This is a genomic window from Ruegeria meonggei (assembly GCF_042768335.1).
GTDB classification, from domain to species: Bacteria; Pseudomonadota; Alphaproteobacteria; order Rhodobacterales; family Rhodobacteraceae; genus Ruegeria; species Ruegeria meonggei.
The window spans coordinates 2,302,501-2,358,100 of sequence record NZ_JAXHBT010000001.1; the positions used below are offsets into that span (position 1 = coordinate 2,302,501).

The following is a 55,600-nucleotide window of genomic DNA, read 5'->3' on the forward strand; positions in this document are numbered from 1 at the left end:
GCCGCCTCAGTGAAACGCGTGTACGAGTTTTGACAATTGGCTTTGCGCCGGGGCAGCCCTATCTCGGGCCGCTTGGACCAGAGTTCAACATTCCACGTCTCAAAGAACTGACACCAATGGTGCCCGAAGGCGCGCTGGTGCTGGCGATATCCCAGTTTGTGCTGTTTTCCGGCCCCACGCCGACAGGATGGCGGCATGTAGGCCAAACCGCCTTTCGCTGTTTCCGCCCCGAGGCCGCGCAGAGTTTCGCACTGCGCCCCGGGGATGAGATGCAGTTCCTGCCGGTCTCGCGGGAAGAATTGGAAGATATCCGCGCGCGCAATCCTGACGGCGCAGGTGGCGCCACCTGTCAGGAGATCCCCGGTTGAGCTTGCGCGTCCATCAGATCGGCCCGGCTTGCACGGTGCAGGATCAAGGAAGAACCGGGTTACTGGATCAGGGATTGTCTCGGTCCGGGGCGGCCGATCAACTGGCCCTGCACGAAGGAGCGGCCCTTTTGGGACATAGCCCGGACTGCGCTGCGCTTGAAATGGCGGGGATAGGCGGCACGTTCGAGGCCACGCAACCCATCAATATCGCGCTAACCGGCGCGCCAATGCAGGCCAGCATTGATATCAGCCCGGTCGCCTGGAACGCCTCTCATCCGCTTGAGCCCGGGCAGAAGCTGGTGATCGGAGCGGTAAAGCAAGGAAATTATGGCTATCTACATATCGCGGGCGGGATTGATGCTCCGCTGTTTTTGGGCTCACGCGCGACCCATCTGACGGCCAATGTCGGGCGCGCGGTGCAGGCGGGTGATCTTCTGCCCGCCGGTCAAGCCTCGGGGCGCGCGGGCATGAAACTGCGCCCCGATGATCGGTTTAACGGAGGAGAGCTGCGCGTCGTCACCAGCTTTCAGACCCCGTTGTTTGACCAAAATACACGCGACCGATTTGCAGGGACCACATTTCGCCGCGGGGCGCGGGGCAACCGGATGGGGGTGCAACTGGATTGCGATGGCGACGGGTTTGCCGCCAAGGGGCAGTTGAACATTTTGTCCGAGGTCATCACACCCGGCGATATCCAGATGACCGGCACAGGAAACCCCTTTATCCTGCTACCCGAATGCCAGACCACCGGAGGGTATCCGCGCATCGCCACCGTCCTGCCCTGTGATTTGCCCCGTGCGGCGCAAACCCCCGCAGGTGCCGAGGTTCGGTTCAAGTTCGTGACCCTGGACGATGCCGTTACCCTTCATGCCACCTTTCTGGCGGAATTGTCCCGGCTGCGGGCTCGGGTTGAGCCGCTGGTGCGCGACCCCAATGACATTGCTGACCTGTTGTCCTACCAGTTGATCAGCGGAATGATCTCGGCCACCGATTAAGGAGAAATGCCCATGCCCAGCGTCGATCTGAATGCCGATATGGGGGAAAGCTTTGGTCCCTGGAACATGGGCGACGATGAAAGCCTGCTCAAGATCATCACCTCGGCCAATATCGCCTGCGGATTTCATGCCGGTGATCCGGATGTGATGGTCAAGACGATGACATTGGCGGCGGAAAACGGTGTCGGCATCGGCGCCCATCCCGGATTCCCCGATCTTCAGGGCTTTGGCCGGCGCAATATGAAAGTGCCGCATGACAGCCTGCGCAATCTGGTGCGCTATCAATTGGGCGCAGCAAAGGGCATGGCCCGGGCGGTTGGCACCGACGTGCGCCACCTAAAGCTGCACGGAGCGCTGGCCAACATGTGCTCGGCCGATGTCGACATGGCGCGGGCCTGTTATCAGGGCGCGCTGGATGTTGACCCGGATATCATCATCATGGTTCTGGCCGTGACCAAACAGGAAGAGGCCGTGCGCGCGCTTGGCTGTAAGTGGGTCGGCGAAATTTTCGCAGATCGCGCCTATAACGACGACGGCACGCTGGTCGACCGCAGCCTGCCCGGCGCCGTCATCCATGACCCCGATGTAGCAGGCCCGCGCATCCTGAACATGGTGCGCGAGGGTGCCATCCTCACCGAAAGCGGCAAGAGGTTGGAGACCTCGATCGACACAATCTGCCTGCATGGCGACGGACCCACGGCGGTGCAGATCGCCCGGTCGGTACGCAAGAACCTGATCGAAGGCGGGGTCGAGGTGACAAAGTTCATCCGGTAACCACCCCGGTGTAAGATCGGCCCCTTACCTTGTTACTGTTGCCCGCACGCGATTCAGCCCCTAGCATGCCTGCAAGTGCATGTTCTGAATACCACAAATCCAAGCACGACCGCGCCCGTTGACTGCCGGTTCTGCGCAAGGAGGTAAGTTAATGTCTTTTGATTTGATGTCTTATGAACCCCGGGGCGACAAGAAGAACTCGGATTTTTTCGCCGAGTATCTACCTAAGATTTATGAACGGCGCACCAGTTCGGGTACTGCTGATCAAGTCGGCGGGATGCGGGCAATCGTTATGCAAGTTGAGCCCACGGCATTGTTCGATACGATGGTCGAGCTTTACGTAATGACGCCGTATCGCCACACGGCAACCTATCTGGGTGCAACCCACAAGTATTCGGTGATGCATTCGCACGCGGACTACCCCGCGCTAATCGTGATGGCCCCGCTAAGTCCAAGTTTCGAGGACTTTATCCCGCGCATCAACCGCATGTACCCGCTGGCGCGGAACACGCCCCAGACCCGCTATGTTGGAGAGATCTATGGCGCGACCGATCTGAACACCCTCAGCAAGACGCTGGAGGATCAGAATATCCGCTTTGAATACAGCGGCGATACCGAAAATCCGTTCTACACGTTGGATGGGTTCCGCTTTACCACGCCGTCCGATTTCACCTGCAACCGGGTCGGCTATTCTACTTTGGATTTCAATGATCCTGACAGTCTGGGGCTTGGTGACCGCGTGGTGCTGAACAACACGGAACAGGCACAGCTGGATCGGGCGGCCGCCCTTGGCAGCGACACCAAAATCGCCCCGCTGATGCTGGGTGTCGACCATCTTGCCACGCGGGTCCTTGCTGGTGAGCGTGAGGACGCAATCCTCGAGTTTCTGACCATGGTGCCCTATTACTTTTGGGGGGCGTATAACATCTTTGACATGAACTCCTCGACCAATGTGAACCGCAATTCCAGCGTCGACGATGACAAGAAATCCCCTGCCAAGGTGTTCACGGCCAACAACACCCCGTCCTTCGTGAATTCCTTTGCCAAACTGCCGATGCCAACCGAGGATTTCGTTCGCAATTTCGGACGCCGCCTGCACCACATGGCGATCGAGATCAAGGATGGCGATCATGGCGCCGGGGAAAAGAACGTCGATTTCGTGGTGAACACGCTCAAAGACAAGGGCGTGCCGTTCCTGGCCCATGTGGTGGGCGAATGCAAAGACGACCCAAACCTCAAGCAAATCTTCTCAAAGCATTCAAAGAACACCCTGCTGATCACGGAATACATTGAGCGGTGCCACAAGTACGACGGCTTTTTCACCAAGGATAACGTCGCCGCTTTGACGGCAGCGGCCGGGCAGGACGAGCAGTACCAGCACGGCCACGTCTTCGACTAAAGCGCTGGTAAAAAAATGGCTGCGAGTTTCCTCGCAGCCCAGATCCATCCAGGAGAGTATGTCGGGTCTTATGACGGCCCGATCATGAAACAGGTGACATTCCGGGCCTGAAGCCTGCGGCAGGCCAAATCGGCCTGTTCGCGGGTCATGCCCTGGAACGTTGCATCAAAGCCGCGCGTGTTTTGGTTCACCTTGCGCAGCGTGCCTTCCAGAGTGGTCATTTCCGACAGGGCAGTTTTCAACAGAACTTTTTCTGCCTCGTATCGGGTGGTATAGCGGCCAACATTGACGCCCCACAAATGGCCGCCAGATGTCGATAGCCGGGTGACAATCTCTTGTTCTGGTTCGGGTTGCACTGTCGGGTCGGCCGAGGCCAGAACCAGATCGTTCGAACGGGCCGCGGGCCGGGTGCCGCCGCCATCTGTCGTAGGTTGAACGTCAGCTGCTGCAATGGCCGCGGCGATTCCGTCCTGAATACGTGCGCCGTTCTTGGCAGCCGTGGCGGCCACCGTGCCAGCCACCTGGACGGCGGCAGTACGTCCCGGACGCAACACAGGCCGCAGGCTGGAGGTTGGTGCGATTGCGAGGCTTGCGACCGTAGCACCCAAACCGGCATTCCCGGCATAAACCGGGCGCGCAGGCTTTCGGATCGGCGCGCGCGAGGGTGCCCGGCGGAAGCCCATATCCAGCAGTTCGGCCACTTTGGCATTGCGAGATGCGCCGGACTTACCGCCAAAAACGGTGGCAATGATGCGTTCATCCTTGCGCTTGGCCGAAGCAACCAGATTGAAACCCGCCGCGCGTGTATAGCCGGTCTTTATTCCGTCTGCGCCTTTGTAAGCTGCCAACAAACGCCGGTTCGTGTTCGGAACAGTCTTGATCCCGGCATGGGTCGATTGGCGCGAAAACAGGTTATAATACTGCGGGTAATCATACAGCAGATGCCGACCCAATTCTGTCATGTCTCGAGCCGTAGATAGGTGACCTGATTCCGTCAGTCCGTGCGCGTTCTTGAAGGTTGTGCGGCTCATGCCCATGGCCCTGGCGGTGCGCGTCATGCGGCGGGCAAAGGCAGCCTCGGACCCGCTGATCGCAATCCCGATTGCCGTGGCGGCGTCGTTGGCCGATTTCACGGCCGCCGCGCGGATCAGATAACGAAACGCAATAGTCTGCCCGGATCGCAGGCCCAGTTTAGACGGCGGCTCGGATGAGGCTTTTTTGGTGATACGCACGGGTGTATCCAGTGTGATCTCGCCATTTCGCACCGCCTCGAACGCGATGTACAGCGTCATCATCTTGGTCAAAGAGGCCGGGTGCAGCCGAGTGTCAGCATTCCGCGAATGCAGCACCTCGCCGGTGCGCGCATCGATTACCATTGCCGCATAAGGTGCGGCCATCCCTTGCAACGGTGCAAAAGAAAGCAGCCACAATAATGCCATAAGGAATAAGCCCATTCGGGCCGGAACTGTCCGCCGAACCTGCACGATCTTTGCCTCTGTCTGCCTCGGGCCGCCAGGTTTTCCTGGTCGGCAATTTAATTGTTTTATTACAGGTCAAGCTAGCACAGCAGGTCAATTAAAGAAACCGAAAGCTTGAATTTTCGCTGTTCCGTGTCAGGCGAAGCAGCACACCACATATAGCTGATCACTGCCCCCGCCCCACCAAATCCATGAAGATGAAAAGATTATGCCGGTGCTCATGGTCGATTTTCGGGAACTGAGGCTAATTGGCAACATCAGCTTAACGCCCGTACAAGGCCTGCCAACTCACCCAGATCCTGCAGTTCCCGATACCGCGGATTGTCCGCCGGGGTTTCAGCCTGCTCAATCTCCCACACTAGACCGTGGGGAACATACACACCCCAACACCCGGCTTTAATCGGAGCGACCACGTCCGAGCGCATCGAATTCCCGACCATCATCGCTGAAGTAGGTCCCTTATCGTACTGACCGAATATCGCGTGATAGGTCTCGGGAGACTTTTCAGACACAATCTCGACCGCGTCGAACAACTCTCCCAGCCCTGATTGCGCCAGCTTGCGTTCCTGATCAATCAGATCGCCCTTGGTGATCAACACCACGCGGTGAGTGGCGGCCACAGTTTCGATGGCTTCGCGTGCATGGGGCAACAGCTCGATTGGATGGGCCAGCATATCTTGCCCGGCTTCAATCAACTGCCTGATGACCGATGCCGGAACGCGGTCCTCTGTTACCTCGATCGCGGTTTCGATCATCGACAAGGTAAAGCCTTTGATTCCATATCCATAATGCCGGATGTTGCGCTTTTCAGCGGCCAGCAAACGTTCCAACAAGTGGTCGCGCCCGGCGTGATCCGCCAGCAGCTCGGCGAAATGTGTCTGGGTCAGCTGGAAAAACCGCTCATTATGCCATAGGGTATCATCAGCGTCGAAGCCGATTGTGGTCAGTTTTTGATCCATGTCGATTACGTCCTGATGGCTCTTTTCTCTGGCCCGTTCGACGTTATATAACCGCACAGATAAACCGAAGCCTGAATCGGACAGTTGATCGCGATGCTTGAACACCAATGGATGATGTCTGACAAACCGGACGACGACGAAGACGCGTCCGTTTTGGTGCAGACGCGCCCCAAGACCAAGCGTCCGCCGCTTTACAAGGTTCTGCTGCTGAACGACGACTATACTCCGATGGAGTTCGTCGTGCACGTGCTGGAACGGTTCTTTGGCATGACCCACGCCGAGGCGTTCGAGATCATGCTGACCGTTCACAAAAAGGGTGTGGCCGTCGTGGGTGTGTTCAGCCACGAGATCGCCGAGACCAAAGTGGGGCAGGTAATGGACTTTGCCCGCCGGCATCAACACCCTTTGCAATGCACCATGGAACGGGAAGAGTAAGGCTCTGCCTCTCTGACCGGAATAAACTATGTCCCCTCGCCTTGATCTTGCCCTGCAAAGCGGCCTTGTGCTGTCGCATCCCCTGACAGTGATCGGGCCAACCGATGCGGCCGACTTGTCTGCCCTACCGTCCCAGACACAGGTTGTTCAGCCCTTCAAACCTTTCCACGACCATTTTGCCGCGCAGGGGTTTTCAGTTGTGCCCGATGCACATGAGGCCTGTCAGGACGCCATCGTTTTCCTGCCGCGTGCCAAGGCGTTGGCCCGCAGCAGGGTGCAACAGGCCTGTGCCCGCGCTGGCGGAGTGGTTGTCGTGGACGGCGCCAAGACCGATGGGGTGGACAGCCTGCTGAAAGACATCCGCAATAGGGTTGCGGTCCAGGGCCCGATTTCGAAAGCCCATGGCAAGATCTTCTGGTTCCAGGCGGACTGCCAGGCTTTCGCGGATTGGGCCGCACCGGAACACCAGACGGTGGATGGGTTCCAAACCGCGCCCGGAGTGTTCTCTGCGGATGGAATCGATCCTGCGTCGGCGCTGTTGCAGGCAGCCCTGCCCGACAAACCGGGTGCGCGCCTTGCCGATCTAGGGGCCGGTTGGGGATTTCTGTCGGCCGGGTTACTGCAGGCCACCGGTTTGAAGACCCTGCATCTGGTCGAGGCGGATCACGCGGCGCTGACCTGCGCGCGCGCAAATGTCACGGACCCCCGCGCGCAATTCCACTGGGCCGATGCCGTCACATGGCGGGCGCCAGAGCCTTTGGATACAGTCGTGATGAACCCGCCCTTTCACTCCTCGCGCAGCGCTGATCCAACGCTGGGGCAAGGGTTTATCACATCTGCCGCCAGAAACCTGATCCGCAACGGCACACTGTGGATGGTTGCCAATCGCCACCTGCCCTATGAAACCACCCTGAACGGTGCTTTTGCCCAAGTCGAGGAAGTGACCGGCGACAATCGGTTCAAGGTGTTCCGCGCCTCTCGCCCTCGACGGTGATCCCGGCTAACCTGCCCCGCAATCCAGGAGAATACACATGTCCTTTTCCATAGCTGGCAAAACCGCAATCGTGACCGGCGGGGCCAATGGCGTCGGGCTGGCCATCGGTCGCCATTTTGCCGATGCCGGTGCCAATGTGATGTTCGCCGACATGGATGAAAAACGGCTGGCTGAGGAACTGGGTGAACAGGCAGATGACAGCAATATCCGGTTCTTTGCCGGGGACCTGCGCGAAAAGCTGACAATTGCCAACCTGTTATCCGCCACGATCGGCGCGTTTGATCAGGTCGACATCCTGATCAACGGCTCGCGGCAGGTGATCCCGTCTGACCCCCTGGATACCGAGGACGACTCGGTGCGTACCCTGCTGAACCAGAATCTGATGCCAGCCCTACGGCTCAGCCAGCTAGTGGCTAAACGGATGATCAAACAGGCAGGAGACGACGAACAAAACCCGGCGGGGTCGATCATCAACCTGTCTTCGATTGCCGCGCGGCGCACCCATCCCGACCTGATGGCCTATTCGGTGTCGACCGCTGCGCTGGATCAGATGACCCGTTCGCTGGCCGTTGCCTTCGCGCCCAGCCGCATACGCGTCAATTCCATCGCTTTGGGATCAGTAATGAGCGCATCGCTGCAAACCACCCTGAAAGAGAACCGCGATTTCCGGAACGATATCGAAAAACACACCCCACTGGCCCGGATTGCAGCCCCGACCGAGTTGACAGAAACCGCACAGTTTCTGGCCTCGGACGCCGCCGGGTTCATCACCGGACAAATTCTGACAATTGACGGCGGGCGCACTTTGCTGGATCCCGTCGCAGCCCCAGCACATTGAGCCCCATGTTCGAGACTGAAAAAAACACCGCCTCTGCTTGGTTTCGCCAATTGCGCGATGACATCATCACCGCATTCGAAACCCTTGAGGACAACCACGAGGTCGGCCCCTTCTCGGACGCCGCGCCCGGGCGGTTCGAGGTCAAGGAAACCACACGCCAGTCTCAGGACGGGTCGGATGCAGGCGGCGGGCTGATGTCGGTCATGCGCGGCGGGCGTGTGTTTGAAAAGGTCGGAGTCAACGTCTCGACCGTGTACGGCACACTGGGTGAGCGCGCACAACAGGCGATGGCCGCGCGCAAGGGCATTCCAGGCATGACCGAGGACCCTCGGTTTTGGGCCTCAGGTATCTCATTGGTGGCCCATATGCAGAACCCGCATGCGCCGGCCGTTCACATGAACACGCGCATGTTCTGGACGCCACACGCCTGGTGGTTTGGCGGCGGATCGGATTTGAACCCGTGCATCGAATATGACGACGACACCACCCATTTCCACGCGACCCAAAAGGCGCATCTGGACCCGCACGGACCGGCGCATTACTCGCGGCTCAAGGATTGGGCGGACGAGTATTTCTATATCCCGCACCGCAAACGCGCCCGCGGTGTTGGTGGCATCTTTATGGATGATTACTGCACCGGAGACTGGTCATCAGATTTCGCCCTGACGCAGGATATCGGCCGCGCCTTTCTGCCCGCTTTTGTACCGCTGGTTGAAAAACGCCGGGTACAGAGTTTTGATGAGGCGGACAAGGACACGCAGCTGGTGCATCGCGGGCTCTACGCCGAGTACAACCTGGTGTACGACCGGGGGACCAAGTTTGGGTTGGAAACCGGCCACGACCCGGATGCTGTTCTCATGAGCTTGCCGCCGCTGGCCAAGTGGGTCTGATCGACCTCAGAACCCAAAATCCATCAGGTTGTCATAGCAATAGCCCTGTGCAGAACCTGCGGACATGTTCGCCCCCACCCGTTTGACGGTAACCGAATAACTGGAGGAAGTATCCGCCCCTTCGGGCGGTGTCAGCGAAAATTGAACGGTCCGGATACCCTTTTGGTAGGCCCCAGCGATGTAAATGCGCTGCGTGGCTTTTGTTCTGAGGGTACGAATAGCGTAGTCCCCGATCCCACACCAATAGGCAACCGGCGCCGAGGTTCCGCTGCTCGACACCTCATAAATACCGCCCTTCAATGGCGTCACTGTCGTGCGAAAACCCGGGTTTATTCCCACGCCAAACCCAACAGTCTGCGCAAGTCCTGGCAGGGCAAACACGGCTGCAACAAGTGACATTCTGAATAACCGCATGGCTGCACATCCCTGGTCAAAATCTGAACCTGCAACATAGCATAGTGGACATATGGGGTGAGTAAAGATCGGGTCACAGTGACCGCTTAGGACCTGGGAGTTTCACAATTTCAGATTTCGGCCCAAGTTGCTATTTTCAGCGCGTTAAAGAGCAGCCCTTCAATCTGTAGGAGGGAAGAATCCAAACTGCACTGGCCTACGAGGCATTCAGACGCCCGCCGACATCCTGCGGTGCCAAAGCCACCGTTTTAATGACGGCAAAACACACACGCCCCGGCTCCAGCCCCAACGCCGCGACCGAGCGGCGGGTGACCCGGGCCAGGATGGGCCCGGCGGGGGTTTTTACCGATACAATCGCGCCCGGCCCCTCACCTGCGCGAATTGAGTCGACCACGCCCTCCAGCATATTCAGGGCCGACAGCCCCTCGGGTCTTTTGTTGGATAAAATAACCTCTTGCGCGGGGATACGGATACGCAGGTCTTCTCCGATCTGGTGCGGGATGCGCGGCAAGAACAGACGTGCCCCTCCGGCTTCCAGTTCGGTCAATCCGTCGGCGTGGTGTTCGCGCACCTTGACCTGCAACACCGCCCCCACGGCCCGTACGCCAGCCGGGGCAACCGATGGATCGGCCAGCACGTCCGAGGCCGGACCATGCCGAACTACCTTGCCATCCTGCAAGGCAACAACCGAAGTCGCCAGGCGGGCGACTTCGGCCGCAGCATGTGTGACGTAGAGGATGGGTACTGAAACCTCATCCCGCAGACGTTCGAAATAGGGCAGGATTTCGGCCTTGCGCGCGTCATCCAACGCAGCCAAGGGCTCATCCGCCAAGATCAACCGGGGGCTGGCCAGCAGCGCGCGGCCAATGGCAACACGCTGTTTCTCACCGCCGGAAAGGCCGGCAGGGCGGCAATTCAGCATATGGCCGATGCCCAGCATCTCAATTACCTTGTCCGGGTTTTCTCGCCGCGCGCCTTTCGGGGCAAACCAACGGCCGTAAGACAAGTTCTGACGAACGGTCAGGTGCGGGAACAGGCGGCCTTCCTGAAAGATGTATCCCAATCGCCGACGATGCGGTGGCAACCACAGGCCCTGTTCAGTGTCAAACAGCTCCCACCCGTCAACGGCGACCCGTCCGGCAGCAGGCCGCAGCAATCCGGCGACCGCATTGACCACGGTGGTTTTCCCCGATCCGGACCGCCCGAACAGAACCGTCACGCCCGGGGGCGCATCAAAGCTGAGGTCCAGCTGCATGTCAGGCAATTCATGTTGCAGACGGACAGACAGGCTCATGACCCGGACACCCGTTCGGCGGCACGGCGGCCGACATATTCCGACAACAACAGCGCGCCCATGGCGATGATGATCGACACCACCACCAACCGCGTCGCAGCATTTTCGCCTCCCGGCACCTGCAGAAAGGCATAAACAGCTGAGGGCAATGTCTGGGTCTGTCCCGGGATGTTGGACACAAAGGTGATCGTCGCCCCGAACTCTCCCATCGCTTTGGCAAAAGCCAGGATGGCTCCGGCAATCACACCGGGCAGGATCATGGGCAGGGTGACCGTGGCAAATACAAAGGGGCGCGAGGCACCAAGTGTGGCCCCCGCCTGTTCCAGTTTCGGATCAACGGCCTCGATCGACAGCCTGATGGCCCGCACCATCAGAGGAAAGGCCATGATCCCGGCGGCCAGCGCGGCCCCGGTCCAGCGAAAGGCTACGACGATGCCAAGCTCGGCCAATAGCTTGCCTAGGGGTCCCTGAATGCCAAAGGTCAGCAACAGCAGATAGCCCGTTACCACCGGCGGCAGGATCAGTGGCAGATGCACCAACCCATTCAGCAGTTGGCGACCGGGAAACCGCCAACGCGCCAGCGCGTAAGCCACAAAGATCCCAAATGGCAGGGTCACCAGCGTGGCCCAGAAAGACACACGCAGCGATAACCTCAGCGCCTCAAGCTCTGCGGGACCCAGCCACCCCATGCGGTCAGCTGCCCGGCAGGGCAAAGCCCTGATCCGCAAACACTTCACGGGCGGGGCCTGACTGAAGATATGTCAAAAACGCCTGCGCCTCGGGCCTGCCCCAGGCAGTTACCGCCGCCGGGTAAATGATCGGCAAGTGCAGATCGGACGGAAAAGTACCCAGAACCTGAACCCTGTTTTCCACCTTTGCGTCGGACCGATACACAATCCCCAGCGGGGCGGCACCTGTCGCGACAAGCGCCAGCGCTGCGCGGACATTGTCGGTTTGCGCGATCTGACCCTGAACCTCTTCCCACAGCGCAAGATTCTGCAACGCGGCCTTGCCATAGATCCCCGCCGGTACCGCATCAACCAGTGCCATGGCCAGGTGACCCCCGTCCAGCGCAGCGGAAAGGTCCATATCTGCGCGTATCTCTCCAACCCCGGTCTGATCAGGCCCACCAATCAGCACAAGCCTGTTCCCCAGAAGATCAACGCGCGTGTTGGCTTTAATCTGATCTTGATCTTGCAGAACATCCATCCAATCCACATTGGCCGAAATGAACACATCGGCCGGCGCGCCCAATTGAATCTGACGGGCCAGTACGGATGAGGCCGCATAAGACACCGTAACCTCGTGCCCGGTCCGCCGTTCGAAATCCGAACCGATCTTTTCCAGAGCATTCTTCAGGCTGGCAGCCGCGAAAACCAAAACCTCTGATGCACTGGCCCGGATCGGAACCAGTGTCAAAGTGCCCAACACCAAGGCCGCGACCAGAAACCGGCGGGCTAGGGACAGGATCATGTGCTCTCCCGTCTGGAGGATTACAGTTCCTTCGGGGATATCTGAGGCAACAGGTGACACGCAAGCGCCTTTACAAAGCCGACACGTTGCAGAATGCGTAAATCCAAAGGAATATCCCAGCCGCGTGGTCATTTTCGTCAGTTCCCCTCCCGCTCGTGTCGTAAATGTCGTTGAACCTTCGGCGCAGCGGCGCAATTCTGCGCTTAAGCCAAAGGACAGGAAAACCAAAATGCTACACACGACCCCCGGCCTGATCGACGCGATCCGCGCCCGTTTTGCCCATGTCGATACCTGTCCGTTTCAGGGCCCGCGCGTCTTTTTCGAAAACGCAGGCGGAGCGCTGACGCTGAAATCCGTGGTCGAGACCTCGGCCAGATTTGCCGCCATCCCGGACAATCAGGGGCGCGACAACGTGGCCAGTCATGCGTTGATCGATATCATCAACACTGCCAAAGCTGATCTGTCTGTGTTCATGAACGCCCCAACCGGGCAGTTCTTTGCAGGCGAAAGCGGGACAGAGCTGTTGTTTCGCATGATCCGCACCGCCTGCGTGAATGCACCCAAAGGCAGCAAAGTCATCGGCAGCTCGATCGAGCATCCGGCCAGCCGCAGCGCAGCGCGGCGCTGGGCCGATATCGCGGGGTTAGATTACGTTGAGGTGCCGCATAACGACGACACCGGCTTGGTCACCGCCGACGCCTACCGCGCCGCGATGACCCCGGATGTCAGTGTCGCAACGATCCTGCATGCCTCACCCGTGACCGGCATGGGTATGGATGTGGCGGCCATTGCAAAGGTGATCCGTAGCGTCTCACCCGATTGTTTCATCATTGTCGACGGCATCCAGCACGCCGCGCATGGTCAGGTGGATATCGACAGCTATGGCGTCGATGGGTATGCGATTTCGCCCTATAAGGTGTTTTCGCGCCACGGATACGGCATTGCATGGATTTCAGGCCGGCTGACCGCCCTGCCCCATGATCAGTTGATCGACGCACCGGCGGATGGGTGGGAGTTCGGCACCCGCGACACCGGATCTTATGCGGCCATGTCCGATGTCGTGGGCTATTTCGACTGGCTAGGTGCCCAGGTTTCGGAGGTTTCCGACCGCCGCGCCCGGATCGAGGCCGCAGGTCGTGCGATCCACACCTATGAGACCCATCTGACAAACGCCATGATCAACGGCACAGGCAACCTGCCCGGGTTGCGCGACATGGACCATGTGCACATTCTGGCTGGGGCGGATAACCCGGCCCGTGAAGGGTTGGTGTCGATCGTTGTGCGCGATGTACCCTCGGCCGAGGTGGTGAGCCGCCTCAACGAACAGGGCATCCGCACACATATCCGAAAGGCCGACCATTACAGCGGCAATGTGCTGAACCCTTTGGGCCTAAGCGACTGCATCCGAATCTCGTTGTGCCACTATAATACCGAACAGGAAGTCGCCCAGTTGCTGGCAGCCGTGAACGAGATGGCGCCCTGATCCAATTTTGGGCAAAGAAATTGTGCCAGACCCTCTTGCGCCCGCGCGCAGGCTTGGCTACATGCACCGTCACGGGTGATTAGCTCAGTTGGTAGAGCGCTTCGTTTACACCGAAGATGTCGGGAGTTCGAGTCTCTCATCACCCACCATCCTAACCTTTTGAAGTTAAAGAAAAGCCTTGCAAACAAGGGCGTATGTCCGTTTGAAGGTTACAACTTTGGTTACAAAAGGTGTTCCCATGGCAGGCAAGGTTCGCAATTTAGTCAACCGCTCCGGGCGGTATCATGCCCGGCTTGTGGTGCCGAAAGACCTACGCAGATTCGTTGGAAAGACAGAGCTGCGAACACCACTAGGTGGTGATTATCGCCAAGCCCTGAAATTGTTGCCGGGCGCGGTCGCGCAGCTTCAACACCAGATTGCTCTGGCTGAACAGCAAGCCAACCCTAACCAGCCGCCAAACACCCCTGCCCGCTACCCGCTGGTTCCGGACCAGATCGCGCATAGCCACTACCACCAGCGCGTCGCCTTTGATGACGAGCTGCGCAACGATCCCCGCTATGCGGCGGTCGGCATTGACGACCTGTTAGTTGACCGTCTGCGTTCTGCCATAGCTGGGAATGCCAATGACGCTGAGCTGAGTGAACTGGTGGGCGCACAACTCGAACGCTTCCGGGCTGCTGGAAATCTGGATGCGACACCCGGCAGCACAGAGTGGCGCGAGATTGCTCGCGCCTTGTGCCATGCTGAGCTGGAAGCCCTTGCGCGCTCCGCTGAGCGCGATGAAGGCGATTACAGCGGCACACCCACCGCGTCAATCATTGTGAACGCACAGCCCCCGGAAAACGCCCCTACTCCGGTCAGCATCAAACAGCTCTGGAAAGACTATGTCGCACACCGGCAGCAAGCCGGGTTCATGCGGTCTGGCACTGGCCGACAGCAACCCGTCATTGATAAGCTGGTCAAATACATGAAACACAGCGACGCCACACGGGTTACCAAGAAAGACCTGATTGCGTGGCGTGATCACCTGATGGGCGACTTATCCGCCAAGACGGTTAGCGATGTTTATCTCTCAACAGTCCGGTCACTGTTCTCATGGGCAGTCGAGAATGAATTTTTGGCTGATAACCCGGCTGCCAATGTGCGACAAGCCAAGCCCAAAAAGCAGCACACCCGAGAACGCGGCTATATTGAAGCCGAAGCGAACAAGGTCTTGAAGGCCAGCCGCAGCTACAAACCGAACGAAGACGAGCGCGGCTATGTCAGAGAGAAATCGCACTTGGTAGCCGCTAAACGCTGGGCACCTATCATTTGTGCCTTCACTGGCGCGCGCGTCTCAGAGATTACTCAGCTCCGCAAAGAAGATGTGCGCAAGATCGATGGACAATGGGTCATTAGGATCACGCCCGACGCCGGTTCGGTTAAGACAGGTGGATATCGTGACGCCCCGCTGCACCCTCAAATCATCGACGAAGGGTTTATCGACTTTGTTGAAGCTGCAAATTCCGGCCCGATGTTCCATGGCGGCATAAAAAAAGAGGACTATTCTCCCAAGGCCAAGCGTATCGCAAATCAGGTTGCAGCATGGCTAAGCATTTCCGGGCTGACGCCAGAAGGCTTGCTGCCTAACCACGCTTGGCGTCACCGGCTCAAAACGCAGTGCCGCGAACTTGGTATCTCTGATCGCGTAGTAGACGCCATTCAGGGTCACGCCGGGAAAACGGCAGGCGATGACTATGGCGATGTGACGCTTAAGACCAAGATCGACGCAATCAACAAACTGCCCTCATACGATCTGAGTTAGAAATTCAACGGCAGGCATATATGTCCGCTTGGACGACCGTTATGTCAGATGACGACGAAGTAGACGAAACCACGAATGCGTTGCCGCCTCTATCAAAGGCCGCATTTCTAACTTTGTTGTAGGCACTTTCGACATCCCCAGCGACATCCATACCCATGCTCTCCGCCCCGGTTACTGGCCCAATGAAGGTGCAGGAACTGGTCATGCCGGGCGAGATTTGCCTAACGCGCTCAGCTCCAGGGACCAACTCAGTCGAGCACCCGAGTAATGCGGTGGTTGAAATTAGAAACATAGTTGTGCGGATCATTATTCAGTGTCCCAATCAATTTGCGTGGAATTTCACGTCATTCCCAACGCTAGTCAACCTCTGGCGACCGGGCATCTCTCCAGCCATTTAGTTACATACGCAACTTTTAACTTTCATCGCGATTCCGTGTGTGGTATTTTGGCAACACCATCATTTTCAAGTGGATCGCATGGCCCTTACCAAGATCAAAAAAGCACTCGGAATCGGCGTCGAAGAAAAGGCGCTGAACTTAACTGATCCAGCCCTATTGGCCTTATTCGGAGTATCGCCAACTGCATCCGGTGTGTCTGTTGGTCCCAGCAACGCTATGTGCGTTCCGGCAGTGAACTGCGCGGTGTCGCTCATCTCGGAAACCATCGGCGCGCTACCGGTCAAACTGTATGACCGAGCATCGAAAGACACCCTGACAGACCACCCAGGCTATCGCTTGGTGCATGGGCGCGCGAACCCTTGGACAAGCGCAGCCAAGCTGCGCGAGCAACTGACCATTGATGCTCTGCTGCACGGTGCCGGTCATGCTCAGGTAGTCCGCCTTTCTGACGATACGCCCTATGAGCTGCACCGGCTGGAACCGGGCAAGGTCCAGCGAGATCAGGAACCGGACGGCGAACCGTTCTTTCGCGTTTCCACCGATGCCGGGCAAGTTCGAATTTCTTATCGTGACGTGTTGCGCATTGAGGCTGTTGGCGGTGTAGCTCCGATCACTCTGGGCCGTGAAGCTATCGCGCTGGCGATTAGCTTGGAAAACCACATAGCAACGTCGCTCAAGAATGGCGCGCGCGTCTCAGGTGTCATTACATCACCCAAAACAATGCCCATCGAAGCGATCAAAAAGTTCATAAAGGAATGGGTGTTCCAGCACAACGGAATGAACAGCGGTGGTGTTGCGGTGCTGGACGAAGGCAGGCAATACCAGCCGATTGCCATGACATTGGCTGACGCTCAGTTCGCAGAAAACCGCCTTGAGCAGATCAGTGAGATCGCCCGAGTCTTCCGGGTGCCGCCCACCATGCTTTTCGAACTATCGCGCGGCACATGGTCAAACACAGAAGAAATGTTCCGCCAGTTTCACACCGTAACGCTCAAGCCGTGGCTGAAGGACTGGACGGATTCATACGCACAATGCCTGCTGACGCCCGAAGAACAGGATGACGCCTATTTCGAAGCCGTCACCGATGATCTGCTGACCACTGACACCGCAGCCCGTGCTGCCGCATACGGCCAGTATCGGAGCATGGGTGTTCTGTCTGCGAATGACGTTCGCGCTGGCCTCAACCTGCCGCCTCGTGAAGGCGGTGATGAGCTGAGCAACCCCTACACCACGACCCAAAAGGAACAGGCTGAATGAACCTGACCCACACCGCCTTTTTCGGCGATGGCGAATACACGTTCGCCCTTACCGATGACATGATCACTGAGCTTGAGCGCGTTGCCGATCTTGGCATTGGTGCGTTCTATCTGCGCGCCGTGAACATGCAGTTCAAACTGGCTGACCTGATTGAGATCATCCGGCTTGGCCTTATCGGTGGCGGCACCAATCCGGAACGCGCCGCGCAGCTCACAGACACCTACGCCCGGAACACTCCGATTGATGATCTGTATCCGCTGGCGCTGGACATTCTGGATGCGCGCTGGGGTGGTGCCGTTGACTCACATGACACCACCGACGCAGCCAAAACAGGCGACATGTCGGCAGCTCTGAATGAGGCTGCCGAATGACCGACCGTATTGAGATTAAGGCTGCTTTCTCAGTCACCGACCAAGGCGAAATCACCGGGATTGCATGGCCGTTTGGCTCTGCTGACCGGGTTGGGGATGTGATCGAAAAGGGAGCAATCACATCCCCTGAAAACCTGCCGATGCTGTTTGCCCACGATCAGGGGCAAGTGATCGGCGTCTGGGATCAGATTGCCGAAACCAACGAAGGCCTGACCGTCAAAGGCCGCATGCTGGTGGATGATGTTGAGCGCGCGCGTGAAGTGCGCGCCATGATCCACAGCAAAGCCATTTCCGGCCTGTCCATCGGCTTTGTGACCAAGCAGCACAAACGCCACGCCAAGGGCCGCACCATCACCGCCGCCCACCTGCACGAAATCTCTGTTGTCGCCGTCCCCTGTCATCCGGGCGCACAGATCACGTCCATCAAATCGGATGACCCTCAGACCCCCTCTATGGAGACCCCCAAATTGGAAAACGAAGAAATCGAGACCGAGCAGAAGGCCGTAACCCCGGCCAACGATACGCCGCAGGTGCCCCAGATCGACACCAAGTCGTTCGACAAGGTCTTTGCACGCCTGGACAAACTGGAAGCCAAAGGCAACCGGCCCCAGATCACCGGACCGGCAAACCCCGTCATGGGTGGCACCGAAGTCAAAGCATTAGCGGCTTACCTGTCCACCGGCGAAAAGAAATCTCTGACCACCGCCAGCGACTCTTCCGACCACATTCTGGCACCGGAAGACGTTCAGTCTGAATTCATCCGCAATCTGGTCGAATTCAGCCCTGTCCGCTCCATCGCTGATGTTCGCACCACCGCACGCGGTAGCGTCATCCTGCCGAAACGGACCGGCATCACGAATGCTGTATGGGTTGACGAAACCACCACCCGGACCGGCAGCGAACCGACTTTCGGACAATCGAAAATCTCAATCAATGAAATCGCGACCTACGTTGATATCTCGCTGCAGCTCGCCGAAGACAGCGACAACGTTCTGAGCGAGGTTAATCTGGCTCTGGCCGAAGACTTTGCGCAGAAAGAGAACCTGTCCTATGTCAATGGCAACACTGCCCTTGAGCCTGCCGGTTTCATGGCAGACGCCAACATTACCGACACCGTTGCGACCAGCAATTCGGCAATCTCGCCCGATGAGCTGATTGCCCTGATGTATGCCCTGCCGGCCACTTACCGGAACAAGGGTTCGTGGGTAATGAACGCCCAAACGTTGGCCGCTATCCGCACTCTGAAAGACGGGCACGGCAACTATCTGTGGCAACCGTCCTATCAGGCAGGTCAGCCGGAAACGATCCTTGGCCGCCCTGTGGTTGAAGCGGTCGACATGCCGGATGTAGGCGCTGATGCGGAACCGATCATCTTTGGCGACTTCAAGCGCGGCTACCGCATCTATGACCGCCTGTCGCTGGCTGTGCTGAGTGATCCTTACACGCAGCGTATCAACGGTCTGGTTCGCTACCATGCCCGCCGCCGGACTGGTGCTGGTGTGGTTCTGCCTGCCGCCTTCCGCAAGTTGAAAATGGCGGCCTAAGCCAACCATGAAACCGCAGCTCGCATATGACGCAATCGCACTGGAACACGGTGGTCACACCGTGTTCCTGCGCCCGTCTTTGCGGGCTGCCATGCACCTTGAGCGGCTGCACGGTGGCTTTCCTGTGCTGCTACGCAAACTGGAAGAATTTGACACCCTGACTGTCTGGCACGTCATCACTGCTGGGGGTGGAAAAGCAGCCACTGATGCCCTGTTCGGCTATGTCGCGACACAACCCCTGTCCGGGTTCGCAAACGCAGCTATCGCGCAACTCTTTGAGTTTGTCATGGCTCTGTTTCCGACCAGTGCAGACGATGGCAAGGCCCGACCGGAAAACACCGATCCACTACCTTGGACCGATCTGTTCAAGCAGCTTTACGGCTACGCGACCGGCTGGATGGGCTGGCCGCCTGAGATAGCTTTGAACGCCACTCCCCAAGAAATCACGGACGCCTTTGAAGCCCACATGAGCAAGCTCATGGCTATCCACGGCGCACCTGAAGAAGAACAAAACGGCTCGATCGAAGAACAATGCCAAGAGAATGTTCAGAACGGCCTTGATCCTGAGTTCGACCGTGCTGGGTTGGCGAACCTGCGCGCACTCAGCACAATACGCGAAGGGCAAATGATCTAATGCCCCGCCCGCCTCATATCTGCACTTGCGGCAACATCGTTCCGCATGGCGAGCGCTGCGCCTGTCAGGTTGCGCGCACCCGAGCCCGGAACAAGCGCCATGACGCACGCCGCCCTTCTGCGTCTGCGCGCGGCTACGGCAGTAACTGGCGAACAGCCCGTGACGCCTTCCTAAAGATCAATGATCGGTGTGCGTGGTCCGGCTGTGGAGCCAAGGCCTCGCTGGTTGATCACATCATCCCTCATCGTGGCGACATGCGCCTGTTCTGGGATCGCTCAAACTGGCAACCGCTCTGCACGTCCTGTCACAGCCGCCACAAGCAACGGCTGGAGTGTGAGTGATGATTAGTTGCAAGTCTGTCTGTTCATTGCCCGGCAGGGTTCGAACCGGCATCTCCGCGACCGGTCTTTCACCGATGTCAGTTGTTCTGATCACCACTTCAAGGCGGACAGCGCTTTACCAATTAAGCTACGGGCATCTGCACTATTGCGGAGATACATTCCGACTTTCAACCCGCCAAGCTGCTTTGGGTTCGGAGTGCGGCGGATGACACCCACGACACAGCTCACCTATCAAGGAACCACTCAATCCGTCACCGATTGGGCACTGGACTACGGCATTCCCCCTGCAACGATCATCAAGCGGCTTAACGATTGTTGGCCTGTCGGCTGTGCCATCGGCGAGCCTATCGCTGTAGAGCCCGGTGAAAGGCTGAAAGATCGGCTGATCATTACAGCAATCCGGAGGCTGACTGCCGCCGCACCCAAGCCCAAACTTAAGCAAGAGCCTAAGCAACCGCTCAAGCCGAAGAAGCCTGTGCAAAAGCGCCGCCGCCCTACCGGCTTCTATCTCACATTCAACGGCAAAGAACGCAGCCTTAATGAATGGACGCAACTAACCGGTATCAAGCATGCCACCCTACGCTATCGACTCAAGCAAGGATGGCCGGTTGCGAGCATCCTGTCCGAACCCGTATCGAAGAACAGCCGCAACAGACCGGGGGTGGTCTCGAACTTTGGGGCCTCTGAGGGGACCGGCGTGGGGACGTCCGCACAAGACACGTCGAAAATAACTTTTTCAAAAAGAGAGGCGAGCTGATGGCCGCACTGACACCTGTTGCGCTGCTGAAATCGCAGCTCAACCTTGATCATAGTCTTGATGACGCGCTGTTGGCACATAAGCTGGACGCAGCCGAAACATGGATCGGCCACTACACCGGGACGCCCTTTGTTGCCGGTCAAGCACCTCTGACCGAAGCGGCATTGCAGCTTGCGGCCTATTGGTATGAACAGCGCGAGGCCGCATCATTTGGCATGACCACCGCCCCGGTGCCCTTTGGTGTCAGTGAATTGCTTTCCCCCTACAAGAATCCGGTGACTGGCTATGTCCCGGAATAAGAGCCTGACCGAACAATCGAAGCTACTGGCAGCCCGCCTGAATGCCATTCCCCGAGAGGTGGTCACGGCTGTGCGCCCTGCTCTTGTCAAAGGTGCCGAAGAATACGCCGCAACCATGCGCGCTCTAGCGCCAAGAGATGAAGGCGATTTGATCGAGTTTATTGAAGTCACCGCACCGGGCGAGACAACACCCGCCTATGCCGAGGGTGGCGGCAAGCGCACTGCTGGTCCGAACCAAGCGCTTGTCACTGTCGGCAATGAAGACGTGCGGCACGGCCACTTGCAGGAATTCGGCACCGTCAAACAGGAAGCACAGCCGTTCATGCGTCCGGGTGCTCGACTGGCGAAACCCCGTGCACAGCGGCGCATCAGCCGCGCTATCGGTCAAGCAATCAAGAAGGCAGCGGAGGGCAAGGCATGATCACGCCCGATATTGAGTTCCAGACGCAAATCAGATCGGCTTTGATCGCCAGTTCGGCAGTCACCGACCTTGTTCCTGTTGACCATATCCGGGCTGGATCGACGCGCCCGGAAAAGCTGCCTTGTGTCATTCTGGCGAACCCTGACACCGCCAATCTTGGCCGGTCTGGTGATTGGCAGCTGACGCGTGTCTGGCTGGACCTGCATGTTTGGGCGGTTGAAGACGGTGCAGACATGGCCCGGCAAATCGGCGCTGCCGTTGCTCATGCGCTTTGGGATGCGCCAGTTCCGACCGAGACTGATATCGATACATACGGACGCCCCAGCTTCAAATACATGCGCGACCCAGACCCCGACAAAGCATACTGCCACGGCGTTGCTACGGTGTCCGGCGTGGTTCGGTGGAGGCCGTGACTATGATCCGGGCTGGCAAACTTGATCGGCAGATCACCATTGAGCGCGAAACTGAAACCGTGGCCGCGTCTGGTGCCGTGTCGAAGACATGGGCACCCGTGGCAACCATCCGGGCAGAGCTGGTGCAGCTCAGTGCCGAAGAATACCTGACCGGGTTCGGTGAAGGTGACGCAAGCGGCGCGGTGTTCCGCATTCGGTATCTGAATGAGATCACAACGGCAGATCGCGTGACCTTCGATAGCACGGTTTACGACATTGACGAGATCGTGGAACAGGGCAGGAAACGCGGCCTTGAGCTGCGTTGTTCGGTGGTGGCGTCATGAGCGTGCATTCACGCGGTGTGAAGCCGCCCCTTTCCCCTGATGCCGAAGCCCTGACCAAAGCACCCCCGGTGCCGAAATACCTTTCGGCACATGCCAAAGGTGAGTGGAAACGCATTATGCCCCAACTCATTGCCCGGCGCGTGATCACCAAGGCAGACATGGCGGGTGTAGAAGCTTACTGCGTGGCCGTTGGTGCATCCAAACTGATCGCTGACACTATGAGCGCAGGTGCATTGCCTGATCTGAAATTGGGCGGGCTTCAAATCCGCTACATGCAGACAGCACGCCAGTTCGCCGCCGAATACGGCCTGACACCGACAAGCCGCGCCCGGATCGGTGCTGTGCATTCGGATGACGACGATGAAGACCTGACCAATATCTGAGATGCCCAAGAAAAGCACATATCCTCATTGGCTGTTTGATGGCAGCGAGATCCCGGACCCTCTTGGGCACGGGGAACGCGCTGTTCGTTTCCTTCGCGGTCTTAGGCATCCGAAAAGCACTGAACCCAAGCAGAAAATCAAATGGTCTGAATGGCAAGAACGAATTGTGCGGCGCATCTACGGCCCGGTTGACGAAGACGGTGAACGACTGGTGCGTGAGGTGTTTCTGATGATCCCGCGCGGCAATCGCAAAACATCATTGGCGGCTGCGCTTTCCATCCTTCACCTGCTGGGTCCGCAGAAACTGCCGGGCGGCCAGATCATCTTTGCGGCCGCTGACCGATCACAGGCCGCAACAGGCTTTGAAGAAGCCGCCGAACTGGTGCGTTACCAAAAGAGCTTGAAGCGCTCAGCAACGATCTATGATCCCAGCAACGCGCCCAAATCCATCAAATCGAAAATAGATAGTTCCCGGCTAAAAGCAGTTTCCAGCGATGGTAAAAATGTGCACGGCACCACGCCAACATTCGTCCTGGCTGATGAAATCCACGTCTGGCGCAACAAGGCCGGACGTGAAATGTGGGAAGCAATTAAGAGCGGCATGTCAAAGCGAATTGGCGGCCTTACTGTTGTCGCCACCACGGCAGGCCGTGGCCGCGAAGGGCTCGCTGCCGAACGCTACGAATATGCGCGCAAGGTGGCGCTTGGTGAAATCGACAACCCCGCGTTTCTGCCGATCATCTTTGAACCTGAAGAGGGTGACGATTGGCTGGACGAGGAAGTTTGGCACAAACTCAACCCCGGCTTCAAAGACGGGTTCTGCGACCTGAAAGGGGTTCGAGCTGAGGCGCTGGAAGCGCAGCAAAATTCGTCCAAGCGCTTCGAGTTTCAGCAATACCGCCTGAATGTCTGGCACGCCAACAGCCGTGAACCGCTGTTCGACTTCGACACATACGATGAACGTTGTTTCCCGGACGGTGAAGCCGACTTCGCAGAACTGCCTTGTTACCTTGGCGTGGATTATGCGCAGTCTGGCGACCTTGCCGCAGTGGTGGCCGCATGGCGCTTGCCTGACGACCAGATCGCAATCAAGCCATGGTTCTTTGTCGCTGGCGAAGGATTGAAAGAGCGGGAACGGCTGGAAGGTCTGCCATATCAGCGCTGGGTTGATGATGGTTTTATCACAGCAAGCGACGGGCCGGTCATTCCGCAACAAGACGTTCAAGACCTGATCAAGGAAATATGCGCAGACTATTCCGTTGAACAGATCGCCTATGACCCGTGGAAATTCCGCGTGGCCGCCATGGAACTTCACGATGACGGCCTGCCCATGATCGAGATGCGGCAGGGTCCGGCAACGATGGCACCGGCAACAGGTGAATTTGTCCGCGCCGTGAATGGCCGTGTGATCCGGCATGACGGCAATCCGGTCTTGCGCAATCACTTTGCTAACGTGGCTGCCGTGACCGGCGATACCGGCAAGATCACAATGTTCAAGGCCGATCCGAAACACGACCACATCGACGGTGCCTTTGCCGCCGTCATGGCTGTGTCACGGGCCGTCGCCGCAGAATCCAACAAATCAAAATACAACGATCCGAATTACAAAACGTTGTCAGATATCCTTGAGGAAGCAGCATGAACGACGCAACACTGCCCGGCCTAATTGTCCCTATCGAAGCCCGGATCGACAAACTTGAAAAGGGTTTGCAACGCGCGAACCGCGCACAACGGCGCGGCGCACAGCAAATGGAGCGCCGGGCGCAGCAATCCGCCACCCGGATGGACGCCACCTATTCCAAGATGGGCAGAAACGTCGCCGCCAGCTTTGCACGCATGGCAATCCCTTTGGCCGGTGGTATCGCATCGGCTTCGACGCTCAGGGCAATCTCTGACACCACCAAGGGCGTGGCGAAACTTGGCGACGAAGCGAAGCGTGCGGGGTTGTCACTTAGAGAACATCAGGAATGGCGTTTCATCGCGCAGCAGAACCGCATCGAAGTTGACGCGATGGTCGACTCTTTCAAGGAACTGAATCTGCGCGCTGATGAGTTCATTGAAACCGGCAAGGGCGGTGGCGCTGAGATGTTCGACCGTCTAGGGTTTAGCGCTGAACAGCTTCAAAAGAAGTTGCAGAAGCCGTCCGAACTAATGCTTGAAATTCTTGAACGGTCGCGCCGTTTAGATCGCGCAAGTCGCATTCGTGTCGCTGATGAGATTTTTGGTGGCACAGGTGGCGAACGCTTTGTTCAGCTTATGGAAAGAAGCGATACTGAGCTGCGCAACACAATCAACAAGGCGCACGAACTGGGTGCAGTTCTGGATGATGACGTTGTTGCTTCGGCAGATGAGGTCAGCCGCAAGTTTGATGAGCTAAACACCCGGCTCAGCGCATTCGGTAAGAAGCTGGCCGTCTCAATGTCGGAAGGTGTGGCTGGCATCCTCAGCGCCAAGAAGAACCTTGAAGGTATCTTTGGCGACATTGAACGGGCTGAGGCTGTGCTGGGTCAAGAACTCGCCAAGGGCCTTGAAGGCAACAAGGCCGCCATTGCAGCTCATGCTGGTGATCTACGCGACTTGCACGGCACCTATGATGAGCTGTTCAACCTGATCAACCGCATGACCGGCCCGGATGGCGTGCGCGTTTTCGAGATCGACAACACCGACGCACGGTTCGCCCTGGCTGATATCATGGGCGACCTGAAACGGCTGGTGGATGCGCTGGAAAGCGGCCAGATCGAAGCCAGCGAATTCGAGACCGAGATCGGCGAACTTGTTGGCGACGCCCGTGAAGTCGCCAAGGAACTGGCAGAGATTGACGGTGCCCGTTTCGCAAACGTGATTTCAGCCATTGGCGGCATTGGCGATGCACTGGATAAAGCGATTGGCAAAGCCGCTTTGCTGAAAACACAACTACCCGGAAACGGCGGCTATACATCATCTGGCAGGGGTAATGGTGAATCAGAAGTTGAGCGCCGCCAGCTAGAAGGCAATCAGCCTGCATCCGATCTGGCACCGACCTCTTCGCCCCGGCCTAGAGCTGCGCCGCCGATGCTCCATGAGAATGTGGATACCGGGAGCGGTGGCGCAAACAGGCTTAACGAGTATGAACGCATCGCATCTGCATTGCGCTCAGAGATCACCATGTTGGAACTTGAGGCGACTGCCCTTGTCGCAAGTGCCGCTGCCGGTGGGGAATACTCAATTGCAATTGCGTCAGCTCGACGGGAAGCCGAATTGCTACATGCTGCGCAAGAATCCGGCAGACAGATTACCCCGGCGCTGCTTGAAGAAGTTCGCGCTTTGGCAAGTGGCTATGCTGAGGCGGCGCAATCAGCACAGCAAACCGCGCAGAAATTTGATGAAGTCGATGCGGCGCGTGCCAATTTCACCAATCAGGCTGCAGACGCATTCACTGGGATCGTCACCGGCACGATGAGCGCACGCGAAGCGCTGGCAGCCTTAGCCAAGGACTTGGCAGCAATGGCAGCCAAGAAACTGTTTATGTCAATTATCGGCGGCCTCGTCGGCGGCCCGGCGGGTGCGTTCATGGGTGGTTTCTTTGCAGAGGGTGGCTACACCGGAGATGGCGGCAAATTCCAACCGGCTGGTGTCGTTCACCGCGGCGAATACGTCATGAGCAAAGAGGCCACGAACCGGATTGGCGTCAGCAACCTAGAGGCGCTGCACAGCTCCGCTAAGCGTGGTTATGCGTCTGGTGGGTATGTGGGCGGCCGACCACCCGTTCAGGCCGTCTCAGCGGCGCGCTCTGACTCTGTGGGTGCTGATGTTGCGCCCAATGTCACGATCAATTCCCCGATCACAGTTAATGGGTCGGCTGGCACACCCCAGCAAAACGCCGATCTGGCTGAACGCATGTCTGTGCAGCTTGAGGCGTCAATGAGAGGGGTTGTGGTAGACGAAATCCGGAGACAGGGACGCCCGGGAAATCTCCACAACAACAGGCGGCAAGGTGCGCGCTAATCCGGAGATGTGGAATTCTGCCCGTCAAAATGTGGAGTTCTGCCCGCCCCGGAGAAGCAAAGCCCTGCCCAAAATGTGGAATTCTGCCCGTTCTCAAAATGTGGAGTTTTGCTCGTATATATAGATATTACTTCTTACCTATTCTTACTAATAAAGAAGAATAAGAAGAACGGGCAGAATTCTACATTTTCCTCAAAACACCTTCCGGGGTGGCAAGCACCTTCGTTTCGTTATGTCTATCTATAATGCTGCTTTTATTGCATAAATTACAACTTCCGGGTTGAGGTTGAAATGGTTAACTGTTAGGTTTCGAGGAAGACGAAACAGGAGACCCCATGTCTAACCCCGCTATCAAACTTTCCCCGGAACGCCATGCCCAAGTCAAAGCCATTGGTGATGCAAAGGGCGGTCTGTCCTACGCCGAAACCATCGGATACATGGTGAATTGTGAAATCGCCAAAGGCACCATCCCGCCGGGTATTCAAGGTGTGAATCTACACGCATATGGTTCTGGCGCTCTGATCGGATTCGACGATCAGACCCCTATCCCTTTCTCGAAAGACGGTGCCGCCGATCTGGCGAAAACACTGCGCGCTTTCGTTGACGGCGATGAGAAAGCTCAGAAGCTCGTCAACATGCAGCACAACTACCTGATCGAACGCAAAGGCAATGGTGTGAAGCTGACCATTCCTTTCACCGGCAATGTGACAAAGTCCTTCCCGTGTGACGTGGCGCGCGACCTTGCTGACCTGCTGACCGCCTAATCAAAAGAAGGGGCAGCGTCGCACCGCCGCCCCCTCCAATCTCAACATCGTAGGAACTACCATGCTTATAGCAGAATCCGACCGGGATGATTTGGAAAAGGCAGAAAATCTACGTGCCTTCTTTGCGGGTGGTGCGCCTACGAGCCCCCAAGATGACCTGACAGTGGGCATCAGCGACGAAGCCCACGCAGAGCGCCAGAGCGCCCGGATAGAGGCGGCTCTGTCTAAACTGGATGACTTGGACCAGACAGACGAACAAACAGCCTCAGTGCCCCCTGTGAGGGCTGTTGAGGCATCCCATGACCGGATCGACCACAAGCCCCGCCTGACACGTTACGACAAGGCACGCAGTGCCGAAACCGAAGCATTGGTTCAGGCCGCGAAATCAGAACAAGGATCGGATGCTTACCATCAGGCTATGTCTGACGCCGCTACGGCCCGGTCCAAGCGGAAGACTGAGGAAAGCCGCGACGCCGATCCGGTTGGCCGCAATCAGAACGAGACTGACCGCTGGCGCGCAGAAGAAGGCCGCCCGACTTACAACGCCAGCCGCCGGTCGCGTGAAAGACCGAACGATATGACACCGCAAGAGGTGTTGGCTGCGATGACGCCGGAACAGCGCAAACGGCACAAGAAGGACCAGAAGGCAGACAGTAACGTCCGCGCCCGGTTCACCAAGAAGTTCGGACCTAGGGGGCAAGGCCTGACTGGTGACGCATTAGTTCAAGTTGTTGAGGCAGAAGTAGCAAAGCGCCGCGAGAACCGCCAAGCGAAAAGGTCTGGCGGCTAACTAAAAAATGTTATACCATAACGATGCGGTTCCAGCATGTTCCGCATCTCCGAACCCCGCGCAGGATCATCAATGCGATGTATGTTAACCGGCGCGGGGTTCATACTATCAGCGGTAAGTAAGCCATTACTCACAATAAAAACAATATGTTACGACACTTTTTCGCTTGCTCCCCGGATTCCACTTATGCGAGTCTGAGCGCGCCAAATCACCTTAAAGAGGAATAGTTTCGTGCAGGCCCACCCAAATACACAAGAAATCTATCTGCCGGATCACATCTACCACGCACTGAAAGCCAAACTGGAAAAGCTGGTATCTGAGCCGTTCGAAGAATGCGGCACTGACCCCGAGACCGAGGTTGTCACGGCTCTGGGTGAGATTGGAAATATCTGGCCGGTGTCGGTGCTGAGTGATGCTCAAATCGCGGAGGCGGCTTAGCCTACACACGTTTTTGCTCAATAAAACCACCTAAACCCCACGTTAACTCAACGAGGACTACATTACGCTTGAAGTTAGCAGAATGTTGCATAAATAGCGGTTGACAAGTCTATTGGCATGACCCTGAAAGACACGCTCAAGCAAAAATACTACGCGAATCATCTTGTCGTGGTAGAGTTGTCATGCAAAAGAGGGTCAAGTATTGACATGGTATCATTCTGATGCCGGGGGAAAAGGTCCATCAGCGCCAAGAAGCTGTCTAGCAATTCCGAACCGGAATGCATACAGGCGCGCTGATAGATATAACGAACGCTTTAGAGTGCGATCAACGCGCCACAAAATCGTCGCAATAGCGGCGTAACGCAAAAAGAGACCACACTAGGATAGATCAACTCTACGTTGATCGACGTATTAACGCGGCCTTCCGGCCAAATTTGGAGGCGGATATGAACGACCAAACTTACACCGAGATTGGGGCTGCGCGCCTCTATCAGGCTAAGTGCGAAGATGGGTTGGTAGACGTGAAATTTCTTCACAAGAACCTTGATGAAGGAAGCCCGGCCCAAGTTGAAGCTGATCTTTGCTCGATCCAAGAAGCGATTTCTAAAGGCTGCGGCAAGCCTTTGGATTTTGGCGACTATAGGTTGATAAAGACAGCCTAAACATTCGTATTGACACTCATTTGCCCGGGGCATAGCTAGTGAATTCCACGCTATGCCCCGGGTTTTTTTATGTCTGATAAAATACAGAAAATCATCAATGCCTTCTACGCTGCGAAACGTGTAGACCACTACTACTGGATGCACACAGATGGCGATTTTGGTCAGGTGAGCATTGAGAATATTCAGCGCATTATTGAAATCCTCACAAGCACGAAGATTGAGAAATTCGAGTTGGATCACGACAGTAGGTTTCACAGAGCCTTCGTTGAACGCTTCGACGAAGGGCGAACAAGCAAAATTTACGTCATGGCTTCCGAAAACCCGAGTTGGAAGAGATTTTCTTCTGTTAAGGAAATGTGCCACGTATTGATTGATGAGCCCGGCGACTTCCAACCTGACCCTTGTAAGACAATTCATGAACTGAAAGACGGGGCCATTATATTCGATGAAAACGCCGCGCCTGAAACGGAGTCGGAAGGCTTGGCAGAGATCATCGCAATGGAACTAATCTATCCGTTGGATTATCGCAGAGAAGACAGAGAAAAGTTGAAAGAGGGAATCTCACTGGAAGACATCGCTCGTGAGCGTGTCGTTCCCGCTAAGTATGTCTCATTGGGCACTAGTGACACTTGGTTTAAGTCATGCCTCTCGATCTGGCAGAACTTGAAAAGTGTTGAGCCAGAAAATCTGGACGACTATTTGAAGTAAAGTGGCTGTAACCCGCAGCAAGCCACACGCACAAACCCCCTTACGTTGCGTCATCCAGCCCATTTCAGGTCCGGTTACACGGTTACAAAACACCATCTAAGTCATTGTTTTTTAACAATGCGTCGGGAGTTCGAGTCTCTCATCACCCACCATTCCCTTTTCGCGAAATTGTCACGATCGTGGCCTCAGTTGCCGGGAAGTTTTGCAACCGATTGCAAGTTTCATGCAATGATGCATAGTATTTCCGCCATGAAACCGCATATCTGCCCTCCTTTAGATCTTTGGTGCCTGTCATGAGTGTCACCCTGAAAGACGTCGCCGCACTGGCTGGTGTGTCGCGTTCAGCGGTGTCGCGGACCTTTACCGAAGGCGCGTCGGTGTCTGCCAAAACCCGCAGCAAGGTCGAAAAGGCCGCGCAGACACTGGGGTACAGCCCCAATGCGTTGGCGTCTTCGCTGACGACTGGCCGAACCAAGCTGATCGGGTTGATCTCGAACAACTTTCACAACCCGATCTTCCTTGAAGTCTTTGACCAGTTCACCCGTGCCCTGCAGGAACGGGGATTGCGGCCGCTGATCGTCAATCTGACCGATGAGACCGAGCCTGCAAATTCAGTTCGGATGCTCAGGCAGTATTCCGTGGACGCGGTGATCGTGGCCTCTTCGACCTTGCCGCCCAGCTTTGCCAAGGCGTTCCACGATGCGGGCGTGCCTGTGGTCCATACGTTTGGACGCTCGGCCACCTCGCCCGAGGTGCATGTGGTCGGCATCGACAACGTGGAAAGCGGGCGAATGGCGGCGCGGGAATTGCTGGCGCGCGGGTACAAGCGCATCGGGTATCTGGGCGGACCCAAAGACGCAACCTCGGCCCGGGACCGGTATCGTGGTTTTATGGAAGAGGTCGAAAAACACCCCAGTGTCGCCGTGTCCTATTCCTTCGCGGACAATTATTCTTTCGAGGCCGGGCGCGCCGAAATGCTGCGCTTACTGCAGGGAACCCCTGCCGAAGGGTATTTCTGTGGCGATGACATCCTGTCCATTGGCGCCCTGTCCGCGCTATCTGATCATGGGCTGAAACCGGGTATAGATATCGGCATTATCGGCCTGAATGATATGGAAATGTCACGTTGGGAAAGCGTCGCACTGACAACCATTCATCAGCCGATCAAGCAGATCATTACCTCGTCTGTCGATCTGGTCGAAGAGATGCTGAAAGACCCCAAACGCTATCCCGAGGCCCGGATTTTTCCCTGCCGCGTGATTGAGCGGGGCACGTTGCGGCCCCGCCCCTGATCACCGGAACATCGGCGGACGTGCATCTGTCCAGGCACCACCACTCTTTGACGACTCCACCGCCGCATGAACGGCGGCGATCGATCGAACCCCATCGGATGGGGTCGGCAGGCCGTCGCGGGTTTCACCCAGAATTGCATCGGCCAGATCGCAATAGATATTGGCAACGGCCAGCGGGAACCCTTCGGGATGCGCAATGGCCACGCGGGACAGGCGCTGCGCGTCATCGTGCAAACCGTCCTCGCCTTTTTCGATGATCTGCGTACGACCACCGACGGGCGTATAGATCAGTTGATTGGGCTGCTCAGATGCCCAGCGCAGACCACCGGTTTCGCCAAAGACCTGAATGTCGAACCCGTGCTGACGCCCAATTGCCACGGACGAGGTCCACAATCGCCCGACCGCGCCGCCTTCCATGCGGAAATTAACCATAGCATCATCTTCCAGCTCGCGGCTTGGGATGGTCGAGGCCATATCGGCCGACAGGGTTTTCACCTCATCATCGCTGATGAAACTGGCCATGTGCAGCGCGTGAATGCCGCAATCAGCAAACTGACCGGACACACCCGCCATCGTGGGATCATAGCGCCAGCGGACGCGTGGATTGTCGGCATCGGTGGCGTCACCATGGTGGCCGTGGCTGAAGTTGGTCACAACCAGCCGGACCTTGCCAATGTCACCGGCCCGCACCATCGCGCGCGCCTGTCGCACCATTGGATAGGCAGAATAACAATAGTTGACCGCGCAGATTTTCCCCGAGGCTTCAGCCACGCGGACAATCTCTTGCCCCTCTTCCACGGTCATGGTCATCGGCTTTTCGCAGAGCACATTGAACCCCGCCTCAAGGAACGCCTTGGCGATTTCGAAGTGGGTAGAGTTCGGCGTGGCAATCGTAACCAGATCAATCCGGTCGGCGCAGTCTATTTCACCGGCCAGCATCTCTTGCCAGTCGCCATAGGCGCGGTCAGCGGCGACACCCAGGCTTTGGGCATAGGCACGGCCGACATCCGGGCGGTGGTCCAGTGCTCCGGCGGTCAGCGCGAACATCCCGTCCGCAAGCGCACCCAAACGGTGCGCGGGCCCGATCTGGCTGCCTTCACCACCACCGATCATGCCCCATTTCAGCTTTGCCATGGTTCTTGTCTCTCTATCGTATCGTTGTTTGTGTTCAGAAATCGCGGATGTCTTGCCATTTCTGCTGGTCAGAGGAGGCCAACGCGGCAGCGACAATGCGATTCACCTCGTGCCCGTCGCGGAACGTGGGCCAGGTGGCTTTGCCCGTATGGATCGCCTGCAGGAAATCCTTGGCCTCGATAATGATCTGATCCTGATAGCCGGTGCCATGGCCCGGACCCTGGCAGAACAACTCGTAATCCGGGTGCGCCGGGCCGGTTAGGATCTTGGTAAAGCCACGCTGCGCTTCGGGGCCCTCGCGGCGATACAGCCACAGGGCATTCTGGTCTTCCTGATCAAATCGAAGCGCGCCCTTGGTTCCGGACACCTCGTAGGCATAGCCCATCTTGCGTCCGGTCGAAATGCGGCTGACATAGATATTGCCCATCACGCCACTTTCAAACCGGCACATGATCTGGGCATGATCGTCATTGTCCACGTCACCGCCGGGACGGGTATGATGAACGGTTTCAACCTCGGCCATAACTTTGGCAACCGGCCCCATCAGAGCCAACGCACCGTTGACCATATGCGGGGCCAGATCGCCCATGGTGCCATTCGCCATTCCGGACGTGCGCCAGGTGGCCGGGGCCTCGGGGTCGGCATAGAAATCCTCGGTATGCTCGCCACGGAACCAGGTAATGTCGCCCAGCTCTCCGGCTTCTATAAGCTGACGCGCATACTGTGTGGCGGGGGTTCGGGCATAGTTGAAGCCAACCATGTTGGTGACGCCTGCCGCCTCGGCCGCGGTCACCATGGCCTGACCGTCCTGCAGCGAAGCGCCCAGTGGTTTTTCACACAACACAGGCTTGCCCAAGGCAAAAGCAGCTTCGGCGATCTGGCGGTGGGTTGTTTGCGGCGAGGCGATAACAACCGCCTGCACCGAAGGATCACTAACCAGTACCCGCCAGTCTTCGGTCGCGCGCTGGAAACCATAGGCCATCCGGTACCGCTCTGCGCTGTCCGGGCTCGAGGCGCAGATCATCTCAAGCCGTGGTCGCAGCGCCGTGTTGAACACCGCCCCCACCGCTGACATGGCAACGGAATGGGCCTTACCCATATAGCCGCCACCTACAATTCCAATTCCGATTTCAGGCATCTGCCGCGGCTCCGAACATACTATTTGCAACCGGTTGCAAAATCAGTATCGTGTGAATCAATTCAACGCAAGGTCCAAACTTTGCCAACCCCATTCTGCCGGAGGACATGATGTGAGCGCCCTGATGGACGGTATCAAAGGAAACCGGTTCGCCGTGTTCGGTCGTGCAGGCATGGACATGTTTGCCGATCCGGTTGGAGTCAAAAGCGAGGATGCCGAAACGTTTCGTGCCGATCTTGGCGGGTCCTCTGCCAATATTTGCGCGGGTTTGGTCAAGCTGGGTAGTCAGGCCTCGCTGATCACGTCGGTCTCGGACGATGCGGTGGGTCGGTTCTGCCTGAACCGGCTGCAGCATTATGGCGTGGACACACAGTACATCCGCGTTCTGGGCGGAGAATACCGCATGTCACTGGCGGTCTATGAAAGTCGGATTGAGAACTTCCAGAACGTCATTTATCGCAACGGCGCCGTTGATTTTCAGGTCACCGAAGAAGACTTGGACAAGATTGACTATTCCGCCTTCACAGCTGCGATTTCGGCCGGAACTGTCTTTGCTGCAGAGCCATCGCGCAGCGCTACGTTCAGGGCGTTTGACAACGCCCGGGCAGCAGGATTGCCGGTGATTTTCGACATCGATTATCGCCCCTATAGCTGGCCCTCACCTGAAGTTGCCGCCGATGTTCTGTCACGCGCGGGCGAAGCAAGCGACCTGATTGTCGGCAATGACGAGGAATTCGGGTTCATGGCCGGCGGGATCGAAAAAGGCTTTGAAAAGGCCAAAGAACTGGCTAAGGCACCGGGCCGCATCGTCATCTACAAAATGGGCGAACAGGGGGCTGTGACCCTGATGGAAGGTGAGGAAATTCGTACCGGCATCTACCCGGTCACCGCCGTCAAACCCAACGGTGCAGGCGACAGTTTCATGGCCGGTCTACTGGCCTCGATCGCGGCGGGTCATTCGCTGCGCGATGCGGTCATGCGCGGCTCGGCCTGTGCCTCGATCGTCGTCTCTCAACCCGGCTGCGCACCCGCCATGCCAACAACACCTGAACTGGATGCTTTTCTGGCGTCCCATCCCGGCCCGACGACATAGGAGAAACCCATGCATATCGCGCCCTATGACAATCAAAACAAACCCATCGTCGATGTCGAAGATTCGACGGTGCCGCTGAATTATTTTAACATCGTCAAGCTGAAGAGGGGCGAGGCGTTTGAATACCAGGTACCGGGGTATGAAACCTGCATCGTACCCGCGACCGGCAGCGTCGATGTCGATATCGAAGGGGTGCCCTTCCCCAAGCTCGGCAAGCGGGGCGAGGACGTGTGGGATGGCGACCCCGAAGGGGTCTATGTCCCTGTTGGCGGCAAGGCTCAATTGATCTGCGCCTCGGACGAGGCCGAAGTGTTCATTGCCGGTGCGAGATATGACAAGGTGCTCGACCCGTTTGACGTGCGTCAACACGATTTGGTTCAATACGGCAGCGACGACACCAAGACCCATCGCAAAATCAAGCACATCCTAGGTCAAAAACAGCATGACAAGGTCGGTCGTCTGCTGGTCAGCGAGCTGTTCACGGTTGGGCAAGGCGGCTGGTCGGGCTTTCCCAGCCACAAGCACGACACCAATCGCCTGCCGGATGAGACCCGGCATGATGAGACCTATAATTTCCGGTTCAAACCCAACTGGGGCTCGGGCTTGCAGATGCTGCAGCGTGAGGACAACGAACCGGGTGACGCCTATCACATCGTCGATGGCTCAACGATCTGCATCGACACAGGCTATCACCCCTGCTGCGTATTGCCGGGATATGAGATGTACTATTTCACCATCCTCGGCGGTCTGAGCCAGCGCTCACTAGTGCAGTATTTCCAGCCGACACATGCCTATCAGATCGAGACGATTCCGGGCATCAAAGACATGATCGCGAAATTCAAATGACCCTCGTTACACTTTCTGACGTCTTGAGGCCCGCTTATACGCAGGGTTACGCCGTGGGCGGACTGGTCACACTGGGTTGGGAGGACATGCGCGCCTATGTGGCCGCCGCCGAGGCTGAAAACGCGCCGGTCATCTTGCAGGCCGGACCCAGCTGTCGCGAGCACACACCGCTGCCGGTTCTGGGCAATATGTTCCGGCATCTGGCCGAGAACGCATCGGTCCCGGTTGTTGCCCATCTGGATCACGGATATACGTTCGAGGACTGCAAAATCGCGCTGGACAGCGGGTTTACCTCGTTGATGTTCGACGGCTCGCGCAAGCCGCTGCAACAGAACATCGACGAAACCGCCGCGATTGCAGAGATGGCCCATGCGGCCGGGATTTCGTGCGAGGGCGAGATCGGATTTGTCGGCTATTCCGGTGGCGAAGGTTCCAATGGAACCGACCCGAAAGAGGCAGCTTTGTTTGCCCGCGACAGTGGTGTGGACGCGATGGCCATTTCGGTCGGCAATGTCCATCTGCAACAAAACAAAGAAGGGGGTCTGGACGAAGAGCGCATTCGCCGGATCGACGCGGTGACGGATGTGCCTTTGGTGATCCACGGCGGCTCGGGCGTTCCGGTCGAACAGCGAAAACGATTGGCGCGCCAGACGTCCATCTGCAAGTTCAATATCGGAACAGAACTACGCATGGCATTCGGCAACGCCCTGCGCTCCGCGGTCAACAGCGACCCGGACCGGTTCGATCGCGTGACAATCCTGAAAGAGACGCACGACCCTGTCGAGGCTGCCGCACGCACTGTACTTCGCGCCTTTGGTGCGCCGCCGCAATCCCGCTGAACTCATGATCCCAGGGCGCAGCTTTATGCCTTAGTCGCTGTCGGACAGCCGCCAGACGTCCTGTTCGCCGAACCCTCGGATAGCCCTTTGGCCGATATTCTCAAGATCAAACTGATCTTTCAGAACATGTGCGACATCGTCCTGAACGGTGATGTTCATCGGTTCAGAAAACTCCTGCAACCGGGACGCAAGGTTCACGGCTGGCCCGAAGATATCGTAGACATATTTCTGGATACCCACGACCGATCCCACGACAGAGCCCGTGGACAGACCGATCCGACACTGCCACTGATGCGGATGACTTAGGTTACGGCGTGCCAGATAACGCACAAACCGAATGGCTGTATTAGCAATCGCCTTGGCGTGATCCGGGGTCGGATCAGGCAGACCTGCTACGGTGATATAGGCATCACCTATGGTCTTGATACGCTCACATCCAAACTGCTCGCCGATCCGGTCAAACGCGCTGTAGATATCGTTCAGCTCGGTGACGGTCACGCTGGGATCCTGTGAGGCAACCATGTCGGTGAACCCGACAAAGTCGAGCATAAGAACAGACACGGGATCATAAAGCTGCGGCGTGACAACGCCGAAGGTCTTGTATTCCTCGTAGACAGACCGGGGCATGATATTGAGCAAGAGCTTCTCTACCTGCTCTTTCTCGCGCTTAATCTCACGCGTGTTCCTTTCAACCATCATCGAGTAGGAATCGATCATGGATTCCAGCTCTTTGATACGGGTGATATTCTGGCAGACAAGCACAAGAACCCCGTCATTTGTCGCGGTGAAATCCATCGCGATCACCAGCGTTCTGCGTTTCTTCTTGAACCTGATTTCCGAGGTATATCGCCCGCTTTCAGCCAGACCGGTCTGCATTGCGGTGACATCCAGATCAGGAAATAGCTGCTGCAATTGCCCGGGTTGATCCTCGTTACTGAACCACTCGTCGAAGGTGTCATTGCGGAACCCGAACCGGAACGTTTTCCGGTCCAGCAGAGCAACCCCGACCCCAATTGCGCGCAGTAGTTGTTCATTGATGGCTTCTATGGTCATGGATCACCTGACAATCAAAGGGCGGCGTTTACCGAATTCCGCAACAACCGCCTCAACGTCGTCGGCGGCAATACCGTGGTCCAGCAATGCGCCGCGGAGGACGGTTTCAAGTTCGTCGAAATGGGTGTCGGTTATTTCGAGATGCGAATGCAACTGGCGCAATTGTTTGTCCGTATAAGACGCCGGACCACCCAGCAAAGAGGCGATGAATTTTGTCTGGTGATCGACGATCCGCGACATGTCGACTTCGTCAAAGAACGGACCGATCTCATCATTGTCCAGCAGGGTGTCGTAAAACGACAGCACGATCTTACTGACTTGGGAAAAGCCTCCGTACTTCTCATACAGCGTACGTTCAGTCATCAATAAACCCTCTCAAACTAAGCAAGATCACAAAGGCGTCCCGTCAGTCGCAGACTACAAACTCTGGTTAGTTCAGTTCAAGCCCATCTGCTGTCGGTGCAATTGTGCGACGCCCTTCGAACCCAGTGTCGAAGGGCGTCGCGGCCATATCACACGCGGTTATCGACGTGCGACAATGATCTCAGCATATTCGGAAGAAATACACAGAGAGTCGTTGGTCGAGACATCGAACTTCTCGATCAGCGCCAGAATATCGCCCCGCAACGCGGCCTGCCCGTCCGCGTCAAGCGCCTCAAATGCTTTTTGCATCGGCCCATAGAAGGTCCGGAAGTACTCCAGAAAATGTTCCGCAGACCGATAGCGAAACATGAAGTTCTTGCGTCGGAAAGATGAGACGTCGCAGTTGGTGCCGAAGGTTTCATCGACCCACGCCCGGCTTCCCCACAACGCCGGAGAATTGACGCCGGCAGGTGGCGGGACATGCTTGCCGATAGTTTTGAAAAGCTGACCAATAAAGCTTTCGGGTGTCCAGTTGGCCATGCCGATCTTGCCGCCAGGCTTCACAACGCGTTGAAGTTCTGCGGCGGATTGCTGTTGATTGGGAGTGAACATCACCCCAAAAGTGGACACGACCGCATCAAACATTTGATCCTCAAAAGGCAGGTCCTCGGCGTCGGCAACCTTGTAGGTCACGAACAGGCCTTCTGCCTGGGCACGTTGGCCGCTGGATTTCAGCAGAGCCTCGACATAATCCGTCGAAGTGACGTCACAAAAGCGTCTGGCAAAGGCCAATGTTGCGTTGCCATTCCCGGCCGCCACGTCCAGAACCTTGGCGTCTGGTGTCATGTCCATTGCTTCGGCAAGCTCTTCACCGGTGATCTGCAGGGTTATGCCTACTTTGGCGTAATCCCCTGCCCCCCAGGCGACATTTTGTTTCGCTTTGATCGCGGTAAAGTCGGCGGTTTGGTTGATAGATGTTTGAATGCCCATGTTTCATATCCTTTGGGTGTTGCGCTGGAATGTTCCCAGCAGTTTCGAAAAAAGTAGCAGTCTTTGGATGCGTGCATGTCAGGCCGCCTTGCGGGTGGGCCAGCTGCAGTTCACGATTGGCCGTTCAACACTGGCCACGTGTTCAAAGATCCGGGTATTGACCCACTCGGGCTGAATAACCGGTGCCATGTGGCCAAGTTCCGGCAGCAGCGCGATACGCGAATTCGGCAACGCCTTGGCAATGGCCACAGACACGTGCTGTGCAATCTCGGGAAAGTCCAGGCCGGTCATAACCAGGGTTGGTATCTCAAGCGCGGACAAGTCCTTTAAGTCCCAGGTTTCCGCGAACACGTTGGCGAAATCCGTCATGACCGAAGAGATCATGCCAGCAAACCGCTGTCGGGCTGCGGTGGGCAAGTTGTCCCAAAACCCCTCGCCGTTCCAGAAGTCCAGAAACCGCCCCATCCCAGCCGCTGCATCACCTTCGGCAGCTGCACTGGTTACCATACCCGAGAGGAATTGGATCTGCTGGAACAGGCGCCGACCGGTGTGATCGGCGTGTTTGAGAAAATGAAAGGCCGCCGGTTCATAAACTGTCAGACTTTTGACCAGATCGGGCCGCATCAGGGCGATTTTGATCGCAACGCCGCCTCCGTTCGAGTGGCCGACCAGGTGAACCGCACGACCGAAGTCTTCGATCTCGCGGATGACGGCAGCCGCCGAGACCGCCGCCCCCTGCTGAGACGGGTCACCGGTCAAAGGCGTGCGACCATAGCCCGGAAGATCGAACGCAAATACAGAAAACCTACCGTCGAGATCGGCTGCCAGTTGGGTCCATTGACCGCTGTTTGATGCAGAAGAATGCAATGCAACAACTGGCGCATTGGTATGTTCTTTTGGTTGAAATGAAATAGTCATTACTCTTAACCCACTTGCGTTTGTGATGAGCAATAACTGGAGCCTCAATGTTTCAGTGTAATTGCTGAAAGGCGGGCAAAGTGTTTCAGTTGTAGCTGTGTGAAGTGCTTCACACAGCCTGCTATCTGCCTTCAAAACATGGGAATTTGCCGCGGGGCCTAGTGCGAGATCGATCCTTATGAAACAATTGAAACACACGAGGCCGGTTTTGAAATGGCACTGAAACAATGATGCCCTAGAAAATCAGGATGACGATGGGAATGGCAAACGATTTAAAAGAAATCGCAAGGGCGCGGGATCTTCTGCGCGACGCCATCGAGTCTCTTAAAGAAGGCTTTGCCCTTTATGATGATGACCGTCGCCTGGTGATGTTCAACCCGCGCTATGCCGAGATGAACAAGGGCGTTGCCGATCTGCTGAAACCCGGTCTGGATTGGGAAATCCTGATGCGCGAGACCGCGCGCAGGGGCATCTATGCCGATGCTATCGGCAATGAGGAACAATGGGTTTCCGACAGGCTGGCCAGCGGCATCGAGTTTATTCAGGATTATGAGCTGACCGAAACAGACGGGCGTACCTACCTGGTGTCTGTCCACCCCACCCAACTGGGTGGCTTTGTCGTCACGCGTGAGGATATCACCGACAGAAAACAGGCCGAAATCGAAGAGCGCGACGGCGATCTTTTGATCCGTAAGGTGCTGGATGCCAGCTCAGCCGTAGTGACTATGGCGCGGATTGGGGATGGTCAAATTCTGTACCGAACACCCGCCGCCCTACAGTTGTTCGGACCCTCTAAGTCGGCGCGGGAGCATTATGTCAATCCGGAAGAGCGCGCCGATTTTGTAACCGATCTTTTGGCCGACGGACGGGTTGATGATTACAAGCTTGATCTGCGCAATGCCCAAGGCAAAACCTTTCCTGCAACGATATCTTCGCAGCTGATCGACTACAAAGGCGAAGAGGTCATTGTAACCAGTATTATCGACCTCACCGCCCAGAAAGAAGCGGATGCTCTGATCCGCCATGTGATGGAGGCCTATCCTGTCGCTATTAACATGACGCATGCCGAAACAGGGGAAGTCCTGTTCGCAACACCTGAAATTAACGCGCTGTTTGGCCCGTCCCCAAGTTCAAAGTCCTATTACGCCGATCCTGCAGAGCGCGCGCGTTACTTAAAGGACCTGCGCCAGGCGGGTTCGCTCAAGGATCGGCGGATTGAATTCATCGGCGCAAATGGGCGGAAATTCTGGGGCGCGGATTCTTCGCGCCTTATCGAGTTCAATGGCGAAGAAGTCATCGTTTCCAATACCCGCGATCTGACGGATGAACTGGCGCTGGAAGACGAACTTTCAAAACAACGGGACATGCTGTTCCAGAATGAAAAGATGTCTGCGCTAGGCGAGCTGCTTGCCGGTGTGGCCCATGAGTTGAACAACCCCCTTTCGGTGGTCGTGGGCCATTCGCTTATGTTGAAAGAGGAAATCACCGATCCAGACCTGACCGTGAGGATTGAAAAGATCAGCAATGCGGCTGAACGCTGCGCCAAGATCGTCAAGACATTCCTTGCGATGGCCCGCCAGCAACCCAGCAGGATTGAACAGGTCGATGTGTCCGGTGTCATTGAAACGGCCGCTGATGTCGTGGGGTATGGCAGCACGTCGGGGGATATCAGCATCAGACAGGTGCTTCCGGCTGATTTGCCGCCAATTGCTGCCGATGCGGATCAGATCACGCAAGTCATCATCAACCTTATCATCAACGCCGAACAGGCCATGACTGCGTCCGGGCAGGGTGACTTTATTGAGCTGTCCGCCGAAGCAAAGCTGGACAATAGCATGGTCCAGGTAACGATCCGAGACAACGGACCCGGAATACCCAAGGCCATTCGCGATCGGATTTTTGAGCCGTTTTTCACAACCAAAGAGGTTGGCGAGGGAACCGGTATAGGACTGGCTTTCTGTCACAGGATCATTCTGTCTCATGGCGGGCAGATACGGCTGGATCAGACCGACAATTCCGGCACGTGCTTTCGCATCACGTTGCCAGCCGCCGACACGCAGCAACCCGAGGCACACGATCCGGTTGAGCCGATCTCGACCTCGGCAAACCTGAAAGCGCTGGTCGTGGATGACGAGGTCGAAGTCGGCGAGTTGAACGCCGAAATACTCCGAAAAGAAGGGTTCGAAGTTGATTTCGTCTCCTCAGGCGAAGAGGCGGTGAACCGTCTTCATGCCGGGAAATACGACATATTCCTGAGCGATTTGAACATGCCGGGTGTCGATGGGCGCAAGATTTACGACGCTTTGGTGGCCCATTTCCCGGACATGTTGGCACGGACGGCCTATGTCACAGGCGACACGATGGGGCTGAAATCTCTGGGATTGTTAGAGGAATCCGGCCTGCCCTATCTGGAAAAACCTGTTTCCCCATTGGAACTCAGAACCCTTGTCCAAGAGTTGCTTGCCGGCCAGAAGGACCCAAAAGATGGATAATCAGAAAACCCACATTCTGGTGTGTGATGATGAGGTGGACGTGCGCGAAATGCTGCAGGAATACCTGGGCAAACGCGGGTTCAAGGTGTCGGCGGCCTCTGGCGGAGAACAGCTGCGGGACATCCTCTCTGTCAACGCAGTGGATGTCATGATCATGGACATCAACATGCCCAAGGAAGATGGCCTTTCCATTCTACGGTCGCTGCGTCCTGAAAACACAACTCCGATCATCATGCTGACCGCTGCCGGTGACGTGATTGATCGTGTGATAGGGCTGGAGATGGGCGCGGATGATTATCTTGGCAAACCCGTAGACCTGCGCGAGCTCGAAGCCCGGATAAAGGCCATTCTGCGCCGAGAAGCGATCAAAGGGACAACGGCCACCGACAACGCCGGTGAGCCCCGCACAGCCTTTGGCAGCTTCACCCTGGACAAAGACGCAGCCAAACTGCTTGCCGCTGACGGCTCCGAAGTCCCTTTAACCGCAATGGAATACAGCCTGCTCAAGGTTTTTTCGGAAAACAAGGGGCGGGTTTTGAACAGGGACCAACTGTTGGAGCAAGCACATGACCGGTCGTGGGACCCGTTCGACCGCAGCATCGACATCCGGATATCCCGATTGCGCCGAAAGCTGGAAAGCAACCCGGAAAAGCCCGAGATCATCAGAACCGTGCGGGGCATCGGGTATGTGTATGATCCAAAGTAAGGTCAGAAACCGCGCTGCGTTTCAGTCGAACACAGCGCCTGATTGGGAAGCGAGATGCCAATCTGCAAATTCAACATCGGCACTGTACTGCGCATGGCCTTTGGCGACGCAATGCGTGAGACCGTCAATCGCGATCCCGAACGGTTTGACCGCGGCACTCTCCTGTGGGACGCACGGCTCGATTAAGGCCGCTACTCACACCGTGATCCATCTCCTTGGCGCCCCACTGCAGCGGTAGGGCACCGATACACCCTTAGATCGTAAAGGCAGTCCGGAAGGCCTCGAGCGCCGTTTCCGAGTCGCCCACTGCGAACGCCTCCATACCGACAGGTCCACGGTAACCCATTTCATTTAGTGCCCGTGCAATGGCAGAAAAGTTGATCTCTCCGGTTCCCGGCTCACAACGGCCAGGATTGTCGGCCAACTGAACTTCTCCAATCCACGGCAGGCATTTCTCACACCAGCGGATCAGGTCACCCTCTCCGATCTGCGTGTGATAAAGGTCCAGATTGATGCGCAGACGCGGGTGATTAACCGCGGAAACAAGTGCCAGAGCATCTTCGGTTGATCCAAAGGGGCAACCGGGATGATCCACCAGGTTCAAATTTTCCAGCGTGAAGACGACTTTTTCTTCGTCGGCCAGTTCACAGATGCGATGCAGCGTATCCCGTGCCTTCAACCACATGTTGCCGGTCACGACATCATGCTGCCAGATCGGAATTCCTCCATCGTCCAAACCGGTGCCGTGGAGGTTCAGACGATCTACTCCCAGACGCTTGCCGATCTGCGCTGTTTCACGCGCAGATTGCAGCAGCATGTCAGCCCCTTCATCATCCGCAAGACGGCCCTGAAGATAGCCATTCATGATCGTGTAGTTCGCGCCAACGCGTTCAAGCTTGACCAGATCCCAGGCTGGCCAGTTCCATAGGCCAACACCAAATCCCATTTCAGTCAGTCGCGCAGCACGCCAATCAATTGGTTTGTCGAGCCACAACATCTCGGCACATGCTGCAAGTTGGAAGAGTTGCGGCATTTCAGCCCTCTATTTGTTCAATTGGATCAGATCGATCCGCCTTCGACCATGAAGTTCCCTGCGCTGCACATCGCGGAATCGTCAGAGGCCAGAAACAGCACCATCCGTGCCACATAGACCGGGTCGATAGGATCGGGCAGACATTGCCGATCCACCTGTTTGGCCAGCGCATCAGGCGTCACCCACAGGTCTTTTTGGCGGTCTGTCATGATCCAGCCGGGGACAACCGTGTTCACCCGGATGCGGTGGTCGCCCAATTCCCGCGCCATAGTACGGGTCAGACCGTGAACCGCTGATTTGGCGGTGGCGTAGGCCGGAAAGCCAGCCCCGCATTCCCACCAGGAATTTGAGCCGAGGTTGACGATAGAGCCGCCGCCCCGCGCGATCATGCCCGGTGCGACATGCTGAATGGTAAAGAACATATGGCGGAGATTGGTGGCCATACGCTCATCCCAGTATTCCGGCGTGACTTCGCGCCAGTCATGGCGGTCGTCATGGGCTGCGTTGTTGACCAGAACATGGGCCAGGCCCAGCTCTTCCGTCATTTGGTCCAGCGCGTCCCGCACGGCATCGATGTCGCGCAGGTCGCAGGGCGCAAAGACGTGCTCTCCTTCCAAATCGGTCAACAGCGCTGTGCCCGCATCGGCGTTGAGGTCCAGGAACCCGACTTTTGCGCCCTGCGCAGCAAACGCGCGCACCGTCAGGGCACCAATGCCACCGGCCCCGCCGGTTACGAAAACGGTTTTACCCGCCAGGCTTGGATAGTTGGCGAAATCCTGGGTCAATTGTCACGCTCCATGATCCATTCGACCTCGGGGGCCGGGACAAAACGCCATTTCCGCAAGGGGCCTGCCATGACGTTCAGGTAGTACATCTCAAACCCGTAAGGGGCTCCGCAAGGGTGATGGCCGCGCGGGACGGTCACAACATCGCCATCTGACACCGCCATGGTCTCATCCAGCTGCCCGTCATCGGTATAGACCCGCTGAATGCCAAACCCGCTGGCCGGGTTCAGACGGTGGTAATAGGTCTCTTCCAGATAGGTGATACGCGGGTAGTCATCCTCGTCATGGCGATGGCTGGGGTAAGACGACCAATGACCGTTTGGCGTAAACACCTCGGTCACCAGCAAGCTGTCAGCGTAGTCTTCATTCTCCATCGCAATGTTGTTGATATGACGCGTGTTGGTGCCCTTGCCGCGTTCGGTCAGGGTGATGCCATCCGGGCCGATTTTGCGAGCGGTATGCCCACCCTGGCCGGGGGCGGAGCATACGGCGACGACGCAGTCCGTTTCGGCCACCGCCTCCCAATTGGTGCCGTTGGGCAGGTAAAGGCAATGGGGTGGCGTCTTTTCAAACACGTTCATCCGGTCGCCCAGCACGCCCCAATCCTGACCCGCACCCGAGATACGCGCTTTGCCTTCGACCATGACCAGAATGACCTCTCGGTCGCCTGTGGCCTCGGCGGCCGTGTCACCGGCGCGCAGGTGGTACAGGCCGAACCCGACATACCGCCAACCGGCACTTGTTGGCGTTATGTCGTGCACTTTGCCGCGCGCGCCGAATGGTTTCTTGAGCAGATCTGCCATGGGGTGTCCTCCTTCACGGGCAGAACTGCCCAAGATATAGCATCAAGCCAGTTGTTTGGTTTTCAGCGCTGACAGAGCCTGCCTCAGCTGCGCCTCGGACCATCCCTCACCGACCGCCCGGTGAAGGATATCGGCCTGGCTTTCCGGTGCGTTGCCACCACTTGGCGGGTCAGTGTCCAGGTTGGTCGGGAACGGATAGCCCTCGGCTGTTGCGGCAATTGCTGCATCCAGCTCGGCCACGCTTAGCCCGCCACCCTGTTTCAAAGACGCCAACGCGGGCAAAACCGTCTGCGACATGGTCTGCCGGTCAATCGCCTCCATCGCACGCCCAAAGGCCGAGGATATCTGCAACAGGTTTGCCAACCGGTGGATATCCGCACTGCTGTTCTCACCAGCGGCATGAAACAGCGCCGGGTTGAAGAACACCGCGTCCCCTTTTGACAGAGGCAGCTGGATATAGGCCTGCTCAAAATACGCGCGATGCGCCGGATCATGGAACGCCACATATCCCGGCCCGTAGAGCTGGGAAAACGGCAACAGCTTGGTTGGCCCGCTTTCCACCGGCATATCGCAATGGGCGACCGCCCCCTGCAAGGTCAGCGTTTCCGTGACCATATGCGCGTGGATGGGATAACGGGCGGCGTTTTCTGCGCTTTGGAACCCCAGATGGTAATCCCGATGCGCCTGTTGTGCCTGACCGCCGGGACGCACCTGATTGACCTGAGCGGTCATCTGATAGTTGGGGCCCAACCACGCCTCACAGGCGGCGGCAATTGCGATGTTTCCGTAGTAAAGCGCAAAACCTTCGGGATCGCGCAGACAGTGTTTCTGCAGTGCGTTCCAGATGCGGTCATTGGCGCCCAAAGCCGCAAAATGATCGCCTTCGCCGGACCCGCTTTGACGTTCATCGTCAATGATCTGACGAAAGACATCGGTGGCCCGGTCAATCACCGATGTATCGGCATATGCCCCTTTGAGGGCAATCACACCCGCTGAGGCGTTCAGCACATGAGCCCATTCCGCCATCAATGCCCGCCGCTGGTCCGGGTCGTCCAGAACCGGCCGCAGCGCTTGCATGTCGTACACGGGAACGTTGTTTTCAATCGCCGCGGCATGGGGGACAACCGCGGCAGTCAAGCTCTGCGAGGTCAACACCTTAAACTCATCCAGATCACAGGATTCCCGGTCAAAGTATCCGACATATCCAAGCTGTTGATGTACCATGATATTCTCCTTTTTCATGGCTTCGGTGTTGCCCCGTGGGGCGGTTCTTTAACTGGTGATCTCCAATCCCGCCTGCTCGCAGATATCGACGATATGTTCATAGCCCATATTTGAATACTCATAGGGCGGTGCCTTGGCCGGGTCTTGCTCGGCCTCGACCACGATCCAGCCGTCATATTCCATCGCCTTAAGTGCATTCGCCACGGCCTGGAAATCGATACACCCATCGCTGGGGACCGTGAACGCCCCCGCAATCACAGCATCCAGAAAACTGAGATTGTTTTCACGCGTGTTCTGTACCACCGCAGGGCGGATATCCTTGAAGTGCACGTGATGCACCCGGTCGCCCCAGCGGTTCAGGGTTGCCATCACATCGCCGCCACCAAACAGCAGGTGGCCGGTGTCAAAGCACAGTTTGACCTCGGGGGCCGAGCCCTCCATCAGCCAATTCACGTCATCTTCGCTTTCGATGATCGTGCCCATGTGATGGTGATAGGCCATCGGCATGCCCTGATCCGCCATCCATTTGGCCAATTCGCTGATCTTGGCCGCATAGGCCAGAATCTCATCTTTCGACAATTTGGGGCGGTCGTTCACAGGCGTTCCTGCCTGTGTTTGAATGGTGTTTGAGCATTCGGCATAAACGATACAAGGGCTGTTCAGGGCCACGAACTGCTCAACCTGTTCTCGCACTGCGTCGCGCTCTGTCGCAAAGTCGTTGACCAGCGACGCACCGGAACACCAGCCACCGCACAGCGCAATGTCGTTGCCGTCGAGATAAGCCCGCAGACCTTCGGTATCGCCAGGCATCCGCTGCCCACGCTCAACGCCGGTATAGCCAATTTCGCGCGCCTCTTTCAGCGCTTGCTCCATGGTGTACGCCGCCGTCAGGTCCGGCAGATCATCATTCTGCCAGGCGATCGGAGAGATCCCGATTTTCACGCTCATTTCGTGTTTCTTTCCTTGATGGCGACTTCATAGGCCGCGCGCTTTTCATTCACTGCGGGGCGAGTGCTGACTTCGGGGACGGCCACTTCCCACCATGTGCCGCCATATTCTGTTGACGGGTAGGGATCGGTGTCGATGACCACCACGTAAGGCCCTTTGATATCGTTGCGTTTGGCCAGCGCGCCCTCAAGCTCGGCAATTGAGCCTACCTTGACCGAAGTCGCCCCCATCGCAGCCGCATGGGCGGCAAAATCGATGGCCGAGGGTGTTTCATGCACCGCGTGGTCCAGCAGGTTGTTAAACTCGGCCCCACCGGTGCCCATCTGCAGTCGGTTGATGCAGCCAAAGCCTCGGTTGTCGGTAATCACAACGGTGAAGGAAATACCCATCATCGCGGCTGACGCCATTTCCGAGTTCGCCATCATGTAGGTGCCGTCACCGGTAAAGCAGATCACATCGCGATCAGGCTGGGCCATCTTGATGCCCATAGCGCCTGCGATCTCATACCCCATACAGCTGAACCCGTATTCCATGTGATAGGCACCCGGACGCGGCGCCTTCCACAGTTTGTGCAGTTCGCCGGGCATGGTGCCTGCTGCACACATCACGACCGTGTTGTCATTCGAGATCCGCTGAACCGCGCCCACCACCTGCATATCAGTAGGCAACGCATTGCCGTCACCGGGTGCATTGGTCAGCTTATCGACCTTGCCGTACCAGTCAGACTTGAGCGTGTCGCCCACAGCACCGGCGCGATATCCTGCCAAAGATGCGCCCAGTTCCTGCAAACCGACTTGCGCATCCGATTGCAACGGCGTCGCGCCGTGTTTCTCGGCGTCATAGGCGGCGGTGTTCAGGCACACCATCTCGCGTTCGGGGTTGGAAAACAGGCCCCAGGACCCGGTGGTGAAGTCCTGCAGACGTGTACCAACCGCCAGCACCAGATCGGCCTCGGCGCAAATGGCGTTGGCTGGTTCGCCACCGGTCACCCCGACAGGACCAAGGTTCAGCGGGTGGTCCCAGGCCAAAGCCGATTTCCCGGCCTGCGTTTCAACAATCGGTATGTTATGCGTTTCAACAAAGCTCTGCAGCGCATTGGTTGCACCCGAGTAGTGGACCCCGCCGCCCGCCACGATAACAGGGCGCTTTGCAACCTTGATGGCCGCTACAGCGCGGGCCAGCTCGCCCTCATCCGGACGAATGCGGCGCTGATACCAGACGCGCGGCTCAAAAAAGCTTTCGGGGTAATCATATGCCTCGGCCTGCACGTCCTGACAAAAGGCCAGAGTCGCCGGGCCGCAATCGGCAGGATCCGTCATGGTTCGAAACGCGCGCGGCAGCGCCATCAACAGGTGTTCAGGCCGTGAGATACGGTCGAAATACCGACTGACAGGTTTGAAACAGTCATTGGCGCTGACGGTGCCGTCTCCAAAGCTCTCGATCTGCTGAAGCACCGGGTCCGGGCCGCGCGTGGCGAACACGTCTCCGGGAATGATCAGAACCGGCAGCCGGTTCACATGCGCAAGCGCAGCCGCCGTGACCATGTTGGTCGCGCCCGGCCCAATCGAGGACGTCACTGCCATCGCACGGGTGCGGCACATCTGTTTGGTATAGGCAATCGCACAATGCGCCATGGTCTGTTCGTTATGGCCGCGATAGGTTGGCAGGCTGTCTTTAACGCCGTGCAGCGCCTCGCCCAGACCAGCTACATTACCGTGGCCGAAAATGGCCCAAACACCTGCGATAAAGGGCTCTCCGGCCTCATTCATCTGCGCGCCAAGATAGCGGACCAGAGCTTGCGCTGCGGTCAGTCGGATAGTCTTACCCATTGTGATCCCTTTCAACTCAAGGCCAGAACGGCCATTACGTCGATTTTGAGTTTTTTAAGATTCAGACCTGCCTGGTGGTCGTCACACAGGACAGAACGGTTTTAAACCGTTCCGCCCAGCGATCCTTCGAGCTGGGCCATTTCCTGCCCCCCGGCCATCAGGTCCTGCAGTTCTTCAGGTGTGATTTCGCCACGTGTGGCCGTGCCCAAGGTCTTGCCCCGGTTCAGAACGGTAAAGCGGTCGCCCACAGCAAGTGCATGGCGCACGTTGTGGCTGATGAAAACCACGCCGATGCCCTGATTGCGCACACGGTCAATCGTGGCCAGAACGTTCGATGTTTGGCGTACACCCAGGGCCGAGGTCGGTTCGTCCAAGATCAGGATTTTCGCGCCGAAATAGACGGCCCGCGCGATGGCCACAGTCTGCCGTTCACCACCCGACAACGTGCCAACAGCCTGATCCGGGCCACGCAGGTTGATGCCCATCTTGCGCATCTCTTCCATGCAGACATCGTTGGCCTGTTCCACATCGAACCGTTTAAACAGGCCTTTCCCTTTGGTGGGTTCACGGCCCATGAAAAAGTTGCGCGTGACGCTCATCAGCGGGATCATCGCAAGGTCCTGAAACACGGTCGCAATGCCCGCCTCCATCGCATCCCGAGGGGTGTCGAAATGCAGCGGCTTCCCTTCGAAATAGATCTCACCCTTGGTGGGTTTATGCACACCGGACATGGTTTTGATGAAGGTTGATTTGCCAGCGCCGTTATCGCCCAGAAGGCAATGACATTCACCCGGTTTCACGTCAAAGCTGACACCGGCCAAAGCGATGATGTTGCCAAAGTGTTTTTCGATATCCTTCATTTGAACGATTGGCGCCAGGTCATTGGCAGTGTCGCCATGATGGAATTTGGTGTCATCAGACATATCAGCGCTCCCCGGTTACGCGTTTGCGGATTGCGTTGTTGAACAAAACAGCGATCAGAAGCATGCCGCCCAGGAAGACCTGAAACCAATCCTGATCGAAGTCGGTGTAAGTCAGGCCGATCACGACCATTCCGAAGATGATCGAGCCGAAGAACGCACCGATGGCCGAGCCATATCCACCCGTCAGCAAACAGCCGCCGATCACAGCGGCGATGATTGCCTCAAACTCTTTCTGGAAGCCCCGGCGCGCGTCGGTTGAACCCGCATCCATCACCGTGATGATCGCCACCAGAGCGGCGCAGCAGGCCGTCAGCATGAACAGCGAGACCTTGACGCGGTTTACCGGCACACCCGAATTCGACGCCGCAGTCTTGTCACCGCCCGAGGCAAAAATCCAGTTCCCTGCCGGTGTCCGCAGCAACACATATGTCGCGGCCAGTGCCATGACGATGAACCACAGGATCTCAACCGGGATGCCCGGCACTTTGGGCGCACCGTTCTTGAACGTGTCGATGATACCGACCTCGGCCATCCACGCGAAGAGACCTCCGAAGGCCTCGCCGGAAAAGAACGGGGCAAGCCAGTCATTTTCAACCACATCACGCACCCCGCGCAGTTGGGTCGAGCCCCCGGTCGCCATTTTTAAACCAACCAGCGATAGCCCGCGCAGAATAAACAGAAACGCCAGCGTCACGATGAAAGACGGCAGACCCGACCGGATCACGATATTGCCGTTTATCCCACCAACCATGGCGGCAAAAACAAATGTCATCGGGATCGCGACGATCAGCGGCAATTGCCACGTCACCACGCAGACGCCGAAGAACAGGCCGGAAAACGCCACCATCGAACCAATCGACAGATCAAACTCTCCGCCGATCATCAACAGCGCGGCCCCAATGGCCAGAATGCCCAGCTGTGCTGCAGGTGTCATAAAGTTCATGACCCCTGCAAGGGTGAACATTGAGCTGTCCGCAGTGATCGCAAAGAAAATGAAAACCAGAACGACACCGGCCATTGCACCAAGTTCGGGGCGTTTCATTAGTTTGGTCAGAAACGGTTCGCTCTTGACCCTTTCGTCCGCTGTAACGGGCGCTGACTCACTCATGTTTCCCTCCCTGTTCGGTAGAAACGGCGCAAGTCGCGCCGTTTCGTTTTTCTTTTGCCGTTAGATTAACGGATGCCCTGCGAGGACAGGTCAATCACCTGAGTGGCCTTGTCCTGGGTAACCAGGTTCGGGCCCGAAGGCACATCGCCGCCTGGCATCAGGCCGTATTTGGCGTGCAGGCCCATGAAGTTCACCGCCAGGTAACCCTGCAGGTACTGCTGTTGGTCGATGGCAAAGGCTGCATCGCCATCCGCGATCGACTGCAGGAAGTTGGCCGACAGGTCGAAGGACGCAACATTCACGTCGCGGCCAGACGCCTTGGCGGCGGCAACAGTCGGCTCACCGGCCGAGCTGGCACCCAACGCCATCACCGTGTCCACGAACTCATCCGACGACAGCGCGGCTGAGACCTTGGATTCGATCTCGGTCGGGTCGTTCGACGTTGGCAGAACGGTCACTTTACCGCCAAAGCCTTCGGCAAACCCTTCGCAGCGCAGGTCAAGCGAGACGTTGCCCACTTCGTGGTTCACGCAGATCGCGTTGGTCCCGCCCATGGATGCCAGCCGCTCACCAGCAGCCTTGCCGGCATCGTATTCGTCCTGACCGACATGCAGCAGGGCACCCAGTTCTTTCGCGACCTCAGCACCCGAGTTGATCGAGATCACCGGGATACCGGCTGCGACAGCGCGTTCAATTGACGGGCCAAGCGCATCCGCATCGGGGATCGAAACGATCAGCCCGTCCGGTTCCTGGTTCACAGCGGCATCGATCAGCTGGGACATGGCCACCATGTCAAAGGTCTCGGGTGCGCGATATTCCACGTTTACGCCGACATCCTTGCCCGCTTGCTCAACGCCGTTTTTGACCACGTTCCAGAACGCGTCATTGGCCTGGCCATGCGACACGACCACAATTTCCTGAGCAAAAGCGGGCGTGGCCAGTGCCAGTGCGCCAGCCGCCAGTGCGCCTTTAACAAAGTTCTTCATTTGGTTTCCTCCCATTGGAATAGTTCGTCTTATTGTTGAGGGTTCACCCCCTGTATTCGGATGAACCGAATCTCCTCCGCTCCGGAGACTAACGGAGCTGCCCCCAGTTTCCGGATATCCAATCATTTTGCAACCGGTTTCAAAACTTCGTCCATCCCAACCGGCCGTCCGGACTGTGCGGACCGCGTTGCTGCCTCGGCCATGGCCAGAGCGGCCACACCGTCGTCCAACGTCACCGGCATCGCCGCACCGGACAGTGCTGCCTGTACAAACGCATCCCATTCGGCGCGGTAGGCGGGCATGTATCTTTCCAGGAAAAAGTAGGTTGGCTTTGCCCCGGTCACGCCATCCGCCGTCGATTTCACTACAGCGTTTTCCAGGATGTTTTTGGCCTGCAACAAACCACCCGACCCCAGCAGTTCGATCCGCTGATCATAACCATAGGTCGCCCGTCTCGAATTCTTGATTACCGCAATCCGTCCATCCGCATAAGTCATTGTAACAACAGCTGTGTCGACGTCGCCAGCCGCTCCTATCGCGGGATCGACAAGCGACGAACCAACGGCCGAAATCTGCTGTGGCAGCTGCCCCATAAGATAGTTGGCCATGTCAAAATCATGGATCATCATGTCCCGAAACAAACCACCGGACACCATGATATAGCTGACCGGTGGTGGCGCGGGATCAAAGGATGTTAATGACAGCATTTCCGGCGCGCCGATCTCACCGTTATCGACGGCGGATTTGAGGGATGAAAAGCTGGGATCAAAGCGGCGATTGAAACCCACCATGACCGGCTGCCCGCTTGCCTCGGCCACAGATTTGCATGCAAGTGCCCGTTCCAGGCTAAGATCAACCGGCTTTTCGCACAGAACCGCCTTACCTGCTTGAGTGGCTGTCTCGATCAGATCCGAATGGGTGTCGGTCGGGGTGGCAATCAGAATCGCGTCAATGGACGGGTCAGCGATGATTTCACCGGAACTGCGCACTGCGGCGCCATACTCGGAGGCAAGGCTTTCGGCCGCATCGGCAACCGCATCAGACACAGCGCAAAGCTGGCTTTTGGGATGCGCGGCTATGGCCTGTGCATGCACGCGGCCAATACGCCCAGCGCCAAGCAATCCTACTCTCAGCATGCGGTCCTCCCGATTCCCTAAATTGGGGACACAATGATTCTCTTTGCAACCGGTTGCAAGATATTTTTCACGGATAGGCGCACGACGCTGCGCAAGCCCTCAACCAAGCGTCCAAAACCAATTGAGAATGTGGTGATTGGCTACTCTATCAGCTCAACCAAGGCAGACAAACGAGTTGGGGTGAACGCATGGGCATCAAACGTCGACTGGACAAGTTGGAATTGGCAAATTTCATTGACGTGGAAACGAAACCCCTCTTTGTAAGCATTGTGCCTGCGAAGGATGGGCGGCAGTGCGGCCCTGCCAGTATTCATCACGCAGTTATTGCTGGGACTACGTTCGGAAAAATCATGCGGAATGAAGCTGAGACCGAACAGAGTTTTGCGCGACGCGTTTATGCAATGGCGGCAACTGAAAAGCACGTTGAAGACATGACCGATGAGGAACTAGAAATCGCGTTGGCTGCGGCGGATGAACAATTGGCTTTAGAAAAGACTAAACTGGGCAAGTTGAGCGATGAGAGTTTGAGCGCGGTGGCAGGCTAGAGGCTCCAGAACGGTCAGAGGTGATAAACTCCGCCAGAAATGTCTCAGCGCCTTACTTTTCAGTGGCCACCTGCCTGTCGCCAATTCGTGTTTTCGGGGTTTTCGTGCTATGGTTGCCCATTATTTCGATTCTGATTTTTTTTGAGGAACTTTAAGATGAAACTCATCGGCGCAAGTATTTTCTTGCTGTCCGCTTCCTTGGTCTTTGCGGACGGAAATCCAAAAACTAACACACCAAATGATAACCAATCGGCTCAGTGTGGTTTCTTGACGAGATGCCTAGCGGTAGTCAGTGGCAGGTACTTTGTGGCTACACACGCACAAAACGCACAACAGTGCTTCGCCATCACATCGTCCTGCGCGAACGACAGAACTATTACGGCAACTTTTTCGAACGACGCCACCCTGCAGCCTTGTGAAGCTACCATCATTAAGTGTTAGCCTGTCAGACGGCATGCAGAACTAGTTCTGCATTTTGTTTCATCTCTTTCTGACCCGATTGAGGCCTCGAGCCCCCTTCCTGCAAGAACCCGGCGGTTCGCGGCTAGTCTGTTTGCCGGATGCATGGTGCAGGTGGTTGCCAAGACCCAGGCAAAGCCAACCCTTCTTAGAAGCTCGAAATGCGAAGTCGTGAGGCACAACTGATGAGAAAAGCCCTTAATGACCATGTGCACGCGGCTCGTCAGCTTGAGCGTCTAGTCTTTGGCTCTGAAAATGGTCAGTCGTAGGCGAGCGTTCAAAGGAAAACTCCCACCACTTATCGGGATCACTCGCAACGTCAAAGAAACTGCTCGCTCGGTCGCTGAGAATGGGCAAGCTATTTTCCAGAAGCTCTTGATTCAGGTCGCTCCAGTTTTTGACGATAAGAACTGGCGCGCCCTTGTGAGCGTAAGTTCTCGCCATCAAACTATCTGTCATAATCGGGATACACCTAAACAGGAACGCTTCCATTATCTTTGGAGCCTGCACACCGTTGCCAAGTGGGCAAATCATGTAATGATGCGTGGCCAACGCTTCGTAGTATTCAGGTTGGGCAAAAGGGCCACATGTTATGAAGTCAGAACTTGCCGCGAACTCTTTTGCACTTGTCCTATCGGGAATTGTTTTTTCGAGTCCTGGCCAGAACTTTCCAAATGAGCTTAGAGCAAGGCGAGTCTTTTGCGGCTTTGCCCTAACTGCCGAACGGAGGTCCTGCTCAAACCCGCGAATGTAAAACTCTTGCAGGCCAATGGGCATCATTTTCACGCCAAGCACAGACCGATCAAAGGCTTCGTAATAAATATCCCTGAAGTACTTTTTCAGGCCCCGAATAGTGCTCCTGCTTTGACTGC

At 57.0% G+C, this 55,600-nt stretch carries 60 protein-coding genes and 2 tRNA genes (2 of these 62 running past the window's edge); 37 read left to right on the forward strand and 25 right to left on the reverse strand.

Features of this window, described 5'->3' with window-relative positions; all coding sequences use genetic code 11:
* From SJY13_RS11205 to SJY13_RS11220, 4 genes are all read left to right on the forward strand, one after another.
* Window positions 1-368: the end of a 5-oxoprolinase subunit B family protein gene (locus SJY13_RS11205; RefSeq protein ID WP_377190966.1), read on the forward strand. Its footprint begins 388 nt before the window's first position; 368 of the gene's 756 nt are visible here — the last part of the coding sequence; the start codon falls outside the window, past its left edge; the stop codon is at window positions 366-368.
* Entirely contained in the window at window positions 365-1,363 is a 999-nt protein-coding gene (locus SJY13_RS11210; RefSeq protein ID WP_377190968.1) for a 5-oxoprolinase subunit C family protein, read from the forward strand. Before SJY13_RS11205 ends, SJY13_RS11210 begins: the two co-directional genes overlap by 4 nt.
* 12 nt (window positions 1,364-1,375) lie before the next feature.
* Window positions 1,376-2,137 (forward strand): LamB/YcsF family protein, encoded by a 762-nt coding sequence (locus SJY13_RS11215; protein WP_377190970.1) that lies wholly within the window; start codon window positions 1,376-1,378, stop codon window positions 2,135-2,137.
* Window positions 2,138-2,288: 151 nt separating this feature from the next.
* Window positions 2,289-3,536 (forward strand): hypothetical protein, encoded by a 1,248-nt coding sequence (locus SJY13_RS11220; protein ID WP_377190972.1) that lies wholly within the window; start codon window positions 2,289-2,291, stop codon window positions 3,534-3,536.
* Window positions 3,537-3,604: 68 nt separating this feature from the next.
* Here SJY13_RS11220 and SJY13_RS11225 read toward each other — a convergent pair whose 3' ends face one another.
* Both SJY13_RS11225 and SJY13_RS11230 read right to left on the reverse strand, forming a co-directional pair.
* The gene (locus SJY13_RS11225) at window positions 3,605-4,990 is read right to left on the reverse strand and encodes a D-alanyl-D-alanine carboxypeptidase family protein (RefSeq protein WP_377190974.1); all 1,386 of its coding nucleotides are present in this window, start codon (window positions 4,988-4,990) and stop codon (window positions 3,605-3,607) included.
* A gap of 281 nt (window positions 4,991-5,271) precedes the next feature.
* Complete coding sequence (locus tag SJY13_RS11230) at window positions 5,272-5,973, reverse strand: HAD family hydrolase (protein WP_377190976.1); 702 nt, start codon at window positions 5,971-5,973, stop codon at window positions 5,272-5,274.
* Window positions 5,974-6,066: 93 nt separating this feature from the next.
* Between SJY13_RS11230 and clpS the strand changes: the two genes are divergently transcribed.
* The 4 genes from clpS to hemF are packed head-to-tail and all read left to right on the forward strand — an operon-like array spanning window position 6,067 to window position 9,130.
* Window positions 6,067-6,408, forward strand: coding sequence for an ATP-dependent Clp protease adapter ClpS (gene clpS / locus SJY13_RS11235; RefSeq protein WP_085822790.1), 342 nt, complete (start codon window positions 6,067-6,069; stop codon window positions 6,406-6,408).
* Window positions 6,409-6,436: 28 nt separating this feature from the next.
* Entirely contained in the window at window positions 6,437-7,402 is a 966-nt protein-coding gene (locus tag SJY13_RS11240) for a methyltransferase (protein WP_377190978.1), read from the forward strand.
* Between the two features lie 37 nt (window positions 7,403-7,439).
* Window positions 7,440-8,240 carry an SDR family NAD(P)-dependent oxidoreductase gene (locus SJY13_RS11245; protein ID WP_085822792.1) on the forward strand — a complete coding sequence of 267 codons (801 nt, stop codon included), beginning with the start codon at window positions 7,440-7,442 and terminating at the stop codon, window positions 8,238-8,240.
* A gap of 5 nt (window positions 8,241-8,245) precedes the next feature.
* A complete protein-coding gene (gene hemF, locus SJY13_RS11250; RefSeq protein WP_377190980.1) occupies window positions 8,246-9,130 on the forward strand; it encodes an oxygen-dependent coproporphyrinogen oxidase in 885 nt (294 codons plus the stop codon).
* Between the two features lie 6 nt (window positions 9,131-9,136).
* On the opposite strand, the gene SJY13_RS11255 is transcribed toward hemF, so the two are convergent.
* The 4 genes from SJY13_RS11255 to modA all read right to left on the reverse strand — a co-directional run bounded on the left by SJY13_RS11255 (window position 9,137) and on the right by modA (window position 12,311).
* Window positions 9,137-9,529, reverse strand: a complete 393-nt coding sequence (locus SJY13_RS11255) for a hypothetical protein (protein WP_377190982.1) — start codon at window positions 9,527-9,529, stop codon at window positions 9,137-9,139.
* Window positions 9,530-9,740: 211 nt separating this feature from the next.
* A complete protein-coding gene (modC, locus tag SJY13_RS11260; protein ID WP_377190984.1) occupies window positions 9,741-10,838 on the reverse strand; it encodes a molybdenum ABC transporter ATP-binding protein in 1,098 nt (365 codons plus the stop codon).
* Window positions 10,835-11,527 carry a molybdate ABC transporter permease subunit gene (modB, locus tag SJY13_RS11265; protein WP_377190986.1) on the reverse strand — a complete coding sequence of 231 codons (693 nt, stop codon included), beginning with the start codon at window positions 11,525-11,527 and terminating at the stop codon, window positions 10,835-10,837. The genes modC and modB overlap by 4 nt, the downstream gene beginning before the upstream one ends.
* A gap of 4 nt (window positions 11,528-11,531) precedes the next feature.
* Window positions 11,532-12,311 (reverse strand): molybdate ABC transporter substrate-binding protein, encoded by a 780-nt coding sequence (gene modA, locus SJY13_RS11270; RefSeq protein ID WP_377190988.1) that lies wholly within the window; start codon window positions 12,309-12,311, stop codon window positions 11,532-11,534.
* Between the two features lie 229 nt (window positions 12,312-12,540).
* On the opposite strand from modA, the gene SJY13_RS11275 reads away from it, so the two are divergent.
* From SJY13_RS11275 to SJY13_RS11285, 3 genes are all read left to right on the forward strand, one after another.
* On the forward strand, window positions 12,541-13,794 hold the full coding sequence (locus SJY13_RS11275) for an aminotransferase class V-fold PLP-dependent enzyme (protein ID WP_377190990.1): 1,254 nt from the start codon (window positions 12,541-12,543) through the stop codon (window positions 13,792-13,794).
* Window positions 13,795-13,867: 73 nt separating this feature from the next.
* A tRNA-Val gene (locus tag SJY13_RS11280) sits at window positions 13,868-13,943 on the forward strand.
* 89 nt (window positions 13,944-14,032) lie between these two features.
* On the forward strand, window positions 14,033-15,598 hold the full coding sequence (locus tag SJY13_RS11285; protein ID WP_377190992.1) for a DUF6538 domain-containing protein: 1,566 nt from the start codon (window positions 14,033-14,035) through the stop codon (window positions 15,596-15,598).
* 4 nt (window positions 15,599-15,602) lie between these two features.
* On the opposite strand, the gene SJY13_RS11290 is transcribed toward SJY13_RS11285, so the two are convergent.
* Window positions 15,603-15,905, reverse strand: a complete 303-nt coding sequence (locus SJY13_RS11290) for a DUF4156 domain-containing protein (protein ID WP_377190994.1) — start codon at window positions 15,903-15,905, stop codon at window positions 15,603-15,605.
* A gap of 169 nt (window positions 15,906-16,074) precedes the next feature.
* Here SJY13_RS11290 and SJY13_RS11295 point away from each other — a divergent pair, with 169 nt between their 5' ends.
* From SJY13_RS11295 to SJY13_RS11315, 5 genes are read left to right on the forward strand one after another with little or no spacing between them, the layout of a single operon-like run.
* On the forward strand, window positions 16,075-17,253 hold the full coding sequence (locus SJY13_RS11295; RefSeq protein ID WP_377190996.1) for a phage portal protein: 1,179 nt from the start codon (window positions 16,075-16,077) through the stop codon (window positions 17,251-17,253).
* Window positions 17,250-17,624 (forward strand): gene transfer agent family protein, encoded by a 375-nt coding sequence (locus SJY13_RS11300; RefSeq protein ID WP_377190998.1) that lies wholly within the window; start codon window positions 17,250-17,252, stop codon window positions 17,622-17,624. Before SJY13_RS11295 ends, SJY13_RS11300 begins: the two co-directional genes overlap by 4 nt.
* Window positions 17,621-19,168: a phage major capsid protein gene (locus SJY13_RS11305; RefSeq protein WP_377191000.1), complete on the forward strand. Its 1,548-nt coding sequence runs from the start codon at window positions 17,621-17,623 to the stop codon at window positions 19,166-19,168. Before SJY13_RS11300 ends, SJY13_RS11305 begins: the two co-directional genes overlap by 4 nt.
* A 7-nt stretch (window positions 19,169-19,175) precedes the next feature.
* On the forward strand, window positions 19,176-19,802 hold the full coding sequence (locus SJY13_RS11310) for a hypothetical protein (RefSeq protein WP_377191002.1): 627 nt from the start codon (window positions 19,176-19,178) through the stop codon (window positions 19,800-19,802).
* Complete coding sequence (locus tag SJY13_RS11315) at window positions 19,802-20,143, forward strand: HNH endonuclease (RefSeq protein WP_377191004.1); 342 nt, start codon at window positions 19,802-19,804, stop codon at window positions 20,141-20,143. The genes SJY13_RS11310 and SJY13_RS11315 overlap by 1 nt, the downstream gene beginning before the upstream one ends.
* Before the next feature lie 28 nt (window positions 20,144-20,171).
* Here SJY13_RS11315 and SJY13_RS11320 read toward each other — a convergent pair.
* Window positions 20,172-20,280 (reverse strand) — tRNA-Phe (locus SJY13_RS11320).
* Window positions 20,281-20,348: 68 nt separating this feature from the next.
* On the opposite strand from SJY13_RS11320, the gene SJY13_RS11325 reads away from it, so the two are divergent.
* The 14 genes from SJY13_RS11325 (at window position 20,349) to SJY13_RS11390 (ending at window position 31,377) form a co-directional block, all read left to right on the forward strand.
* The gene (locus SJY13_RS11325; protein ID WP_377191006.1) at window positions 20,349-20,900 is read left to right on the forward strand and encodes a hypothetical protein; all 552 of its coding nucleotides are present in this window, start codon (window positions 20,349-20,351) and stop codon (window positions 20,898-20,900) included.
* Window positions 20,900-21,199: a head-tail connector protein gene (locus SJY13_RS11330; RefSeq protein ID WP_377191008.1), complete on the forward strand. Its 300-nt coding sequence runs from the start codon at window positions 20,900-20,902 to the stop codon at window positions 21,197-21,199. The genes SJY13_RS11325 and SJY13_RS11330 overlap by 1 nt, the downstream gene beginning before the upstream one ends.
* Entirely contained in the window at window positions 21,186-21,620 is a 435-nt protein-coding gene (locus tag SJY13_RS11335) for an HK97-gp10 family putative phage morphogenesis protein (RefSeq protein WP_377191010.1), read from the forward strand. The genes SJY13_RS11330 and SJY13_RS11335 overlap by 14 nt, the downstream gene beginning before the upstream one ends.
* Window positions 21,617-22,033, forward strand: a complete 417-nt coding sequence (gene gp17 / locus SJY13_RS11340; RefSeq protein WP_377191012.1) for a tail completion protein gp17 — start codon at window positions 21,617-21,619, stop codon at window positions 22,031-22,033. Before SJY13_RS11335 ends, gp17 begins: the two co-directional genes overlap by 4 nt.
* Window positions 22,034-22,035: 2 nt before the next feature.
* Window positions 22,036-22,356, forward strand: a complete 321-nt coding sequence (locus SJY13_RS11345) for a phage head closure protein (RefSeq protein WP_377193611.1) — start codon at window positions 22,036-22,038, stop codon at window positions 22,354-22,356.
* A complete protein-coding gene (locus SJY13_RS11350) occupies window positions 22,353-22,739 on the forward strand; it encodes a P27 family phage terminase small subunit (protein ID WP_377191014.1) in 387 nt (128 codons plus the stop codon). Before SJY13_RS11345 ends, SJY13_RS11350 begins: the two co-directional genes overlap by 4 nt.
* A gap of 1 nt (window position 22,740) precedes the next feature.
* Complete coding sequence (locus tag SJY13_RS11355; RefSeq protein ID WP_377191016.1) at window positions 22,741-24,381, forward strand: terminase large subunit; 1,641 nt, start codon at window positions 22,741-22,743, stop codon at window positions 24,379-24,381.
* Entirely contained in the window at window positions 24,378-26,723 is a 2,346-nt protein-coding gene (locus tag SJY13_RS11360) for a hypothetical protein (protein WP_377191018.1), read from the forward strand. Before SJY13_RS11355 ends, SJY13_RS11360 begins: the two co-directional genes overlap by 4 nt.
* Before the next feature lie 335 nt (window positions 26,724-27,058).
* Window positions 27,059-27,487 (forward strand): hypothetical protein, encoded by a 429-nt coding sequence (locus tag SJY13_RS11365; protein ID WP_377191019.1) that lies wholly within the window; start codon window positions 27,059-27,061, stop codon window positions 27,485-27,487.
* 61 nt (window positions 27,488-27,548) lie between these two features.
* Entirely contained in the window at window positions 27,549-28,277 is a 729-nt protein-coding gene (locus SJY13_RS11370; protein WP_377191021.1) for a hypothetical protein, read from the forward strand.
* A 231-nt stretch (window positions 28,278-28,508) separates the two neighbouring features.
* Window positions 28,509-28,715 carry a hypothetical protein gene (locus SJY13_RS11375; protein ID WP_377191022.1) on the forward strand — a complete coding sequence of 69 codons (207 nt, stop codon included), beginning with the start codon at window positions 28,509-28,511 and terminating at the stop codon, window positions 28,713-28,715.
* Between the two features lie 446 nt (window positions 28,716-29,161).
* A complete protein-coding gene (locus SJY13_RS11380) occupies window positions 29,162-29,377 on the forward strand; it encodes a hypothetical protein (protein WP_377191024.1) in 216 nt (71 codons plus the stop codon).
* A 69-nt stretch (window positions 29,378-29,446) separates the two neighbouring features.
* A complete protein-coding gene (locus tag SJY13_RS11385) occupies window positions 29,447-30,085 on the forward strand; it encodes a hypothetical protein (RefSeq protein ID WP_377191026.1) in 639 nt (212 codons plus the stop codon).
* A gap of 293 nt (window positions 30,086-30,378) precedes the next feature.
* The gene (locus SJY13_RS11390) at window positions 30,379-31,377 is read left to right on the forward strand and encodes a LacI family DNA-binding transcriptional regulator (RefSeq protein WP_377191028.1); all 999 of its coding nucleotides are present in this window, start codon (window positions 30,379-30,381) and stop codon (window positions 31,375-31,377) included.
* On the opposite strand, the gene SJY13_RS11395 is transcribed toward SJY13_RS11390, so the two are convergent.
* Entirely contained in the window at window positions 31,378-32,511 is a 1,134-nt protein-coding gene (locus SJY13_RS11395) for a Gfo/Idh/MocA family protein (protein ID WP_377191030.1), read from the reverse strand.
* A 34-nt stretch (window positions 32,512-32,545) separates the two neighbouring features.
* Window positions 32,546-33,649 carry a Gfo/Idh/MocA family protein gene (locus SJY13_RS11400; protein WP_377191032.1) on the reverse strand — a complete coding sequence of 368 codons (1,104 nt, stop codon included), beginning with the start codon at window positions 33,647-33,649 and terminating at the stop codon, window positions 32,546-32,548.
* Between the two features lie 124 nt (window positions 33,650-33,773).
* Between SJY13_RS11400 and SJY13_RS11405 the strand changes: the two genes are divergently transcribed.
* The 3 genes from SJY13_RS11405 to SJY13_RS11415 are packed head-to-tail and all read left to right on the forward strand — an operon-like array spanning window position 33,774 to window position 36,427.
* Window positions 33,774-34,742, forward strand: coding sequence for a PfkB family carbohydrate kinase (locus SJY13_RS11405; protein WP_377193613.1), 969 nt, complete (start codon window positions 33,774-33,776; stop codon window positions 34,740-34,742).
* Between the two features lie 9 nt (window positions 34,743-34,751).
* Window positions 34,752-35,588, forward strand: a complete 837-nt coding sequence (locus SJY13_RS11410; protein WP_377191034.1) for a 5-deoxy-glucuronate isomerase — start codon at window positions 34,752-34,754, stop codon at window positions 35,586-35,588.
* Window positions 35,585-36,427 (forward strand): class II fructose-bisphosphate aldolase, encoded by an 843-nt coding sequence (locus SJY13_RS11415; RefSeq protein ID WP_377191036.1) that lies wholly within the window; start codon window positions 35,585-35,587, stop codon window positions 36,425-36,427. Before SJY13_RS11410 ends, SJY13_RS11415 begins: the two co-directional genes overlap by 4 nt.
* Window positions 36,428-36,457: 30 nt before the next feature.
* On the opposite strand, the gene SJY13_RS11420 is transcribed toward SJY13_RS11415, so the two are convergent.
* The 4 genes from SJY13_RS11420 to SJY13_RS11435 form a co-directional block, all read right to left on the reverse strand.
* Window positions 36,458-37,480: an adenylate/guanylate cyclase domain-containing protein gene (locus SJY13_RS11420; protein ID WP_377191038.1), complete on the reverse strand. Its 1,023-nt coding sequence runs from the start codon at window positions 37,478-37,480 to the stop codon at window positions 36,458-36,460.
* 3 nt (window positions 37,481-37,483) lie between these two features.
* Complete coding sequence (locus SJY13_RS11425) at window positions 37,484-37,843, reverse strand: group I truncated hemoglobin (RefSeq protein ID WP_377191040.1); 360 nt, start codon at window positions 37,841-37,843, stop codon at window positions 37,484-37,486.
* A gap of 159 nt (window positions 37,844-38,002) precedes the next feature.
* Window positions 38,003-38,833 carry a class I SAM-dependent methyltransferase gene (locus tag SJY13_RS11430; RefSeq protein WP_377191042.1) on the reverse strand — a complete coding sequence of 277 codons (831 nt, stop codon included), beginning with the start codon at window positions 38,831-38,833 and terminating at the stop codon, window positions 38,003-38,005.
* Window positions 38,834-38,911: 78 nt separating this feature from the next.
* The gene (locus SJY13_RS11435) at window positions 38,912-39,751 is read right to left on the reverse strand and encodes an alpha/beta fold hydrolase (RefSeq protein ID WP_377191044.1); all 840 of its coding nucleotides are present in this window, start codon (window positions 39,749-39,751) and stop codon (window positions 38,912-38,914) included.
* A 260-nt stretch (window positions 39,752-40,011) separates the two neighbouring features.
* Between SJY13_RS11435 and SJY13_RS11440 the strand changes: the two genes are divergently transcribed.
* From SJY13_RS11440 to SJY13_RS11450, 3 genes are read left to right on the forward strand one after another with little or no spacing between them, the layout of a single operon-like run.
* Window positions 40,012-42,243 (forward strand): hybrid sensor histidine kinase/response regulator, encoded by a 2,232-nt coding sequence (locus tag SJY13_RS11440; protein WP_377191046.1) that lies wholly within the window; start codon window positions 40,012-40,014, stop codon window positions 42,241-42,243.
* Window positions 42,236-42,949, forward strand: coding sequence for a response regulator (locus SJY13_RS11445; RefSeq protein WP_377191048.1), 714 nt, complete (start codon window positions 42,236-42,238; stop codon window positions 42,947-42,949). Before SJY13_RS11440 ends, SJY13_RS11445 begins: the two co-directional genes overlap by 8 nt.
* Before the next feature lie 54 nt (window positions 42,950-43,003).
* Window positions 43,004-43,135 (forward strand): hypothetical protein, encoded by a 132-nt coding sequence (locus SJY13_RS11450; protein ID WP_377191050.1) that lies wholly within the window; start codon window positions 43,004-43,006, stop codon window positions 43,133-43,135.
* Window positions 43,136-43,202: 67 nt separating this feature from the next.
* On the opposite strand, the gene SJY13_RS11455 is transcribed toward SJY13_RS11450, so the two are convergent.
* The 10 genes from SJY13_RS11455 to iolG form a co-directional block, all read right to left on the reverse strand.
* The gene (locus SJY13_RS11455; RefSeq protein ID WP_377191052.1) at window positions 43,203-43,982 is read right to left on the reverse strand and encodes a TIM barrel protein; all 780 of its coding nucleotides are present in this window, start codon (window positions 43,980-43,982) and stop codon (window positions 43,203-43,205) included.
* Window positions 43,983-44,008: 26 nt separating this feature from the next.
* Window positions 44,009-44,767, reverse strand: a complete 759-nt coding sequence (locus SJY13_RS11460; RefSeq protein ID WP_377191054.1) for an SDR family NAD(P)-dependent oxidoreductase — start codon at window positions 44,765-44,767, stop codon at window positions 44,009-44,011.
* A complete protein-coding gene (gene iolB / locus SJY13_RS11465; protein ID WP_085822811.1) occupies window positions 44,764-45,570 on the reverse strand; it encodes a 5-deoxy-glucuronate isomerase in 807 nt (268 codons plus the stop codon). The genes SJY13_RS11460 and iolB overlap by 4 nt, the downstream gene beginning before the upstream one ends.
* Before the next feature lie 42 nt (window positions 45,571-45,612).
* Window positions 45,613-46,794, reverse strand: coding sequence for a phytanoyl-CoA dioxygenase family protein (locus tag SJY13_RS11470; protein ID WP_377191056.1), 1,182 nt, complete (start codon window positions 46,792-46,794; stop codon window positions 45,613-45,615).
* Between the two features lie 48 nt (window positions 46,795-46,842).
* On the reverse strand, window positions 46,843-47,742 hold the full coding sequence (gene iolE, locus SJY13_RS11475) for a myo-inosose-2 dehydratase (RefSeq protein ID WP_377191058.1): 900 nt from the start codon (window positions 47,740-47,742) through the stop codon (window positions 46,843-46,845).
* A complete protein-coding gene (gene iolD / locus SJY13_RS11480) occupies window positions 47,739-49,571 on the reverse strand; it encodes a 3D-(3,5/4)-trihydroxycyclohexane-1,2-dione acylhydrolase (decyclizing) (RefSeq protein WP_377191060.1) in 1,833 nt (610 codons plus the stop codon). The genes iolE and iolD overlap by 4 nt, the downstream gene beginning before the upstream one ends.
* Window positions 49,572-49,672: 101 nt before the next feature.
* A complete protein-coding gene (locus SJY13_RS11485; protein WP_377191062.1) occupies window positions 49,673-50,494 on the reverse strand; it encodes an ATP-binding cassette domain-containing protein in 822 nt (273 codons plus the stop codon).
* A gap of 1 nt (window position 50,495) precedes the next feature.
* The gene (locus tag SJY13_RS11490; RefSeq protein WP_085822815.1) at window positions 50,496-51,602 is read right to left on the reverse strand and encodes an ABC transporter permease; all 1,107 of its coding nucleotides are present in this window, start codon (window positions 51,600-51,602) and stop codon (window positions 50,496-50,498) included.
* A gap of 65 nt (window positions 51,603-51,667) precedes the next feature.
* A complete protein-coding gene (locus SJY13_RS11495) occupies window positions 51,668-52,588 on the reverse strand; it encodes a sugar ABC transporter substrate-binding protein (protein ID WP_377191064.1) in 921 nt (306 codons plus the stop codon).
* Between the two features lie 122 nt (window positions 52,589-52,710).
* Window positions 52,711-53,724, reverse strand: a complete 1,014-nt coding sequence (iolG, locus tag SJY13_RS11500) for an inositol 2-dehydrogenase (RefSeq protein ID WP_377191066.1) — start codon at window positions 53,722-53,724, stop codon at window positions 52,711-52,713.
* Window positions 53,725-53,912: 188 nt separating this feature from the next.
* Between iolG and SJY13_RS11505 the strand changes: the two genes are divergently transcribed.
* Window positions 53,913-54,269 (forward strand): hypothetical protein, encoded by a 357-nt coding sequence (locus SJY13_RS11505; RefSeq protein WP_377191068.1) that lies wholly within the window; start codon window positions 53,913-53,915, stop codon window positions 54,267-54,269.
* Window positions 54,270-54,926: 657 nt separating this feature from the next.
* Here SJY13_RS11505 and SJY13_RS11510 read toward each other — a convergent pair.
* Window positions 54,927-55,600, reverse strand: partial view of a hypothetical protein gene (locus SJY13_RS11510; RefSeq protein WP_377191070.1) — the 3' portion only. Its footprint extends 82 nt past the window's final position; only the last 674 of its 756 coding nucleotides appear in the window; its start codon lies beyond the right edge, outside the window — the gene reads right to left on this strand; its stop codon occupies window positions 54,927-54,929.

Excerpts from the sequence above, each read along its gene's own strand:
- modB (WP_377190986.1), bottom strand. The coding sequence starts at position 11,527 with ATGGGGTGGCTGGGTCCCGCAGAGCTTGAGGCGCTGAGGTTATCGCTG.
- SJY13_RS11365 (WP_377191019.1), top strand. The coding sequence starts at position 27,059 with ATGTCTAACCCCGCTATCAAACTTTCCCCGGAACGCCATGCCCAAGTC.
- SJY13_RS11405 (WP_377193613.1), top strand. The coding sequence starts at position 33,774 with ATGGACGGTATCAAAGGAAACCGGTTCGCCGTGTTCGGTCGTGCAGGC.
- SJY13_RS11490 (WP_085822815.1), bottom strand. The coding sequence starts at position 51,602 with ATGAGTGAGTCAGCGCCCGTTACAGCGGACGAAAGGGTCAAGAGCGAA.
- modC (WP_377190984.1), bottom strand. The coding sequence starts at position 10,838 with ATGAGCCTGTCTGTCCGTCTGCAACATGAATTGCCTGACATGCAGCTG.
- SJY13_RS11355 (WP_377191016.1), top strand. The coding sequence starts at position 22,741 with ATGCCCAAGAAAAGCACATATCCTCATTGGCTGTTTGATGGCAGCGAG.
- iolD (WP_377191060.1), bottom strand. The coding sequence starts at position 49,571 with ATGGGTAAGACTATCCGACTGACCGCAGCGCAAGCTCTGGTCCGCTAT.
- SJY13_RS11240 (WP_377190978.1), top strand. The coding sequence starts at position 6,437 with ATGTCCCCTCGCCTTGATCTTGCCCTGCAAAGCGGCCTTGTGCTGTCG.
- SJY13_RS11495 (WP_377191064.1), bottom strand. The coding sequence starts at position 52,588 with ATGAAGAACTTTGTTAAAGGCGCACTGGCGGCTGGCGCACTGGCACTG.
- SJY13_RS11315 (WP_377191004.1), top strand. The coding sequence starts at position 19,802 with ATGCCCCGCCCGCCTCATATCTGCACTTGCGGCAACATCGTTCCGCAT.
- iolE (WP_377191058.1), bottom strand. The coding sequence starts at position 47,742 with ATGAGCGTGAAAATCGGGATCTCTCCGATCGCCTGGCAGAATGATGAT.
- SJY13_RS11255 (WP_377190982.1), bottom strand. The coding sequence starts at position 9,529 with ATGTCACTTGTTGCAGCCGTGTTTGCCCTGCCAGGACTTGCGCAGACT.
- SJY13_RS11400 (WP_377191032.1), bottom strand. The coding sequence starts at position 33,649 with ATGCCTGAAATCGGAATTGGAATTGTAGGTGGCGGCTATATGGGTAAG.
- SJY13_RS11390 (WP_377191028.1), top strand. The coding sequence starts at position 30,379 with ATGAGTGTCACCCTGAAAGACGTCGCCGCACTGGCTGGTGTGTCGCGT.
- SJY13_RS11295 (WP_377190996.1), top strand. The coding sequence starts at position 16,075 with ATGGCCCTTACCAAGATCAAAAAAGCACTCGGAATCGGCGTCGAAGAA.
- SJY13_RS11485 (WP_377191062.1), bottom strand. The coding sequence starts at position 50,494 with ATGTCTGATGACACCAAATTCCATCATGGCGACACTGCCAATGACCTG.
- SJY13_RS11245 (WP_085822792.1), top strand. The coding sequence starts at position 7,440 with ATGTCCTTTTCCATAGCTGGCAAAACCGCAATCGTGACCGGCGGGGCC.
- SJY13_RS11430 (WP_377191042.1), bottom strand. The coding sequence starts at position 38,833 with ATGGGCATTCAAACATCTATCAACCAAACCGCCGACTTTACCGCGATC.
- SJY13_RS11275 (WP_377190990.1), top strand. The coding sequence starts at position 12,541 with ATGCTACACACGACCCCCGGCCTGATCGACGCGATCCGCGCCCGTTTT.
- SJY13_RS11470 (WP_377191056.1), bottom strand. The coding sequence starts at position 46,794 with ATGGTACATCAACAGCTTGGATATGTCGGATACTTTGACCGGGAATCC.
- SJY13_RS11310 (WP_377191002.1), top strand. The coding sequence starts at position 19,176 with ATGAAACCGCAGCTCGCATATGACGCAATCGCACTGGAACACGGTGGT.
- SJY13_RS11290 (WP_377190994.1), bottom strand. The coding sequence starts at position 15,905 with ATGATCCGCACAACTATGTTTCTAATTTCAACCACCGCATTACTCGGG.
- SJY13_RS11215 (WP_377190970.1), top strand. The coding sequence starts at position 1,376 with ATGCCCAGCGTCGATCTGAATGCCGATATGGGGGAAAGCTTTGGTCCC.
- SJY13_RS11380 (WP_377191024.1), top strand. The coding sequence starts at position 29,162 with ATGAACGACCAAACTTACACCGAGATTGGGGCTGCGCGCCTCTATCAG.
- SJY13_RS11370 (WP_377191021.1), top strand. The coding sequence starts at position 27,549 with ATGCTTATAGCAGAATCCGACCGGGATGATTTGGAAAAGGCAGAAAAT.
- SJY13_RS11335 (WP_377191010.1), top strand. The coding sequence starts at position 21,186 with ATGTCCCGGAATAAGAGCCTGACCGAACAATCGAAGCTACTGGCAGCC.
- SJY13_RS11300 (WP_377190998.1), top strand. The coding sequence starts at position 17,250 with ATGAACCTGACCCACACCGCCTTTTTCGGCGATGGCGAATACACGTTC.
- SJY13_RS11395 (WP_377191030.1), bottom strand. The coding sequence starts at position 32,511 with ATGGCAAAGCTGAAATGGGGCATGATCGGTGGTGGTGAAGGCAGCCAG.
- gp17 (WP_377191012.1), top strand. The coding sequence starts at position 21,617 with ATGATCACGCCCGATATTGAGTTCCAGACGCAAATCAGATCGGCTTTG.
- SJY13_RS11330 (WP_377191008.1), top strand. The coding sequence starts at position 20,900 with ATGGCCGCACTGACACCTGTTGCGCTGCTGAAATCGCAGCTCAACCTT.
- SJY13_RS11230 (WP_377190976.1), bottom strand. The coding sequence starts at position 5,973 with ATGGATCAAAAACTGACCACAATCGGCTTCGACGCTGATGATACCCTA.
- clpS (WP_085822790.1), top strand. The coding sequence starts at position 6,067 with ATGCTTGAACACCAATGGATGATGTCTGACAAACCGGACGACGACGAA.
- SJY13_RS11325 (WP_377191006.1), top strand. The coding sequence starts at position 20,349 with ATGACACCCACGACACAGCTCACCTATCAAGGAACCACTCAATCCGTC.
- SJY13_RS11285 (WP_377190992.1), top strand. The coding sequence starts at position 14,033 with ATGGCAGGCAAGGTTCGCAATTTAGTCAACCGCTCCGGGCGGTATCAT.
- SJY13_RS11305 (WP_377191000.1), top strand. The coding sequence starts at position 17,621 with ATGACCGACCGTATTGAGATTAAGGCTGCTTTCTCAGTCACCGACCAA.
- modA (WP_377190988.1), bottom strand. The coding sequence starts at position 12,311 with ATGATCCTGTCCCTAGCCCGCCGGTTTCTGGTCGCGGCCTTGGTGTTG.
- iolG (WP_377191066.1), bottom strand. The coding sequence starts at position 53,724 with ATGCTGAGAGTAGGATTGCTTGGCGCTGGGCGTATTGGCCGCGTGCAT.
- SJY13_RS11220 (WP_377190972.1), top strand. The coding sequence starts at position 2,289 with ATGTCTTTTGATTTGATGTCTTATGAACCCCGGGGCGACAAGAAGAAC.
- SJY13_RS11440 (WP_377191046.1), top strand. The coding sequence starts at position 40,012 with ATGGCAAACGATTTAAAAGAAATCGCAAGGGCGCGGGATCTTCTGCGC.
- SJY13_RS11455 (WP_377191052.1), bottom strand. The coding sequence starts at position 43,982 with ATGCCGCAACTCTTCCAACTTGCAGCATGTGCCGAGATGTTGTGGCTC.
- hemF (WP_377190980.1), top strand. The coding sequence starts at position 8,246 with ATGTTCGAGACTGAAAAAAACACCGCCTCTGCTTGGTTTCGCCAATTG.
- SJY13_RS11345 (WP_377193611.1), top strand. The coding sequence starts at position 22,036 with ATGATCCGGGCTGGCAAACTTGATCGGCAGATCACCATTGAGCGCGAA.
- SJY13_RS11350 (WP_377191014.1), top strand. The coding sequence starts at position 22,353 with ATGAGCGTGCATTCACGCGGTGTGAAGCCGCCCCTTTCCCCTGATGCC.
- SJY13_RS11420 (WP_377191038.1), bottom strand. The coding sequence starts at position 37,480 with ATGACCATAGAAGCCATCAATGAACAACTACTGCGCGCAATTGGGGTC.
- SJY13_RS11435 (WP_377191044.1), bottom strand. The coding sequence starts at position 39,751 with ATGACTATTTCATTTCAACCAAAAGAACATACCAATGCGCCAGTTGTT.
- SJY13_RS11360 (WP_377191018.1), top strand. The coding sequence starts at position 24,378 with ATGAACGACGCAACACTGCCCGGCCTAATTGTCCCTATCGAAGCCCGG.
- iolB (WP_085822811.1), bottom strand. The coding sequence starts at position 45,570 with ATGGCAGATCTGCTCAAGAAACCATTCGGCGCGCGCGGCAAAGTGCAC.
- SJY13_RS11410 (WP_377191034.1), top strand. The coding sequence starts at position 34,752 with ATGCATATCGCGCCCTATGACAATCAAAACAAACCCATCGTCGATGTC.
- SJY13_RS11425 (WP_377191040.1), bottom strand. The coding sequence starts at position 37,843 with ATGACTGAACGTACGCTGTATGAGAAGTACGGAGGCTTTTCCCAAGTC.
- SJY13_RS11385 (WP_377191026.1), top strand. The coding sequence starts at position 29,447 with ATGTCTGATAAAATACAGAAAATCATCAATGCCTTCTACGCTGCGAAA.
- SJY13_RS11450 (WP_377191050.1), top strand. The coding sequence starts at position 43,004 with ATGCCAATCTGCAAATTCAACATCGGCACTGTACTGCGCATGGCCTTT.
- SJY13_RS11445 (WP_377191048.1), top strand. The coding sequence starts at position 42,236 with ATGGATAATCAGAAAACCCACATTCTGGTGTGTGATGATGAGGTGGAC.
- SJY13_RS11505 (WP_377191068.1), top strand. The coding sequence starts at position 53,913 with ATGGGCATCAAACGTCGACTGGACAAGTTGGAATTGGCAAATTTCATT.
- SJY13_RS11415 (WP_377191036.1), top strand. The coding sequence starts at position 35,585 with ATGACCCTCGTTACACTTTCTGACGTCTTGAGGCCCGCTTATACGCAG.
- SJY13_RS11225 (WP_377190974.1), bottom strand. The coding sequence starts at position 4,990 with ATGGGCTTATTCCTTATGGCATTATTGTGGCTGCTTTCTTTTGCACCG.